Source organism: Bradyrhizobium ingae (assembly GCF_055791185.1).
Genome location: NZ_JBVUBB010000002.1, coordinates 398162 through 453646 on the forward strand (window position 1 = coordinate 398162; position 55485 = coordinate 453646).

A 55485-nucleotide genomic window follows, 5' to 3' on the forward strand; every position below is an offset into this window, starting at 1 on the left:
ATGTTGCTGCGCACCATCGACGCGGCAAGGGGAGTGGCATTTGGCAGTCCGACTTACATGGGCGGACCTTCCGCTCAGTTCAAAGCGTTTGCTGATGCCTCCAGCGACAGATGGAGCAAACAAAAGTGGGCAAACAAGATTGCGGCAGGCTTTACGACGGGCGCCTGTGCGAGCGGCGATCAGCTTCACACATTGACTTACTTCACGATTCTCGCCGCTCAACACGGCATGCTGTGGTGTGGCCTGGACATTCCAGGAGGAGAGGATCCCAGTGACCGCAATCGTCTCGGGAGCCAGCTTGGACTTGCGACTCACCTTGTTGATGGGGCCTTGCCCCAAAGTGACCTGAGCACGGCGCAATATCTTGGCAAGCGATTGGCTCAGATCATGAGCCGTGATGTCCCTTAGCGGCTCATCGCGAGATAATACGCCGCGCACGAACTTGGTCGCTACAGGGGCAAGCAGACTTAATCCTCGTCGCGCCACCGGCCGGTTTATGGGTACACTCTAGTCCCCGTACGGCTTCGCCTGATGCCTCTACCTTGAAGAGCAACACATGCAGCACGCCTATGCAGGCGAGCGGGGTTCTGGACTCAGTCGATCCCATTTACGCTCACTCGCAGGCATCATCGGTTCTGGACCCGCAACTTATGCATTATGTCACGTCTGGTCGCGCCAGGCTCGCTACGGAAATCGTGGGCGACGGCACTCCCATCATCTTTCTTCATGCCAACGTGTGCGACCGGCGCATGTGGCATGACCAGTTGATTGGATTAGGCGCCGCTCATAAGGCGGTTGCTTATGACCGCCGCGGCTTCGGCGAAACTCGCGCCGAGCCGGAGGACTTCTCCGCCCTCGCAGACCTCATCGCGGTGCTGGATGCGACCGCAGACGACCAGCGGGCAATCCTCGTTGGCTGCTCCCTCGGCGGGCGCATCGCGCTTGATGCCGCACTCCGGCACCCGTCGCGTGTTGGCGCCCTCGTTCTGATCGCCCCCAATGTCGCAGGCGCACCTGATCCGGTCTATCCTCCCGAGATCGATAGACTGATGACGCAATCAAGTGAGATTGAGGCATCAGGCGATCTGGACCGGTTGAACGCGATGAAGGCGCGTCTCTGGCTGGACGGACCATTGGCCCCCGAAGGCCGCCTCGCCGGTCCGGCTCGCGATCTGTTCCTTGACATGAACGGCATCGCGCTCCGGGCCTCGCCGTTCGGATCGGACATCGACATTCAACCCTTCTTCCACCGCCTCAATGAAGTCGCCGTGCCGACGCTTGTGATCTGGGGCGATCTCGACTTTCCCTACGTTCAGGAACGCTGTCGTCACGTGGCAGCGACGGTACCAGGCGCGGAACGTCGTGAGATGCCGGGTGTCGCACATCTGCCCAGCCTGGAGCGCCCGGCGGAAATCACAGCCCTCATTACCGAATTTGTCGCTCGATGCAGGGGATCAGCCGAGTAGACGTGAGAGTCTCGCGATCGAATTTCGTGCCAATTGCGCGAGAGGCCACAAGTCATGCTGACAGGACGCTGGCAGCAGCGCTCGCTTAGGCATGTCCGGCCCGCCATTGATGCGGGCAGACGAACCATCGATGGCATCCGGAAAACGGGGGAATGAGGCGACAATGACGGATCGTACGGGAGGATGTGCTTGTGGGGCGATCCGGTTCAGGATCACGGCGCCGCTGAAGGGCGTCGGGGTCTGCCACTGCACCGACTGTCAAAAGACTTCCGGCGGCGGGCCGAACTATGTCGCACTCGCGCCCAAGACCGCACTCGAAGTCACGAAGGGCGAGGCGCGAGTTTACGTCTGCAAGGGCGACAGCGGCGGCGACGTCGGTCGCGCCTTCTGCCCGGATTGCGGGTCTCCGCTGTGGAGCCTGCCGCCCGATGCGCCGTTCCTGACTATCAAGCTCGGCGCGCTCGATCACAATTCAGACCTGACGCCTGCCCTGCATCTCTACACGTCCTCGGCGCCGCCATGGCACCTGATGCACGAGGGGTTGCCGACCTTCCCGAAGATGCCGCCATCCCCGCCACCCGGAGCCTAAGCGACTACGGCTGACAGCGATCCGTTACTAGCGGCGGCGACGCGCCGCTAGCGCATCAACTCGAGCGCAGGGGCGAACCGCTCGGAAAACGTCAATGTCCTGGCATCGCGGGCTGCGGCAAGCGAAGCCGAGATGAAGCTGTGAAACCCTATTGTGGCGACCGCGAGCAAGGCGGCGGCGAAGACCAGACGGCGCATTCCTTCCTCCTTTGTGGGCTCGACTACCCGTTAGGATGGAACGGCTTTGTTTCAGGACCTCTTCGTGCGGCCGGAAAATGATTTCGCTCAAGAGACCGTGATGAGGTCGGGCCGACCAGGACGCTCCGGCAAACAACGGAATACCTTCGTATAGCTTCCCCATCCCTTTTTATGCCTGCCGCATCGGCTCGTACAATTGAGCGGCGGTGAGAGGTTCTTATGCTCGCGGACTAGTCCAAAGCGACGCATGAACCGCGCGAACTTCATTCTCGAACAGCGCGACCAATAAAGGTCACCGTCGTTTTACGGCGGGCGCGAGCCAGGTCGGGAATTTTGCGCTCGGGATCACGATCGTGAATCGCAAGACTGCCGCGACAAGCAGCTCTTGCCGGAATGCAGGGTCTTCGAGGAATACTCAGATGAACGTCGTCATTCAGAAGCTCAATGGCCTGTGGCACCTGATCGTCGGGTCGTGTCAGATCCGAACTCCATTCCTGGAGACACAGGACCGGGAGCTGGTCGTGACATACGCCCGGCGCGTCTATCCCGGCGCCAGGATCTTCGAGCGCGACTGACCTCGCGCGCTAGTCCTCCGACGCCGGTCCGCACCAGCCCGGCAGATAGATCGCGTCCTTGATCTTTGCGGCAGCCAACGCCTTTTCCAGCGCCTTGTCGAAATTGGCATCGACCGCCTTGCGTGACAGCTTGCGGCGCAGATAGTCGGCCCACAGGAATTCGGAGAAAGGCGTGGTGTCCTTGGCGAAGCCGCCCATGCGGCGGAGCTCGCCGGCGAGGCTGCGAAACGGATCGTCCTTGAGATCGGCGACCGATTTCGGCAGGTCCTTGAAATGCCGCCGCTCGCCCTTGGCATCATAGGGGTAGACCCAGCGCTTGTTGTCCATCACGCCCCAGAAGGCGTCACGCTCGACCATCCTGAGATCGCCGACGATGGTGACCAGCACGTCCTTGACGCCTTCGTCATGCAGCGCACGGGCGAGGTGGTGATGGTCGATGACGTAGTAGCGCTGGTCCGGCCCGTAGACCACGGGGATCATGTGCTTGCCGAGCGCGTCCGCCTGTTTGTTCTTGTCCTGCTCACGCCACCGCTTGCGCTTCTCCTTGACCTCGCGCATGCCGACCGTCATCTGCGTCGGCCTCAGCGACAGGATCGGCACCGGGTGTACTCTGGGCTCGCGCGTGTTGGTCATGATCGAAAACCCCGCAAAGGTTGCACACAAGTCCCTACGATTATGCCATGACGGCCGGGACGGCAAACCAGGTTCCACCAAGTACCGGAGACGACCAGCGAAGGATAATGCCGAATGCGCGGATGCCCGCTGTATTTGCGAAGATTTTCTGCAACGCTTCGCAGCCCTGTGCTATCTAAACTTTGCTGCTTTGAAGGCTGATCCGCGACCGATCCTTTGGCATGAAAACCCAGCGGCCCATACCCTCGGACGACGAGCACCGGGTGCTCCAGTTCAGGCCGCGCAGCCAGCTCCAGGGCGTCCCCCGGCGGGGAAACGGGACCGTACAACCGTTGCACGTCCAGCCCGCGCCGGAACCGCTCGACCTCTCGCGCTACGAACAGCCCCGCGACGAGCCGGACGACTTCCGCCACCGCATGCTCGCCAACATCGCGGCCCTCGCCTTCACCATCGCGCTCACCGCGATCGGGATCTGGCTCGCGGTCAGCATTGCCGACCTGCGCCGGACCCAGGATTGCGTGCTGATGGGCCGGCGCGACTGCGTGAAGATCACGACGCCGCATATCTAGGCCGGCCGACCCCCGGTTCGCGGGCCTCCGACCGGCATCCCCAGCCCTGTCCTTGGGCCCTGCCCGGCTCCATTGAACTCAGGGCGGCCGTCCGATATACGGGCACTCGACCCGGCCAGAGGGCGTTTGAGGGCATCACTCGGGGCGCGATGCCCGCCCACCGTGCCTCTCTGGCAAATCTGACAAATACCCGCAATATATCAAAGGCTTAGTGATGTCCTCCACATTCGATCAGGTCGCCACGATCATCGCTGAAACCTGCGACATCCCGCGCGACACGATCACGCCGGATAGCCATGCCATCGACGATCTGGGCATCGACAGCCTCGATTTCCTGGACATCGCATTCGCGATCGACAAGCAGTTCGGCATCAAGCTGCCGCTCGAGAAATGGACCCAGGAGGTCAATGACGGCAAGGCGACCACCGAGCAGTATTTCGTGCTGAAGAACCTGTGCGCGCGCATCGACGAGCTGGTGGCCGCCAAGGGCGCGAGCGCCTGATCGCGCGACCATGCAACTCGAATACTTCCACATGATCGATCGCATCGTCGACCTCAACGTCGACGAGAAGCGGATCGTCGTCGAAGCGCTTGTTCCGAAGGAAAGCACCATCTTCGAGGGACACTTTCCGGGCTATCCCCTGATGCCCGGCGTGCTCCTGATCGAATCGATGGCGCAGGCCTCGGGCTGGCTGCAGCTCGGCGTGTTGAAGTTCGAGCGCATGCCGATCCTTGCCGCCGTGAAGGAGGCCAAGGTCCGCGGCTCCGTCTTCCCCGGCGATCTCATGAGCATCGAGGCGACCCTCGCCCATGAGGGCTCGGGCTATGCCATGACCGAAGCCAAGATCAGGGTCGGCGGCAAGCTGCGCGCGAATTCGACGCTCACCTTCACGCAGATTCCCTTCCCCAATGCGGATATGCGCGGCTACATGGATGCGTTCGCCAAGCGCATCGGCTTTCCGCAACAGGCCGTATCGCCATGACTGACACTCCTGCTACGAAGCCCGGCCAGACGGAAGTCTGGATCACAGGCATTGGGCTTGCCACGTCGCTCGGCGAAGGGCTGGACGCCAACTGGGCCGCGCTCGGCGAGCAGCGCATCAACGTCGACGAGAAGGGGTTTGCCCCTTTCATCGTGCACCCCCTGATGCCGGTCAGTTTCGACAGCCAGATCCCGAAGAAGGGCGACCAGCGCCAGATGGAAGCCTGGCAGCGCATCGGCACCTACGCCGCGGGCCTTGCGCTCGATTCGGCCGGGATCAAAGGCAACAAGGACATCCTGTCGAAGATCGACATGGTCGTCGCGGCCGGCGGCGGCGAGCGCGATCTCAACGTCGATACCGGCGTGCTCACGGCCGAGGCCAAGGGCGCCAATGCGCCCGGCTTCCTCAACGAGCGGCTGATGAGCGATCTGCGGCCGACGCTGTTTTTGGCCCAGCTCTCGAACCTGCTCGCCGGCAATATCGCCATCGTGCACGGTCTCGGCGGCACCTCGCGCACCTTCATGGGTGAAGAGGTCGCGGGCGCGGATGCGACGCGCATCGCACTGGCACGGATCGCCTCGGGCGAGAGCGACATTGCGCTGGTCGGCGGTTCGCATAATGGCGAGCGCAAGGACCTGATGGTCCTCTACGAGTTCGGCGACTTCAACCTGAAGGACAAGTTCGCTCCCGTCTGGGCGCGCAAGGACCACGCCGGCTTCGCGCTCGGCTCGGCCGGCGCGTTCCTGGTGCTGGAATCGAAAGCCCATGCGGAAGCGCGCGGCGCAAAGCCGTTCGCGAAGCTGACGAGCGTGGTGGCCGATCTGGCCAGGCGCAAGCAACCGGGCGAATTGACCGCGACGCTTCAGAAGCTGTGGTCGAAGCTCCCTAGGCGCGAGGGCAAGGGCGCGATCATCACGGGGGCAACCGGCGCGGAGCCGGCGACTGCCGAGGAGCGCGCCTTCCTCGAGAGCCATGCGGACTTCCCGGTTCGCGCCACCGGTACCATGTTCGGCCACACCATGGAGACTCAGTTCCCGCTCGGAATTGCGCTCGCCGCGCTGTCGCTCTCGCGCGGAGCCCTGTTCCCGCCGAACGATTCGACCGGCCTCGAGATTGAAATGCAGTCGGCTCCGACCCAGATTGTGGTGGTGGGCGCCGGACACTGGCGCGGCGAAGGCATGGCGCTGGTGGAAGCGGTCAGCTAGCCGCGCGTTCGGCTGGTTGTTTGGCACGATTGAGACGAGCGGGGAAACATGACAGCACCACGCGACAAATTCGGGCGGCCCATCGTCGTCGTCACCGGCATGGGCATCATGACCTCGCTTGGCGCCGGCAAGGCCGATAACTGGTCGAAGCTCGTCGCCGGGCAATCCGGCATCCGCACCATCACGCGCTTTCCCACCGACGGGTTGAAGACGACGATGGCCGGCACGGTCGATTTCGTCAGCGTCGATCCGTTTTCCTCCACCGGCCTCTCCGAGCGGATGGCCGAGATGGTGACGGAGGAAGCGCTGGATCAGGCCGGCATCGGCGCCAAGGGTGATTTCCCGGGCCCCCTCTTCCTCGCCGTCGCGCCGGTCGAGGTGGAATGGCCGCAGCGCCGCGAGCTCGGCCGCGCCGTCGGCAAGCCCGACTTCACCTACGACGATCTCCTGCGCATCTCCGGCGGCGGCAAGTACAACGCCTATCATCACCGCTTCATGTTCGGCTCGGTCGCGGCCCATCTCGCCGAGACCTTCGGCACCAAGGGCTCGCCGATCTCGCTGTCGACCGCCTGCGCCTCGGGCGCGACCTCGATCCAGCTCGGCGTCGAGGCGATCCGGCGCGGCGAGACCGATGCTGCGCTGTGCGTCGCGACCGACGGCACCGTGAACCCCGAAGCGCTGGTGCGCTTCTCGCTGCTCTCGGCGCTGTCGACCCAGAACGATCCGCCGCAGGCAGCCTCAAAACCGTTCTCGAAGAATCGCGACGGCTTCGTCATGGCTGAAGGCGCCGGCGCGCTCGTGCTGGAAAGCTACGAGGCTGCGACCGCGCGCGGCGCAAAGATACTCGGCGTGCTCGCCGGCTGCGGCGAGCTCACCGACTCCTTCCACCGCACTCGCTCCTCGCCTGACGGCAAGCCGATCATCGGCTGCATGAACAAGACGCTGGCCGATGCCGGCATGGAGCCGGGCCAGATCGACCACATCAACGCCCACGGCACCGCGACGCCGGAAAACGACAAGATGGAGTTCAACACGACGTCGGCCGTGTTCGGCGAGCTCGCGCAGAAGATTCCGGTTACCTCCAACAAGTCGATGGTCGGCCACACCATCTCGGCCGCCGGTGCCGTGGAGGCGATCTTCTCGCTTCTCACGCTCGAGCATCAGCGCATCCCGCCGACGATCAACTACGAGACCCCGGATCCCACCATCCTGTTCGATGTCGTCGGCAACACCGCGCGCGATGCCCGCGTCACCGCCGTGATGTCGAACTCGTTCGGCTTCGGCGGCCAGAACGCCTCGCTGATCCTGACCCGCGAACCGGCCTGACCGGACGCGGCATGGCGCTGATTTCTATCAGCACGAAGATTCGCGCGCGGAATGCAGCCAAATCGATCGGTGGCAGCCTGATCGGCGCAGCCACCGTCGGCATGCTGCGCACCACGCGCTATTTCGATCCGGTCAAGACCTCCGACTTCTTCGCGCGCGTCACCAAGCTGATCGGCCCGCGCCTGCGCGAGCACCGCATCGGCCGCGCCAATCTCGCTGCGGCCTTTCCCGAGAAGTCGCCGGAAGAGATCGAACGGATCCTGATGGGCGTGTGGGACAATCTCGGCCGCGTCGGCGCCGAGTTCGCCCATATCGACCATGTCTGGGATTACGATCGCGCGTATCCGGAACGCAGCCGCATCGAGCTGCCGCCGCGCACCATCGAGCTGTACGACCGGATCAGGGACGACGGCAAGCCGGCGCTGATCTTCGCCTCGCATCTGGCCAATTGGGAATTGCCCGCGCTCGCCGCCCCCGCGCATGGGCTCGATGCGGCGATCCTCTATCGCCGGCCGAACATCGCCTCCGCCGACCGCATCATCCAGGAGATGCGCCAGATCAACATGGGCACGCTGATTCCCGCGGGCCGCGATGCGCCCTTGCGACTCGCGCAGGCGCTCAAGGACGGCAAGCACGTCGCCATGCTGATCGACCAGTATCTGACTGGCGGCGTCGAGGTCACCTTCTTCGGCCGCAAGACCCGCGCCAATCCGATGCTGGCGCGGCTGCTCCGCCAGGTCGAATGCCCGATCCACGGCGTGCGCATCATCCGCCTGCCCGGCTATCGTTTCCGCGCCGAGCTGACCGAGGAGATCCCGCCGGTGCGCGATGCCGACGGCAAGATCGACGTCCAGGGCACGACGCAGGCAATCACCAACGTGGTGGAGAGCTGGGTGCGCGAATATCCGGAACAGTGGCTCTGGCTGCATCGGAGATGGCGGTAGGCAGCACAGCTCTCTCCGTCATAGCCGGGCTCGTCCCGGCCATCCACGCGCCTCCAAACACGGGATCAAAGACGTGGATGCCCAGGACAAGCCCGGGCATGACGACCAAGCACGCGGCTGCACAACCGCCCTCACTGCTCCGGCAACCCTGCCTCGACCACGGCCTGCACGACGCGTCCCCAGGCTGCGATATTCACCGGACTTGCGTTCTTCATCGGCGGCGAGACGTTGAGCCGGGTCGTGCCGGGCCGCAGCCTCAATCCCTCCGCGACCGCCGCCCTCGCCTCCTCGAGGCGACCCATTCTCTGGTAGGCGGCGGCGAGCAGAAAGTGCGAGCGGCCGGTCCCCGGCGTAATCGCGATCGAGCGTTGCAGCCATGGCAACGCATCCTCGTCACGCCCCATCAAGACATTCGCCAGGCCCGCGCCGAGCAGCCAGGTCCAGCGCGAGGCCGGCGGCGTGTCGTAACGATCGGCTTGCTGGAATGTCGCGAGCGCATCGTCGAAGCGGCCAAGATAGACCTGGCCTAATCCGATCAGATAGAGCGCAGACCCGTTCCAGGGATCGAAGTTCAATGCCTTGGCGCAGGCGACGAGACTTTCCACGAAATGATTGGTCGCGCTGAGGAAGCGGCAAGTGGCCTCGAGCACCGGAATTGAATTCGGCTTCGACCGCAATGCCTGCTCGAGCGTTGCATTGGCCTTCGCCTCGACGGTGGCCGCCTCCTCCGGGCTGAACCAGACCATCTGGATGCCACGCATCTGCAGCGAGGCGAGCGCGACGGCGAGATCGACATTGTCAGGCTCGTCGGTGAGCGCCTTCTGCAGCATCGCCTGTGCCGCGTCAAAGCGCTCACGCGTGGTCTGGTTGATCGAGGCGAGCGCCTGCTCGACGGCCACCTTGTCGCCGCCTGCGGACGATTTGCGGCTCGCGGATGACGATGCACTCGGCTGCAGAATTTCATTCAAGCGGCGCGCAAGCACATGACCGACGCCCGCGGCAAGCCGCGACTGCGCAAGCTGCGCGTCCGCCTCGTCCGCATTGACCGAAGCCGCCACCACCGACTGAACCTCGCCGGTAGCGGTCTTGATCATGCGCGCGCGCAGCGTCCAGGATTGATCGCTATGCTGCAACTCGCCGCGGATTTCGTAGTCGGGTGATGCGGCCCGCGCACTGGTGCTTTCGACGCCCGCGAGCGCTGGCGATCGCGGCGCAACCACGCTGATGTTCTGGATCTTCGCAAAGCTGTCCGTGAGGCGGCCGGTGACCTCCTCCGCCATCCCGGCGCCGCGAGAATCGTTGCTGGCGTCAACGATCGGCATCACGGCGATGCGAGGCAGCGTTCGCCGGAACAGCAGGTCCGGCTTCAGCACCGGCGCGGCAACAGCAAGCCCGGCGATCACACCGAGCCCGGCAACGGCAGCGAACATGGCCCGCCGGCTGAAACCGAAGATCGAACTCTGCGACCTCGCCTGTGCCAGGACAGCCTCGGCCGGCGCCATCGGCGCGGCCTCCACGGCTTGGGCGAGCGGAGGCGCCTCCGCATCCGCCGTGCCCCCCGGCTCGGCCTCAACCTCCGCCGTCAGCAGATAGCCGCCGCCGGAAGCGAGCTTGATCATCTGCCGCCGGTCGTCGCCGAGCGCGGTGCGAAGCTCGCGGATGCATTGGAACAGGTTGTCCTCGCCGACATGGACGTTCGGCCAGACCGCCTCCATTAGCTCCTGCTTGCTGAGCACCCGGCCGCCGCTGGTGGCGAAAACGCGCAGCATCTCGAAGGTCTTGGGCCGAAGCTTGATGGCAACGCCATCGGCCCCGCGCAGCTCAGCGCGCGGCCGGTCCAGCTCGAAGCCGGCGAAACGAAGCACGTCACCCCCCAAAGCGTCTCTCCAGACCGCTCATATAGCGGAAGTCTGCCGAAAATGCCCGAAAAGCGGGTCTGAAACCGAAATATCAGAAACTTTCAGAAATCTGCTGGCCACATATCAGGACACCACCCCCAGCCAATGAGAAGAGTCGTGTCGGAGACGGACTCGCCGACGCGCGATGGGGGATGAGTTGAAGAAAGATTGTTTCGGGGCGACCCGCCGGCTGCGGGCCGCGCTGCTGACGTCGTCGGCGCTGGCCTTGGCCTGGATTCTGCCGGCAACGCAGTCGCAGGCACAGGACGCCACCTGGCTCGCCTCTCCCGGCAGCAACGATTATGGCACCGGCTCGAACTGGGACGGCGGCGTCGTGCCGGGGGGCACGGCCTCCTTCGGCGCCTCGAATACCACCAGCCTGGTGATCACGAGCGCCAGCGTCGGCGGCTGGACCTTCAACGCCGGCGCCTCGAACTACAGTTTTGACGTCGGCAGCTCGCTGAACTTCACGGGCGCCGGCATCACCATCAACGGCGGCAGCGCCACCATCACGAACAACTCCTCGCTGGTTTTCCAGAACACCAGCACGGCCGGCAACGCAACCATTACAAACAATAACGGCGGCACGACTCACTTTGTCGGCAACAGCACGGCAGGCAACGCAATCATCACCAACACCAACCTCCTTCTTTTCTATGACGGCAGCACCGCCGGCAGCGCCACCATCACCAACAATGGCGGCCTCTCCTTCCAGGACAACAGCACGGCCGGCAACGCGACCATCACCAACAATGGCAGCATCACCTTTCAGGACAACAGCACGGCCGGCGCTGCGGCGATCGTCAACAATGCCAACGCCTTGGTCGACTTCAGCCCGACCGCGGGCCTCAACGGCGACCACAAGATCAGCGCCGGCTCGATCGCGGGCGCGGGCTTGTACCTGCTCGGCGCCAATGAGCTGACCGTCGGCTCCAACAATTCCTCGACCGAGGTGAGCGGCGTCATCGCCGGCACCGGCGGTTCGCTGGTCAAGATCGGCACCGGCACGCTGACGCTGTCGGGCGCCAATACCTATACCGGCGGCACCACGATCAATGGCGGCACGTTGCAGCTCGGCAGTGCCAGCGGCGTTGGCGCCATTGTAGGGACCGTCAACGTTGGCGCCAGCGGCAGGTTCAGCGTCGTCAACGCCGACACCAGCGGCATCACTGGCATCTCCAACGACGGAACCACGATCTTCCAAAACGCAAACGGCGCCGGCTCGGCCAGCATCGCGAACACCGGCACCGTCAACTTCTACGACCGCAGCACGGCTGACAGTGCCAGCATCACCAACAACAACATCCTGGCCTTCAACAACTCGAGCACGGCGGGCAGCGCTGGCATCACCAACAACGGCCTTACGACTTTTCGCGACACCGGCACGGCCGGCAGCGCCACCATCACCAACAGCGGCAGCGTGGTATTCTACGGCACGAGCACGGCGGGCAGTGCCGCCATCACCAACAACACCTTTACCAACAACACCTTTGGCCAGATCGGCTTCTACGACTCGAGCACGGCCGATCACCGGCGGCGACCGCACCATCATTGGCTTCTACAATTCGAGCACGGCTGGAAGCGCCACCATCACCCTCAACGGCTATGCCGGCTCGTTGAATTTCCACGGCACCAGCTCGGCCGGCAGCGCCACCATCACCCTCGCCAACACCAACAGCGCGTTATTCTACGACACCAGCACCGCTGGCAGCGCAACAATCAACAACGGCGGACAGTTCTCCTTCTACGGTTCGAGCACCGCCGGTCATGCTGGCATCACCAACACCGGCACAATCAGCTTCAATCAAACCAGCACGGCGGGAAGCGCCGGCATCACCAACAACTTCGTCTTGGCCTTCAGCGCCTCGAGTTCCGCGGCAAGCGCAACCATCACCAATAATGTCGCGATGTCTTTCAGTGACGCCAGCACGGCGGGCAGCGCGACCATCAACAACGCCTATAATCTATCCTTCGATAGCACCAGCACGGCCGGCAATGCCGTCATCACCAACAACGGCAATGGGCCCTTCAGTTCCGTCGGAAACACTTATTTCACGGACAATGCGACCGCGGGCAATGCGCAGTTGATCAACAACGACCCGAGCGCCGTGTTCGATTTCTCCGGCAGCTCCGGCCCGAACGGCGACAACAAGCTCAGCGCCGGCTCGATCGCAGGCAACGGCACCTTCTACCTCGGCGCCAACGCGCTAACGGTCGGCGGCAACAATCTGTCGACCACCGTCAGCGGCGTGATCGTGGACGGCGGCAACTACGGCGGCGGCGGTGCCTCTCTGGTGAAGATCGGCACCGGCACGCTGACGCTAACGGGCGCCAACACTTATACCGGCGGTACCACCTTTGCCGGCGGAACGGTCAGCGTCGCCTCGGACGCCAATCTCGGCGACCTCGCGGGCGGCCTGACCTTCAACGGCGGCACCCTCCAAGTATCAGGCACGACATTCAACACCACCGCACGCAGCATCAATCTGGGCGCCGGCGGCGGCACACTCGACATCGCGGACGCAACCAACAATTTCGTGCTCAGCCAGGATCTCAGCGGCGGCAGGCTGACCAAGTCCGGCGCCGGCACGCTGACCCTGACCGGCGCGGAGAGTTTTTCCGGCGCGACGGTTTCCGCCGGTACGCTGGCCTTCAGCGGCAGTGCCACGGCCGGCAGCGCGGCCATCACCAACAATGCTCAGCTGACTTTCGACACCAACGCCACGGCCGGCAACGCCGTCATCACCAACAGCGGCAATGTGCTGTTCGACGGCAATTCGACGCCCGGCAACGCGCAGCTCTACAACGCCACATCCAGCGCCGTCTTCGACCTCTCGATGAGCACCGGCCCCAACGGCGACAACAAGCTCACCGCCGGCTCGCTCGCCGGAAGCGGTACGTTCGAGCTTGGCGGAAAGCAGTTGACGGTTGGCAGCGACAATCTGTCGGCCAATGTCACCGGCGTGCTCGCTGACGGCGGATCGGGCGGCGGCACCGGCGCCTCACTGGTGAAGGTCGGTACGGGGCGGCAGACCCTGTCGGGCGTCAACACCTACACCGGCGCGACAACGATCGATGGCGGCACGCTGGCGGTGAACGGCGATATCACGGCGTCGAGCGGCGTGACCGTGAACGCGGGCGGCATTCTCGGCGGCACCGGCATTGTCGGCAACACGACGATTGCGAGCGGCGGCGCGCTGGCGCCCGGCAACGGCAGCGCCAACTCATCGTTGACGGTGGCGGGTAGCCTCGCGCTGCAATCCGGTGCCTACTACATGGTGCAGATCAATCCGGCGACGTCGAGCTACGCCAATGTCTCGGGCACGGCGACACTGGGCGGATCGACGCTCCAGGCGGTCTACGCCAATGGCAGCTACGTCGCCAAGCAGTACACCATCCTGACCGCCGGCAGCATCGACGGCACATTCGGCTCTGTCGTCCAGACCAATCTGCCGTCGAACTTCCACACCGAGCTGAGCTATGACGGCACGCACGCCTATCTCAACCTGATCCTGACCTTCGTTGCGCCGCCGGGCAGCGGCCTTACCGGCAATCAGCAGAGCGTCGGCAATGCGATCATCCACGCGTTCAACGCGAATGGCGGCATCTCGCTGGTCTATAGCGGGCTGACGGCGCCCGGCCTGACGCAGGCCTCGGGCGAGACCGCGGCGGGTTCGCAAGGAACCACGTTCCAGGCCATGGGCCAATTCATGGGTCTGCTCACCGATCCCTCCGGCTCGGGCCGCGACACCGGCGGCTCCGCTCCACCGGCCTATGCCGACAGCGCTCCCCCCGGTGCAGCCCGCGACGCCTTTGCGATGTTTGCCAAGGCGCCAACGGCCCAGACCTTCGAGCAGCGCTGGAGCGTGTGGGCTTCCGGCTTCGGCGGATCGCAGACGACGGACGGCAACACCGCGCAGGGATCGAACAGCACGACCAGCCGCCTGTTCGGCACCGCCGCCGGCGCCGAATACTGGTTCTCGCCACAGACACTCGCCGGCTTCGCGCTCGCCGGCGGCGGCACCAGCTTCTCCGTCGTCAATGGCGGCACCGGACGCTCCGACCTGTTCCAGGCCGGCGCTTATCTCCGCCACACCAATGGTCCGAGCTACATCACCGCTGCCCTCGCCTATGGCTGGCAGGACGTCACCACCGATCGCACGGTCACCCTCGCCGGTGTCGATCATCTGCGCGCCGAGTTCAACGCGAATGCGTGGAGCGGCCGTATCGAGGGCGGCTATCGCTTCGTCGCGCCCTGGATCGGCGGCATCGGCCTCACGCCCTATGCTGCGGGCCAGGTCACGACTTTCAACCTGCCGGGCTATGCGGAGTCTGTCGTGTCGGGCAGCAATGCCTTCGCACTCGCCTATGCCGCCAAGAGCGTGACCGACACCCGCAGCGAGCTCGGCCTGCGCACCGACAAATCCTTCGCCATGCAAAACGGCGTTCTCACCCTGCGCGGCCGCGCCGCATGGGCGCATGACTTCAATCCCGATCACTCCGTCGCCGCGACCTTCCAGGCGCTGCCCGGCGCAAGCTTCGTCGTCAACGGCGCGCGAGCCGCGAGCGACTCCGCGCTGACCACAGCCTCCGCCGAGATGAAATGGCTCAACGGCTGGTCGGCGGCGGCAAGCTTCGAGGGCGAGTTCTCCAACGTGACGCGTTCTTACGCCGGCAAGGGCACGGTGCGTTATGCGTGGTAGGCGGCGGCGCTCCTTGCTTCTCGATATTCCTTCCGGGCCGCAGCGGACGAGGTACTTCAGGCTTTGCGCCTAAGCGGCGATTAAGCCAAGCCTCATCGCGACTTAGGCATCGCCACCGCCGGTAAGCCGCCGGTGGCGGCTCTACTTTGCATGGGTTTGTTTTGCAGAAACGGTTGACCCCGGGAAGGACTGCCGCCCCTCACCGTCCCGTCTTCACCTTAGTCCAGAGCCGGTTGATGATCCGCTGCGTCGCCGGATCGCGCGCCGTGATGACGAACAGTTTTGAAAGCGTCGCCTCGTCCGGATAGATGTTCTTGTCGTTCAAAATCTTCGGGTCGACCAGCTTCTGGCTGGCGAGATTGCCGTTGGCGTAGGACAGGAAGTCGGAATTCTTCGCCGCGACGTCCGGACGGTAGAGGTAGTTGATCAGCTCGTAGGCCTCCGCGACGTTCTTGGCATCCGCGGGGATTGCGAGATTGTCGAAGAACATCTGCGCGCCCTCCTTCGGGATCGCGTACCCGATCTCGATGCCGCTGCTATTGTCTTTCTTGGCCTCAGCGGCACGGGCGCGGGCCTGCATGATGTCGCCGGACCAGCCGACCACGAAGCAGATCTCGCCGGTCGCGAGCGCGCTCAGATATTCGGACGAGTGAAACTTGCGCACGGAGGGACGAACTTTCGCGACCACATCGGCAGCCTTCTCCAGGTCCGCCTGCTTGGTCGAGTTCGGATCGAGCCCGAGATAGTTCAGCGCCGCCGGAAAGATGTCGTCGGCGGAGTCGAGCATGTGCACGCCACAGTCTTTGAACTTTGCGAGGTTCTCCGGCTTGAAGACGATGTCCCAGCTATCGATCTTCGCGTCCGGTCCGAGGATCTCCCTCACCTTCTTGACATTGTAGCCGATGCCGGTCGTGCCCCACATGTAGTTGGCGGCGAAGACGTTGCCGGGATCGTAGGTCGCAAGGTGCTGGTTCACCATCGGCCAGGCGTTGGCAAGGTTCGGCAGCTTCGACTTGTCGAGCTTCTGGAAGATGTTCGCCTTGATCTGGCGTTGCAGGAAATAAGCGGTGGGCACCACGACGTCGTAGCCGGACTTGCCGGCCATCAGGCGCGTCTCCAGCGTCTCATTGGCGTCGAAGGTGTCATAGACGACCTTGATGCCGGTCTCCTTGGTAAAGGCCTCCAGCACATCCGGGGCCATGTAGTTCGACCAGTTGTAGAAGTTGACGACCCGCTCCTCGGCCCCTGCGGGAGGCGAAAGCAACGTCAGCGCTGCGGCGATTGCGAGGCCAAGGCGAAACCCCGAGCGGCTGACGTTCGTCATCTCAGATCTACCTCTTGCGTCCGCGCACCGCGTCCGACAGCCGTTCCAGTGCGGTGTCGAGCGTCTCGTCCTTCTTGGCAAAGCAGAAGCGCACCACCGAGGTCACCGGGTCCTGCTCGTAGAACGCCGACACCGGGATCGCCGCCACCTTGTAGTCTTTCACGATCCGCCAACAGAACTCGGTGTCGCTCTCGTTGAGGCCGAGCGGCGACAGGTCGACGGTGAGGAAGTAGGTGCCCTGCGATTTCAGCACGGGGAAACCGAGGCTTTCGAGGCCCTTCGTCAGACGGTCCCTGCTCCGCGCCAGATCCTTGCGCATCGAGACGAAATACTCGTCCGGCTTGCCGAGGCCATAGGCGACCGCGGCCTGGAGATTGGGCGCGGTGGTAAAGGTCAGGAATTGGTGCACCTTGGCCGCGACGCGCAAGAGCGGCGGCGCGGCGCAGACGAAGCCGATCTTCCAGCCTGTGAGCGAGAAGATCTTGCCGGCCGACCCGACTTTGATGGTGCGCTCGCGCATACCGGGAATGGTGATCAGCGGGATATGCTTGTGCTCGTCAAAGGTGACGTGCTCCCAGACCTCGTCGCAGATCGCGATCACGTCGAACTTCTGGCAATAGCGCGCCAGCAGCTCGAGGTCCTCGCGCGGAAAGACGACGGCGGACGGATTCAAGGGGTTGTTGAACAGCACCGCCTTGGTCTTTGAATTGAACACGCTTTTCAGCATGTCCTCGTCCAGCCGCCAGTGCGGCGGCTGAAGCCGCACCAGGCGCGGAATGCCGCCGGCCTGGCGGATGATCGGCAGATAGGAGTCATAGACCGGCTGGAAGCAGACGACCTCGTCGCCGGGCTGCACCACCGCGAGGATCGCCGAGGTCAGCGCCTCCGTGCCGCCGGAGGTCACCATCACCTCGCTCATCGGATCGAGCTTGAGCCCGTGCCAGTGCCCGTAATGCGTCGCGATCGCCTGACGCAGCTCGGGAATGCCCATCATCGACGGATACTGGTTGTAGCCGTTCACGGAGGCGTCGGCTGCGGCGCGGCGGATGTCCTCAGGACCGGGATCGTCGGGAAAACCCTGGCCGAGATTGATCGCGGCATTGTCGCGTGCAGCCTGCGACATCGCCTCGAAGATGGTGACGGGAAGGTCGGCGAAGACCTTGTTCAGCGACGAGCTCTTGGACGTCATCGGGTTGATCAGCCGCCGACCTTGGTGGGAAGGCCCGCCGCCTTCCAGCCGAGGATGCCGCCCGCAAGATGCTTGTCGTAGGCAAGGCCCGCCGCCTGCGCGGCGAGCGAGGCCGTCACCGAGCGCTTGCCGGAGCGGCAGGCGAACACGACGTCCTTTCCTTGCGGATCGGGAATCGCCTTGGGATCGAAGGTCGAGAGCGGCACCACGACGCCATAGGGGTAGGCCTCAGCGGCAACCTCGTTAGGCTCGCGGACGTCGACGAGCAGATAGCGTCCCTCGCTCACACCCTTGGCGACCTCGTCCGGGGTCAGATCCTGCACCTGGTTTGCCACTTCATCCTCCAGAACGGCCGCGCTTCGGGCCGGGCTGCCCCGGCCGGCGGCAACCTCGCCTCTCGGGCACCGAAAATCAAGCGCTACAAAGGCTTGAGCTGCCTTGCGCAAGTTAAAGCTAAATCGCAGGGTATTGAAGCGCGGCTTTCGGAGCCCACACGCGATGTCATCCCCCGCGAAGAAGGCGGGGGATCCAGTACGCCGCGGCCTCTTCGTATCCTCGCACCGTCTCTGAATACTGGATTGGCCGGTCAAGCCGGGCGATGACAGCGGTTGTGAGGCTAGATCGTCACCTGCGTTCCGACCTCGACCACCCGCCCGCTCGGGATCTGGAAATAGTCGGTGGCATCGTTCGCCGACCGGCTCAGCGAGATGAACAGGCGATCCTGCCAGCGCGGCATGCCGGAATGGGCGGCGGGCTTCAGCGCGCGGCGGGACAGGAAGAACGAAGTCGACATGATGTCGAACTGCCAGCCGAGCTTGCGGGCGATCGCCAGCGCCTTCGGCACGTTGGGCGATTCCATGAAGCCGAACTTCAGCGTCACCTTGGAGAAGGTGGGGCTGATCTGCTCCAGCCTGACGCGCTCGGACGGATCGATGCGCGGGGTCTGCGCGGTCTCGATGGTGAGAATAACATTCTTCTCATGCAGCACTTTGTAGTGCTTCAGACTATGCATGAGCGCGGTCGGGGCGCTCAGCGGATCGGATGTGAGGAAAACGGCAGTGCCCGGCACCCGCTGCGGCGGTCGCTTCTCCAGCATCGCCACGAGGTCTGCCAGCGGGAACTCGAGCTTGCGCGATTTCTCGAACAGCAGCCGGCTGCCGCGCCGCCACGTGTACATAAGAAGGATCATGAGGGCGCCGAGCGCGAGCGGCACCCAGCCTCCCTCGAACACCTTGAGCAGGTTCGCGGCCAGGAAGGTCAGGTCGAGGCACAGGAACGGCGCAATGAGCGCGGCGGCGGCAAGCGGCGACCACCTCCAGGCCTTCCAGATCACGACGAAGCCCATCAATCCGGTGACGACCATCGTACCGGTGACGGCGATGCCGTAGGCCGATGCCAACGCGCTGGAAGAACGGAACAGGAGCACCATCAGGATCACGGCAACCAGAAGGAGCTGGTTGATGCGCGGGATGAAGATCTGGCCGGAATGAGCCTCAGACGTATGGCGAATTTCAAATCGCGGCAGCAGCCCGAGCTGGATCGCCTGGCGCGTCAGCGAATAGGCGCCGGTAATGACGGCCTGGCTCGCGATCACGGTCGCCATGGTGGCAAGCACGACCATGCTGCCGCGGACCCAGCCTTGCGGAAACAACTGAAAGAACGGGCTCACGATCGCGCCGGGATCATCCAGGACAAGAGCCCCCTGCCCCAGATAGTTCAGTGCCAGCGACGGCAGCACGATGAACAGCCAGGCAGTCTGGATCGGTCGCTTGCCGAAATGGCCGAGGTCGGCATAGAGCGCCTCGGCGCCGGTGACCGCCAGGAACACCGCGCCCAGCGTGACGAAACCGATGATGCCATGGTGGAGCATGAAGGACACGGCGTAGAGCGGGTTCAGCGCGAACAGCACCTGCGGCTGCCGGAGGATCGGACCGATCGCCACCACGGCGATCACCGCAAACCAGACGCACATCACCGGACCGAAGAATGCCGCGACGCGCGCCGTGCCACGCGATTGCACGGCGAAGAGGCCGAGCAGGATCACCACGGTCAGCGGAACGATATAGGGCTCGAACGTCAGCGTGACGTCCTTCATGCCTTCGATGGCCGACAGCACGGAGACCGCCGGCGTGATCACGGCATCGCCATAGAACAGGGCGCCGGAAATGATGCCGAGCAGGACGATGGTCGCCCCGCCGGTGCCGACCGCGCGCTGGGCCAAAGCCATCAGCGCCAGCGTACCCCCCTCGCCGTTGTTGTCTGCTCGGAGCAGGATCACGACGTATTTCAGCGTCACCACGACGACGAGCGCCCACAGGATCAGCGAGACCACCCCCAGCACGGCCGCGGTCGTCGGCGCGCCCTCCGCCCCGGATGCCGCCGTCACCGCCTCGCGGAACGCGTAGAGCGGGCTGGTGCCGATATCGCCATAGACGACGCCGATGCTGCCGAGCGTCAGGGCGCCGAAACCGGCGGTGGTGTGGGCTTCGCCATGCCCATTTGCCGCCACCGTTTCCGGGGCGGGAACTGCGACTTCACTGGTCATGGGAGAGACTGTTGGCCTCTAGAAAATGCTTCACTGCACAATGGCGGCAGAGAGCGCGCGGCTTATAGTCCTGCGCTGCCGGCATAGCCTAGCGCGATTTTGGGCCTTTGCCATGCAAAAATCGCATAAGTCCGCCAATTTCGGTCAAATAGTGACTTGGGTGCCGACTTCAACCACCCTTCCCGTCGGAATCTGGAAGTAATCGGTGGCGTCGTTGGCGGACCGGCTGAGCGCGATGAACATATGGTCCTGCCAGAGCGGCATGCCCGACTGCGCCGAAGCCTTCAGCGACCGGCGCGACACGAAGAACGACGTCGACATGATGTCGAACTGCCAGCCCTGCTTGCGTGCAATGGCGAGCGCCTTGGGCACGTTCGGCTGTTCCATGAAGCCGAAGCGCAGCCGCACCTTGGAGAACTTGTCGCTGACCTTCTCCATGCGGAAGCGCTCCGCAAGATCGACCCGCGGTGTATGCGCGGTCTCGATCGTCAGGATGACGTTGTGCTCGTGCAGCACCTTGTTGTGCTTGAGGTTGTGCAGCAGTGCCGTCGGCACGAAGGCGGGATCGCTGGTGAGGAACACCGCAGTGCCCTTGACGATGTGCGGCGGCCGCTTCTCCAGGCTCCGGATCAGATCGTCCAGCGGCACCTCGATGCGGCGGGTCTTCTGGAGCAGGATTCCCGTTCCCCGCCGCCACGTCCAGATCATCGCCACCATGGCAACGCCGAACAGCAGCGGCACCCAGGCGCCTTCGAGCAGCTTCAGGAGATTGGCGCTGAAGAAGGTCATGTCGACCACGACGAACGGCAGGATCACCGCGGCAGCCATGGCGGCGCGCCAGTTCCACACCTTCCAGATCACGATGAAGCCCATGATGCCGTCGGCGACCATGGTGGTGGAAACCGCGATACCGTAGGCCGAGGCAAGACCGCTGGAAGTGCGGAACAACAAGACCAGCAGCATCACGCCAATCAGGAGCAACCGGTTCACGCGCGGCAGATAGATCTGGCCGGCGTGCGTCTCCGACGTGTACCGCACCTCGAAGCGCGGCAGGAGACCAAGCTGCACAGCCTGATAGACCAGCGAATAGGCACCGGTGATCACCGCCTGGCTCGCGATCACGGTGGCAGCCGTCGCAAGCCCGACCAGCGGCAGCACCAGATGCTCGGGCACCATGCGATAGAAGGAATGCTCGATCGCGCTCGGATCGGACAGCACCAGGGCGCCCTGCCCGAAATAGTTGATCAGGAGCGAGGGCAGGACGAAGAACATCCAGGCCGACTGGATCGGCTTGCGGCCGAAATGGCCGAGATCGGCATAGAGCGCCTCGCCGCCGGTCACCGCCAGGAACACCGCGCCGAGCGTGACGAGACCGATCGTGCCGTGTGACAACAGGAATTGCAGTGCGTAGTAGGGATTGATCGCAGCCAGCACCGACGGATCGTCAGCGATGTGAGCGATGCCCATCACCGCAAGGCAGGTGAACCAGATGACCATCACCGGCCCGAAGGCGGAGGCCACCAGCGCGGTGCCCTTGCTCTGGACTGCGAACAGCAGCGCCAGGATGAGGACCGTGAGCGGCACGACGTAGTGCTCGAAAGCGGGAGTCGCGAGCTTGAGACCTTCGACCGCCGACAGCACCGAGATCGCCGGCGTGATCATGGAATCGCCGATGAACATGGAGGCGCCGACGACGCCAAGCGCCAGCAGGAACCAGCTTCGCCGCCCGAGCGCGCGCTGGCCGAGCGCCATCAGGGAAAGCGTGCCGCCCTCCCCGTTGTTGTCGGCGCGCAGCAGCAGCAGGACATATTTGGCGGTGACGACGATCAGCAGCGCCCACAGGATCAGCGAGAGCACGCCGAGCACGATGACCCGCGAAACCGGCTCGCCATGGGCCGCGCCCCTGACCGCCTCGTGGAATGCGTAGAGCGGCGAGGTGCCGATATCGCCAAAGACGACGCCGATGCTCCCGAGCGTCAGGGCCCAAAAGCCCGCATGGGCCGTGGTCTCCTGGCCTTCGGTCGTGGTGATGCTCGCCGTCATAAGGGTGGAAAACGCTTTTTCCCTGGAATTGATCCGGCGCCTTTTGACGCTTCCTGCGCGCCTGTCAATCGCCCCAGCATAACAGGCGCGGGAGCAGATGCTGTGACGGCGCAGCCACGTTCGTCGCCGCGCGACGACATGCCTCAGGTAGGATGGTAGCGCAAGGGGTCTACGGCTTCAGATTCGGCGGCAGCGGCGGATCTTCGCGCATCAGGGTGATGGTCACGCGGCGGTTGGCGGCCAGTGACGGATCGTCAGGAAACAGCGGCTGGGTGTCCGCCTTGCCGGAGACGGCGAAGATGTGCGAGGGCGGCAGGCCCTCCCGCTCGAGGATCTGGCGCACCGCATTGGCGCGGTCGGCCGAGAGGTCGAAGGCGCCGTAATCGCTGCGGCTCGGCACGAAGCCCGCGGCGGTGTGGCCGACGATGGAGACGCGCAGCGGCGTCGCCTTCAGCGGGACCGCCAGCTTCTCGATCAGGCGACGGGTGCGGTCATAGGGCACCTTGGAGCCGTCCGCAAACATCGAGCGGCCGTCCTGGTCGACGATCTCGAGATTGAGGCCCTGCTTGGTCTCCTCGAACATGATGTGCTTGGACATCTCGGTGAGCTCGGGCAGATCCTGCAGCGCCTGGCGGAGCGAGGCCGCCGCCAGCGCGAAGTCGCGATCGACCTTGATCTTCGCGCCCGAGGTGCGGTCGCGATCCTCCTGGTCGGGGGTCGGCGTGTTGGACGAATCCTCGGGCTGGATGTGGTCGACGTTCTTCAGCCGCGGCCGCGTCGGCAGGCCATCGGACTCGATGATGCCGGCGTAGCGCGCCTCGCTCTGGATGCCGAAGGCGTCGCGCATGGAGCCGGCGACGATCTTGAGCTTGTTGGCATCTTGCGTGGAGAACGCGACGAGCATCACGAAGAAGCTCATCAGCAAGCCCATCAGGTCGGCGAAGGTCACGAACCAGCCGTGACCGCCTCCATGTGCATCGCCGCGCTTCTTCTTGGCCATATCTTAGATCCCGAAGCCTCAGATCCCGGCGTGGCGCATCAAGCCGGCACCGGCTCGCCTTCGGCATGGCGGTGCTTCTCCGGCAGATAGGCCAGCAGCATTTCGCGCACCAGGGTCGGGCTCTTGGAGTCGCGGATCATCAGGATGCCGTCGATGATCAGCGTGCGGTTGGTCTCCTCGTCGAGCAGCTTGCCATGCAGCTTGTCGGCGATCGGCAGACAGAACAGGTTCGCGACCAGCGCGCCGTAGAGCGTGGCGAGCAGCGCGGTCGCCATGAACGGGCCGAGCTTGGAAGGGTCGGTCATGTTGGCGAACATCTGCACCATGCCGATCAGCGTGCCGATCATGCCGAAGGCCGGGGCGCAGTCGCCGATGGCGCGGTAGATCTTGCTGCCCTCGTCCAGGTGCATGAGGAAGTTGTCGCGGTCGCGCTCCAGATTGTCGCGGATGAAGTCGAGGTCATAGCCGTCGGCGACGTAGCGGATGCCCTTGGCCAGGAACGGCTCGTCGGTCTCGACCTTTTCCAGGCCGACCGGGCCCTGCTTGCGGGCGATCTCGGCGATGCGGGCGAGCTCGTCGACGAGCTCATGCGCCGACAGCCGGCTCATGGTGAAGGCAAACTTGGCGCCGAGCGGCAGGCCGTGCAGCAGCGCGCTGAGTGGAAAGCGGATCATGGTGGCAGAGATCGAGCCGCCGAAGATGATGATCATCGCATGTTCGGAGATGAACATGTGGACGTCACCACCGAGCAGCATCATCACCGCGATGACGACGATGCCGGCACCGAGTCCCGCGCCCGTCATGATATCCATGGGAGACTCCAACCCCGCACGCCACACACCGGCCGTCCTGGCCGGCGGCGCGGCCCAACCCCGAACCGCGTGGCAGGAACCCTAAAGAGCTGCCATTAAAGACGCGTAAAGGTTAAGTGCGGCCTGCCTCGATCCGGCCACATCGCAGGCCTCATCGCGCGAGCGAATTGCCGCGCACCGTGGCGATCTCAACACTCCGCTAACCATAATCGCCCGGCCAGGACGACAGGGCCGGTCAGCTCCGGGCTCATCTCGGTCCCGTCTTCGCGTATTGGCGGGAGATCTAGTCCACCTGCCCCTCGGCGATGATGAGGTTGGTGATCGCACTTCCTTGTCGAAGTCCGATGATCTTCTGATACGCCGGTGATCTGTACCAGCCCTCGGCGGCCTCGCGCGACGGGAATTCGATGATCACCAGACGCGGCTGCGGCCATTCCCCTTCCACCAATTGGAGATTGCCGCCCCGCACGACGAATTTGCCTCCGAAAGCCTGCAGGGTTTCTGGAACGGCCCGTCGATATTCGGCGAACATGGCCTCGTCTTTGAGAGTCTCGGCCGCGATAACGAACGCCTTCATGTTCCCCCTCTTCGTCAGAAACTCCAGATTTCGCTCCGCCTCGCTAGTGAATCTCCGCCGAGCGCTTCAGCGCGGCTTTCAGCTTCTCCAGTGAGAAGTCGGGGCTGCGCGCGATCTCCAGGATCGGCGTCTCGCGGCGGCCGCAGAGCTCGGCGGCCTCGGGAAGCTTGGCGGCAATATCGAGCGGGATCACGATCGCGCCATGCTGGTCGGCGTGAATGAGATCGTCGGACTTCACGTTCATGCCGGCGACCCGCACCTCGCCGCCGAAGCTGTCTGCATGCACCCAGGCGTGCGACGGGCCGATCGAACCGGCGAGCGCCTGGAAGCGAGGAGCCCATTGCGGGATGTCACGGATCGAGCCGTCGGTGATGACGCCGAGGCAGCCGAGTGCCTTGTGCACATTGCTCTGCACCTCGCCCCAGAATGCACCATAGCCGACGTCGCCGCCGTCGATGTCCTGAATCACGGAGATGCGCGGTCCAGGGCCGGTGCCGACATATTCGTAATATTCGGTGCGGCGCTTGGACTGTTCTTCCGCGGGCAACGATGATTTCAGCACCGAGCGGATCGTAGCGGTGCGCGCGTAGCCGACGATCGGCGGCAGATCGGGGAACGGGCAGACCAGCGGCTTGGTGGTGAAGCCGATCAGGCGCCGCTCGGGCGCAACGATCTCCATGGCGTTGCAGATCGTCGGCGTGTCGTAGCGGCCGAGCGCTTCGAGGACGGATGCAGGCAGCGGCCCGGTTGCAGATGTCGTCACGGCGTTATCTCCCCTGATGGCCGCGGCTGTTCGCATGCGCCGCAGTCCCAGGGCGATATAGCCGAGATCGGGCGTCAGCCCAACGCGCGCCCCTTCATGGCTGATATCCGCGAGAGCCGTCCAGATTCTGGCCTTGACGCGTATTCCTCACGCGAACCGGTGTCCACTTCGCTGGAAAACGCTCTAATGCAGCCTCTCGGGCCGGTCGTCGTGCGGGGGTTCCGGCAGGTTCGGCGACAGCGACGGCGCGGCGCCCGGCGGCGTGACGCCAACCGGTGCAGGTGATGCCGCGGCATATGCACGCGCCTGCTTCTGATAGGACTTCCAGCCCAAGGGCAAGGCCAAGAGATACAGCGCCGAGCCGGCCAGCAGGATGTACCAGGGATAGCTGATCAGAAGCGCGATGAAGAAGACCACACCGACGAACATCGGCAGCACCAGCTCCGGCGGCACGCGCATGCGCACCGACTTGCCGGAGAATACCGGCAGCCGCGACACCATCAGGAAGGCGATCAGCAGCGTGTAGCCGGCCGTCACCGGCGCGGGCCAACGCCCGAGATCGAGGAACGCCGCATAGATCGGCAGCAGCACCGTAATCGCACCGGCGGGCGCCGGAATCCCCGTAAAATAGTTCGATGCAAACGGCGGCTTGTTGGGGTCGTCCATGGTGGCGTTGAAGCGCGCGAGCCGCAAGCCGCCGGAGATCGCGAACACCATCGCCGCGATCCAGCCCGCATTGCGCAGCTCATGGAGCTGCCAGAAATAAAGCATCAGGCCGGGCGCCACGCCGAAATTGACGAAGTCGGCGAGGCTGTCGAGCTCGGCGCCGAATTTCGACTGGCCCTTGATCAGCCGCGCGATGCGGCCGTCGATGCCGTCGAGCGCCGCAGCAAACACGATGGCATAGACCGCAAGCGCCATCCGCCCCTCGATCGACAGCCGGATGGAGGTCAACCCGGCACAGATCGCCAGCAGCGTAATGACGTTGGGCACCAGCATCCGCACCGGAATCGGGCGGAACCGCCGGCGGCGCACGTCAGGGTTCTTGAAGTCGTAGGGCGTCATGGCGTTGACCTCGCTTCATCGAGATATAGCAAGCCGCCCCGGCTCCCGCCAATCCGCTCGCCGGACCTTTCGCCGATGTCATAGTTAACTGGCGCGGTAGGACCGGCCGGTGTCGTCGGCGACGATGTCGGCCAAAACCGTCTCGCCGGCGATCGCGGTCTGGCCTTCCGAGACCAGCGCGCGGGTGCCGAGCGGCAGATAGACGTCGAGCCGCGAGCCGAAGCGGATCAGGCCGAACCGCTCGCCGGCGCCGATCGACTGGCCCTCCTTGACGAAGCAGACGATGCGCTTGGCAATGAGGCCGGCGATCTGGACGACGCCGATCCGCCCTTGCGCCGAGGAGATCACCAGCGAGTTGCGCTCATTGTCCTCGCTCGCCTTGTCGAGCTCGGCATTGATGAACAGGCCGGGCCGGTACGCGATGCGGTCGATCCGTCCTGCGATCGGAGCGCGATTCACGTGGCAGTTGAACACGCTCATGAAGATCGAGACGCGCGGCAGCGGCCGGTCGCCGAGCCCGAGCTCGGCCGGCGGCAGCGCCATCGTGATCATCGAGACCCGCCCGTCGGCGGGCGATACCACGAGCCCCTCACGCACCGGCGTCACCCTGACGGGATCGCGGAAGAACAGCGCGCACCACACCGTGAGCACCGTGCCAATCCACCCCAAAGGCGACCAGACCCAGAACAGGAAGAGGCTCACCAGCGCGAAGATGCCGATGAAGGGATAGCCCTCCTTGTGGATCGGCGGGATCTGCCGTTGGATCGAATCGAGAATGGACATCGCTGTTTGCCGCCTGGGGTTGATGGCGCGCGGTCAGCTCGCGCGCGGGAAGAGGTTTAGGCCAGAGTTGGGACCGTAGACAAGGTCACTCGGCGGCCGCCGGCGTGGTGAGGACGTCATCGACCGGCGGCGGCTCGCGGTTTGGCGCCTCGCCGGAGTCGGCGATCTTGGCGAGCTTTTCGCGGGCCGCCTCCGCCTCGCGCTGCCTGTTCCACATGCTGGCATAGAGGCCGCCGAACGCCAGCAGGCTGGCATGCGTCCCCCGCTCCGCGATCCGGCCCTGGTCGAGCACGATGATCTCGTCGGCGCTGACGATGGTCGAAAGCCGGTGCGCGATCACCAGCGAGGTGCGATTCTTCGAGACGCGGTCGAGCGCGCCCTGGATCTCGTGCTCGGTATGGCTGTCGAGCGCCGAGGTCGCCTCGTCCAGCACCAGGATCGGCGGCGCTTTCAGCACCGTCCGCGCGATCGCCACGCGCTGCTTCTCGCCGCCGGACAGCTTCAGGCCGCGCTCGCCGACCTGGGTCTCGTAGCCCTTCGGCGCCATGCGGATGAAATTGTCGATCTGCGCCAGCCGCGCCGCCTGCTCGACTTCCGCATCACTTGCGTCCCAGCGGCCGTAGCGGATGTTGTAGCGGATGGTGTCGTTGAACAGCACGGTGTCCTGCGGCACCATGCCGATCGAGGCGCGCAGCGAGCCCTGCGTGACGTCGCGGATGTCCTGGCCGTCGATCAGGATCTTGCCGCCGGAGACGTCGTAGAGGCGGAACAGGAGTCGCGATATCGTCGACTTGCCCGCGCCAGACGGCCCCACGATCGCAACCGTCTTGCCGGCGGGCACCTCGAAGCTGATGCCTTTGAGGATCGGCCGCGCCGTCTCATAGGCAAAGCGCACGTCCTCGAAGCGCACGGCGCCTGCGGACACCACCAGCGGCCTGGCATCGGGCGCGTCCTTGATCTCGGCCTCCCGCGACAGCACGCCAAACATCTTCTCGATGTCGATGATGGCCTGCTTGATCTCGCGATAGACCATGCCCATGAAGTTCAGCGGCTGATAGAGCTGGATCATCATGGCGTTGACCAGCACGAAATCGCCGACCGTGTTGCGCCCGCTCCTGACGCCGATCGCGCACATCAGCATGGTCGCGGTGAGCCCGAGCGTGAAGATCACGGCCTGGCCGGTGTTGAGCACCGCGAGCGAGGTATAGGTCTTGACGCTAGCCTCCTCGTAGCGCTCGACCGAACGGTCGTAGCGCTGCGCCTCGCGCGCCTCGGCGCCGAAATATTTCACGGTCTCGTAGTTGAGCAGCGAGTCGATCGCCTTGGTATTCGCCTCGGTGTCGGAATCGTTCATCTTCCGGCGGATGCCGATCCGCCATTCGGTGGCGATGTAGGTGTAGTACATGTAGATCACGACGGTGATCAGGGTCGCGACCACGTAGCGCCAATCGAACTGCCAGAACAGCACGGCCATCAGCAGCGACACCTCGACGATGGTCGGGATGAGCTGCAGGATCACCATGCGCACGATCACCTCGATGCCCTCGCGGCCACGCTCCAGCACACGCGTCAACCCGCCGGTCTTGCGCTCGAGGTGAAAGCGCAGCGACAATTCGTGCATGTGGATGAAGGTGATGGTCGCAAGCTTCCGCACCGCATGCATGGCGACACGGGCAAAGATACCGTCGCGCCACTGCGTCAGCACCGCCATCAGGATACGGGTCGCGCCATAGCTTGCAGTGAGGACCAGCGGCGAAGCGATCACCCAGAGATGCCAGTTGGACGCTTCCACCGGCGCCGTGTTCGCGCCGGTCAGTGCATCGGTCGCCCATTTGAAGGTGAACGGTACCGACAACGTAATGAGCTTGGCGATGAGCAGCAGCACCATCGACCAGACCACGCGCATCTTCAGGTCGAAGCGGTCGCTCGGCCAGATGTAGGGCCACAGATGCGCCAGCGTTCCGGCCAGGGTCGCCCGCTCCGCGGACTTTTGCGCGGAATCAGCGACGTCGCCGCCCGCGGCGGGCGAATGAGGGTGAGCCATAGACAGCCTTGGCCAAGATCCTTGGAAAGCCCGCCGGATGCGAGCCGTTTGCGATTAACCGTTTTCGGTTGTCATATAGAGGCTTCGGGCCGGCCGCGCACCCCGCCAGACGGCTATTCTTGATTGTTTATCGTGATTTACCGGTAGATTCCGGGGAGTTGCGAATCACCAATTGGACTTGACGACCTTTCGCTGCAATGCATCATGGGTTCAATGAGCACTATCAAAACCGTCTGTGTCTATTGCGGCTCCGGCCCCGGAACCAATCCCCGTTTCATCGAAGGCGCCAAGGCGCTCGGCAAGGCGCTCGCCGAGAACAACGTCCGCCTCGTCTATGGCGGCGGCTCGGTCGGCATGATGGGCGCAGTCGCCACCTCCGTGCTCGACCACGGCGGCACCGTCACCGGCATCATCCCTGACTTCCTGCGGATGCGCGAGAACGCGCTGACCCGCGTGCAGGAGATGGTCGTCACGCCCGACATGCACGAGCGCAAGCGACTGATGTTCGAGCGCTCCGATGCCTTCGTGGCGATGCCGGGCGGCGTCGGCACGCTCGAAGAGCTGGTCGAGCAACTCACCTGGAAGCAGCTCGGCCGTCACGCCAAGCCGGTGCTGCTCGCCAATATCGACGATTTCTGGGAGCCCCTGTTCTCGCTCCTGTCGCACATGCGCCAGACGGAATTCATCCGCGCCGGTCAAAACATCGACATCCTCAAGGCGGATCGCATCGAGGATATCATGCCGATGCTGAAGACGGCCGCGGCGCAAGTGGCCGAGGCCGAAAAGAACCTTGCGCCCGAGGTTGCTCGCAGGCTCTAGACTCTATTCATTCGCTCGGAAATGTCACCGCCTCGATGCGATTGCCGTCAGGATCGGTAACGAAGGCCGCGTAGTAGCGCACGCGGTCGTGCGGGCGAAGGCCCGGTGCGCCGTCGGATGCACCGCCCGCCGCAAGGGCTGCGGCGTGAAACGCATCGACCTCAGTGGTCGTCTTCGCCCGCAGGCAGATGTGAACGCCGCTCCCCGGTGCCACGGGCGGCATGCCGGCGCGCAAATTGATCCAGAATTCCGGATAGGCCTTGCCGAAGCCGACGGTCCCCGGCCGCGTCACGAGCAGCGTGAGGCCGAGTGTGCCAAGCGCCGCCTCGTAGAATGTTGCGGAGCGATCGAGATCGCTGACGCCGACGGAGATGTGGTCGATCATCGTTCGCTCCCTCCCCCACGTCATTGCGAGCGAAGCTATCCAGGGCGTTTCCGCGGAGACAGTCCGGATTGCTTCGTCGCTTCGCTCCTCGCAATGACGGAATTTGTGGTTACGCCGGCGCGCCTGACTTCACGAGCTTGTAGATCACCGAATCCATCAGCGCCTGGAACGAGGCGTCGATGATATTGGGCGACACGCCGACCGTGGTCCAGCTATCGCCGTTCTCGTCCTCGCTCTCGATCAGAACGCGCGTCACCGCGCCGGTGCCGCCATTGAGGATACGCACGCGGTAGTCGATCAGCTTCAGGCCTTCGATGTATTTCTGGTACTTGCCGAGGTCCTTGCGGAGCGCAACGTCCAGCGCGTTGACGGGGCCGTTGCCTTCGGCCGCCGAGATCAGGTGGTCGCCGGCGACGTCGACCTTGACCACGGCGAGCGCAACGGTGACGCGCTCACCGAGCGCGTTGTAGCGCTGCTCGACATTGACGTCGAACTGCTCGACCTCGAAATAGTGCGGCACCTTGCCGAGCGTACGGCGCGCCAGCAGTTCGAACGAGGCATTGGCGGACTCATAGGCATAGCCCTGGGCCTCGCGCTCCTTCAGCTCCTCGACCAGCCGCGTCAGCTTGGGATCGCTCTTTTCGTAGGCGATGCCGGCGCGGTCGAGCTCGGCGATGACGTTGGAGCGGCCGGCCTGGTCGGAGACCAGCACCTTGCGATGATTGCCGACGGCCTCCGGCGCCACGTGCTCATAGGTCTGCGGATCCTTCAGCACGGCGGAGGCATGGATGCCTGTCTTGGTGACGAAGGCGCTTTCGCCGACATAAGGCGCGTGCCGGTTCGGCGCGCGGTTGAGCATGTCGTCGAGCGTGCGCGAGACCTTGACGAGGCTTGCGAGCTTCTCGCCCGTCACGCCGATCTCGAAGCGATCGGCAAATTCCCGCTTCAACTTCAGCGTCGGGACGAGCGAACAGAGGTTGGCGTTGCCGCAGCGCTCGCCAAGTCCGTTGAGCGTGCCCTGGATCTGGCGCGCGCCGGCACGCACGGCGGCGAACGAGTTCGCCACCGCCTGCTCGGTATCGTTATGGGCGTGGATGCCGACATGGTCGCCCGGGATGTGCCTGATCACCTCCGTGACGATGGTCTCGACCTCGTGCGGCATCGTGCCGCCATTGGTATCGCACAGCACCACCCAGCGCGCACCGGCCTCATAGGCCGTTTTCGCGCAGGCGAGCGCGAAGTCCGCGTCTTCCTTGTAGCCGTCGAAGAAATGCTCGCAATCGAGCATCACCTCGCGGCCGGCCTTCTTCGCGGCGCTGACGCTGTCGCGGATCGAGGCGAGGTTTTCCTCCTTCGTGGTCTCGAGTGCGACGCGCACCTGATAGGCGGAGGATTTCGCGACGAAGCAGATCGCGTCCGCTTTCGCCTCCAGCAGCGCGGCAACACCGGGGTCGTTGGAGACCGACCGCCCCGCCCGCCGCGTCATACCGAACGCGGTGAAGCGGGCGTGCGCGAACGTCGGCTTCTCGGCGAAGAATTCCGTATCTTGCGGATTGGCGCCGGGATAGCCGCCCTCGACATAGTCGATGCCGAGTTCGTCCAGCATCTGCGCGATGACCTGCTTGTCAGCCAGCGTGAAATCGACGCCATTGGTCTGCGCGCCATCGCGCAGCGTAGTGTCGAAGAGATACAGACGCTCTTTGGTCATTGCGGCGCTCCGAGCGTCTTCTTCATGGTGGTATTGGCGAGCCATTCGTCGTTGATGGTGACGCTGTTGCGCTGCTGGGCGGTGTAGCCGCGCTTGGCGAAGAAGCCCTGCGCGGTGTCGCTGGCATCGACCGTCAGGCTCAACGCGCCGCGGCCGCCGGCAAGCTTCTCTAGCGCATCGACCAGCAAGGTCGCGATGCCCTGCCCGTTCACCGCCGGATGCACATAGAGCATGCGGATGTGATCGCTGCCGCGCAGCGAGGCAAAGCCGACGGGAGAGCCGTCCAGCGTTGCGACCAGCGTCAGGTCGGAGGCGAGCCGGCGCCCGAACTCGTCCTCCTCCGCCGCCGCCATCCAGGCCTCCTGCTGCGCTTCGCTGTAGTCGTCACCGGTCAGCTCCTCGATCGCGGACGCGAAGATCGCGGCGAGCACCGGGACGTCGGCCGGCAGGAATGGCCGCAGTGCGGGCTTGGGGAGCGCTCGTGCCATCACGCCAGCTCCCAGGTCGTCACCGGCTTGCCATCGGCGTCCTTGCCGTCCTTGAGCACGACGCCCTTGGCAGCGAGCTCGTCGCGGATGCGGTCGGACTCCTTGAAGTCCTTCCGCGCACGTGCCGCGGTCCGCTCCGAGATCAAACGATCAATCTCGCTCGCGTCGACGCCGCTCGCCTGCCGCTTCCGTGCCTCCCACTGCGCCGCGCTTTCGGCGAGGAAGCCGAGCAGGCGCAACGACGCCGCCAGGCCGCCCACATCGTTGTTCCGCAGACCATGCAGCGCCGCAATCGCCTGCGGCGTATTGAGATCGTCCAGCAACGGCTCGATCACCGACGCCGCCGGCTTGCCTGGCGGAACGTCCGCCGTGACACGGTACCAGTCGTCAAGCGTCTTGCCGCTCTCCTCCAGCGACTTCAGGGTCCAGTCGATCGGCGAGCGGTAATGCGTCTTCAGCATGTTCAGGCGCAGCACCTCACCCGGCCAATCCGCGAGCAGGTCGCGGATGGTGATGAAGTTGCCGAGGCTCTTCGACATCTTCTCGCTCTCGACCTGGAGGAAGCCGTTGTGCATCCAATAGTTCGCCATGCGCGACTGGTGGAACGCGCAGCAGCTCTGCGCGACCTCGTTCTCGTGATGCGGAAACACGAGATCGATGCCGCCGCCATGAATGTCGAAATGCGTGCCGAGATGCTTCCAGGCCATCGCCGAGCACTCGATGTGCCAGCCCGGACGCCCTTCTGCCTTGATGCCGGCGGGCGACGGCCATGACGGCTCGCCGGGCTTGGACGGTTTCCACAGCACGAAATCGGTATTGCCTCGCTTGTAGGGCGCGACATCGACGCGAGCGCCGGCGACCATCTCGTCCAGCGAGCGATTGGACAGCGCGCCGTAGCGCGGCAGCTCCGAATTGGCCGAATTCATCGCCTGCGGCGAGAACAGCACGTGGTCCTCGGCAACATAGGCGAAGCCGCCGGCGACCAGCTTCTCGATGATCTCGCGCATCTCGCCGATATGCTCGGTCGCGCGCGGCTCGACGCTCGGCCTGAGTGCGCGGAGCGCGTCGACGTCGGCGTGAAACTGCCGCCCCGTCTCTTCCGTGACCTTGCGGATCGCCTCGTTCAGCGGCAGGCCGGGGAAATCCCGCGCGGCGCGGTCGTTGATCTTGTCGTCGACGTCGGTGATGTTGCGGACATATTTGACATGCGCCTCGCCATAGAGGTGGCGAAGCAGCCGAAACAGCACGTCGAACACGATCACCGGCCGCGCATTGCCGATATGGGCGAAGTCGTACACGGTCGGTCCGCAGACATACATGCGGACGTCCTTCGCATCGAGCGGCACAAAGGTGCGCTTTTCCCTCGTCAGCGTGTCGTGAAGACGCAATTCCATGACAAACCCATCCCTATCGGCCGGGCCGGGCGTCCAGTGCTCTCAATGTTTTTTGAGAAAAGACGGCTCCAGCCAGCGAATCGCTAGCTCGTAATCTCGCGGCAAATGCAGCAAATGGCGAGGAGACCGTTCATGCGGAACATATGTGCCACAAGCGGGCCTGCCGTCAAGTGAGCCGCGAAAAAGCCGCTTTCTCTGCCCAAAGCGGCCGCGCCCCGCCATCAGGGTTAATCATCCTTAACCTTTTGAGTTTATTCATGTGGTGGCGGTTCCTCCCAAGCTACGGTGCATTTCATGCGATCCCTTTCGGCACTCCTTTGCTGTGCCTTCATCGTCGCCGCCTCCAGCGCCTCGGCGGAGACCCGCGTCTTCATCATCGCCAATCAGGCAGGCGGCTACGGCGTCGACCAGTGCCTGGCCAAGGGTGACCAGTGCGGCGCGTACGCCGCCCGCTCCTATTGCCAGTCTCGCGAGTTTGCCCAAGCCTCGTCCTATCGCCGGGTCGATCCCGACGAAATTACCGGCTCCGTCCCCAAATCCGGCGCAAACTGCTCCCATGGCCATTGCGACGAATATGTCGCAATCACCTGCCAGCGCTGAATTCGATCGGAACTGGCGGACCTTAGGTCCAATCATCGCTCCCGAAACGACGTGACGATGCCCCGAGAAGCGGGTATTGGAGGGCGCGCATCGGCCCCCATGTTTGGGGCCGTGACATCGCTAGAATGGCGGATATGCCGGAATTTTTGTCTCTCTCTCGCTCCCGTTCGATCCTTGCCGGTGCCGCGCTGATCAGCGCGCTCGCGCTCGGCACTGATGCCCTCGCACAAGCAGGCCCCCCCGGACCGCCGCCGACCGCGCAAGCTGCGCCCGGAGCGAACCCGATCTGCTCACGGCTGGAAGGCCAGCTCGCCGCGCTCGATCGCGGCGGCAGCGGCGATCCTGCCAAGGACGACCAGATCCGCCGCTACCAGGATTCGGCGACGCGCCAGCAGGCCGAACTCGACCGTGTCACTGCGCAGGCCAAGCGCATGGGCTGCGACAGCTCCGGCTTCTTCTCACTGTTCAACAACCAGTCGGCACAATGCGGTCCGGTCAACACCCAGATCCAGCAGATGCGGGCCAATCTCGACCAGATCACCTCCAACCTCGAGCGGCTGCGCAGCGGCGGTCCGGGCAGCTACAGCCCCGACCGAGACAACCAGCGCCGCTCGGTGCTGGTCTCGCTCGCGCAGAACAATTGCGGCCCGCAATACGCCAACGCCGCGCAGTCGCAGGGCCCCGGCAATTTCCTCAGCAACCTGTTCGGCGGCGGCAACAATCCCAATAATCCTCCGCCTGGCGCACCGCCCGCAGATCTTGGCCCACAATCCGGCACGTATCGGACGGTTTGCGTCCGCACCTGCGACGGCGCCTACTTCCCGGTTTCGTTCGCCACCGTCCCGGCGCGCTTTCCCGACGACGAGAAGACGTGCAAGGCGCTGTGCCCGGCGGCAGATGCCGCGCTCTACGCCTATCGCAATCCCGGCGAGGACATGAACGCGGCGGTCTCGGTCAGCGGCCAGCCCTACACCGCGCTTCCGAACGCCTTCAAATTCCGCAGCGAGTTCAACCCGTCCTGCTCGTGCAAGGCGGCGGGCCAAAGCTGGGCGGACGCGCTGAAATCGGCCGACGACAAGGCAGCAGTCCAGCAGCAGGGTGACATCATCGTCACCGAGGAGAGCGCCAAGAAGATGCAGCAACGGCAGCTCACCAAGGGCGCGCCGACCGGCGGCAAGAAGGGCGCGACGCCACCGGCGGAGACGACGGCGACTGCACCAGCCGCAACACCGCCCGCGGACACCACGACCACATCCGGCGAGAACAAGCCGATCCGCTCGGTCGGACCGACCTTCCTGCCGCAGCAGCAGAAGTAAGGCAGCTTCGCAGCCTCCTATTCCGCCGTCATGCCCCGCGAAAACGGATGATGACAGATGAGCGTATGGCGAGACCGCTCGCCCTAGCGCTCACCCTCATCCCTCGAACGCGTCGATCGAGGCGCGGCTGCCGCGCGATACCAGCGTCTCGTCGGGCGCGGGCAGCGCCTCGCCCTTGTCGCGGAAGCGGTTGGTGATGGGATAGCGGCGGTCGCGGCCAAAATTCTTGCGCGTCACCTTCACGCCTGGCGCGGCCTGGCGGCGCTTGTATTCGGCGATGTTGAGGAGGTGATCGATCCGCGTCACCATCGCGCGGTCGAAGCCGGCGGCGATGATCTCTTCAAGCGGCTCCTCGCGCTCGACCAGGCGTTCGAGCACCTCGTCGAGGAGGTCGTAGGCCGGCAGCGAATCCTGATCCAGCTGGTTCTCGCGCAGCTCCGCCGTCGGCGGGCGCGTGATGATGTCTGGCGGAATGACCTCGCCGGAGGGGCCAAGCGCGCCATCGGGCTTCCACGCATTGCGCAACGCTGCCAGCCGGAACACCTGCGTCTTGTAGATGTCCTTGATCGGGTTGAACCCGCCGTTCATGTCGCCATAGAGCGTGGCGTAGCCGACCGACATCTCCGACTTGTTGCCTGTCGTCACCACCATCAGGCCGGTCTTGTTGGAGATCGCCATCAGCAGCGTGCCGCGGGTGCGGGCCTGGAGATTTTCCTCGGTGATGTCAGGCGGCAGGTTCTTGAAGATATCGGAGAGGATGGTCCCGAAACCGTTCACCGCCTCTGCGATCGGAAGCACCTCGTAGCGGATTCCGAGGTGACCTGCGAGCTCGCCGGCATCCGCGATCGAGCTTGGCGCGGTGAAACGATATGGCAGCATCACGCCGTGCACCTGATCTGTGCCCAGCGCATCGACGGCGATCGCCGCGCACAAGGCTGAATCGATGCCGCCGGAAATACCGAGCAACACGCCGGGAAAACCGTTCTTGCCGACATAGTCGCGCAAGCCGAGCACACAGGCTGCATAGTCGGCCTTGTCGCCTTCGGGCAGTTGCGCAATCGGACCCGTGCAGCGCCAATCGTCACCAGTCTTGGTGAAGTGCAGCGTGGTGACGCTCTCCTCGAATGCCGGCAGTTGCGCGGCAAGCGACAGATCGCCGTTGAGCGCGAACGAGGCGCCGTCGAACACCAGCTCGTCCTGGCCGCAGACCTGGTTGAGATAGACCAGCGGCAAACCGCTTTCGGTCACGCGGGCGACCGCGACCGACAAGCGCACGTCGCCCTTGTCGCGGGCGTAAGGCGAGCCGTTGGGCACGAGGATGATCTCGGCGCCGGTCTCGGCCAGTGTCTCCACGACGTTCTCGTAATCCTCGGATTCCTCCAGCCAGATGTCTTCGCAGATCGGCACGCCGATGCGCACGCCGCGCACGGTCACCGGGCCGGCCGCAGGGCCGCGCGCAAACAGCCGCTTCTCGTCGAACACGCCGTAGTTCGGAAGGTTGGCCTTGAAACGCAGACCCGCGATACGGCCACCGTCGAGCAGCGCACAGGCATTGTAGAGCTTGCCGTCCTCGACCCAGGGCGTGCCGACCAGCATCGCAGGGCCACCATCGGCAGTCTCGCGCGCAAGGCTTTCGATCGCGACGCGGCAGGCGGACTGGAAGGCAGGCTTGAGCACGAGATCTTCGGGCGGATAGCCGGCGATGAACAATTCCGGAAAGAGCACGAGGTCGGCGCCGTCGCTTGCGGCTTGCGCGCGCGCCGTACGCGCCTTCGCGGCATTGCTGTCGATATCGCCCACCGTCGGATTGAGCTGGGCGAGCGTGACCGCGAATTCGTTGAGACGTTCGGTCATGTGCGCCGCTGTCCGATCCCTTGGCTAGACGAAACCCAACCGCTCGACGATGGCAAAGATCCAGAACGCACCGGCCATCAAGAGTGCGACACCGACCGCGGCCGAGCCCATGTCCTTGACGCGGCCGATCTGCGTGTCGTGGTCCATGGTGAGGCGGTCGGCGAGCTTCTCGATCGCGGTGTTCAGCAGTTCGACCACCAGCACGAATGCGACGGCACACACCAGTTCTACCGCGCGCATGGCGGTCGCTGCGATGAACCAAGCCGTCGGCAGCGACAGCAGGAGCGCAAAGATCTCCTCGCGGACGGCCTGCTCCGAGCGGAGCGCAAAGGCCAGACCATTACGGGAATTGATCGTGGCCTTCCAAATTCGCAGCAAGGTCTTAAAGCCCCGCTGCGAACGGCATCGGCTTGGCCTTGCCCACGCGTTCCTGCTTGAGGAGCTCCGCGACCAGGAACGCCATGTCGATCGATTGCTCGGCGTTGAGGCGGGGATCGCAGACCGTGTGGTAGCGGTCGTTGAGATCCTCATCCGTGATCGCGCGCGCACCGCCGAGGCATTCGGTGACGTCCTTGCCGGTCATCTCCAGATGCACGCCGCCGGCATGCGTTCCTTCGGCCGCGTGGATCGCGAAGAAGGACTTCACCTCCGACAGGATGCGGTCGAACGGCCGCGTCTTGTAGCCCGTGGTGGACGTGATGGTGTTGCCGTGCATGGGATCGCAGGACCAGACCACCACCCTGCCCTCGCGCTGCACCGCGCGGATCATGTTCGGAAGATGCTCGCCGACCTTGTCGGAGCCGAAGCGCCCGATCAGCGTCAGCCGGCCTGGCTCGTTGTCGGGGTTGAGCACGTCGATCAGCTTCAGCAACTCGTCGGGCTTCAGCGATGGGCCGCACTTCAGCCCGATCGGGTTCTTGATGCCGCGGAAATATTCGACATGGCCGTGGTCGAGCTGGCGGGTGCGGTCGCCGATCCAGATCATGTGGCCTGACGTCGCGTACCAGTCGCCGGTGGTGGAATCGACGCGGGTCATGGCCTGCTCGTAGCCGAGCAGCAACGCCTCGTGGCTGGTGTAGAAGTCGGTAGCGCGGAGCTCGGGATGGCTTTCGAGATCAAGGCCGCAGGCGCGCATGAAGTTCAGCGCGTCCGAGATGCGGTCGGCCAGCTCCTTGTAGCGGCGGGACTGCGGAGAATCCTTGAGGAAGCCGAGCATCCACTGATGCACGCTGCCGAGATTGGCGAAGCCGCCGGTCGCGAAGGCGCGGAGCAGGTTCAGCGTCGCCGCCGACTGGCGGTACGCCATCAGCTGGCGCTGCGGATCCGGCACACGCGCTTCCTTGGTGAACGCGATGTCGTTGACGATGTCGCCGCGATAGCTCGGCAGCTCGACGCCATCGACCTTCTCGGTCGGCGAGGAACGCGGCTTTGCGAACTGGCCGGCGATGCGGCCGACCTTCACCACGGGGACGGCGCCCGCATAGGTCAGCACGACCGCCATCTGGAGCAGCACGCGGAAGAAATCGCGGATGTTGTTGGCGCCGTGCTCGGCAAAGCTCTCCGCGCAGTCCCCACCCTGGAGCAGGAAGGCCTCGCCGGCCGCGACGCGGGCCAGGGCCTTCTTCAGATTGCGTGCTTCGCCGGCGAACACCAGCGGCGGAAAGCTCGCAAGCTGCGCCTCGACATCGGCCAACGCCTTGGCGTCGGGATAGTCGGGGACCTGCAGCACGGGCTTGCTGCGCCAGCTCTCGGGTGTCCACCGCTCGGACATCGCAAATCCTCTTTCCTGAAGCAAAAACTGCAACCTGATCTGTGGGTTGCGCGAGCCGCCTTATACACAGGCTGGCATCGCCTCGCCAGTCGTAAATCCATTTGCGCATCCAAGCCCTTGCAGCCAAAGCCGAATTCGCATTTGCTGGGGACGTGCGGAGAAACTTTGGGGCGTGGGCTGCTGATGGATGCGGCACTCGACGACGTTTTTATCGACGACATCAGCTTTCCGGCTGTCGACGGCTATTCGCTGACCGGCACCCTGTTCCTGCCGCGCGGCGTCAAGCGCCACGCCGTCCTGATCAATTCCGCAACCGCCGTCCCCCGCAAGGTCTATCGGGGCTTTGCCTCGTACCTCGCCAACCGCGGCTGCGCAGTCCTGACCTACGATTACCGGGGCATTGGCGACTCCCGCCTGCCGGCGCTGGTCGGCTACAACCAGCCGAAATCACTGGTCGGCTTTACGGCCTCGATGTCCGACTGGGCCGCGCTCGACGTCACCGCGGCGGTCAACTGGATGCGTGAGCGCTATCGCGCACTGCCCCTCAATTACGTCGGTCATTCCTTTGGCGGCCAGGCGCTCGGGCTGATCGCGAACAACGGCGAGATTTCGCGCGCGTTGTTCGTGGCGTCCCAAGCCGCGACGTGGAAACTGATCCCGCGGCCGGAAAACTACCGCGTGTTCGTGTTCATGAATTTCATTGGCGTGCCCATGGCACACCTGCTCGGCTACGTGCCGGGCTGGCTCGGCATCGGCGAGGATTTGCCCAAGGGTGTGTTCCTGCAAGGCGCCAAATGGGTGAGCAGCCCGCGCCATCTCTTTGATTCCAAGCTGCCGGCACTGGCAAACTTCGCCGCCTACAAGGGCGAGCTGCGCGCCCTCAGCTTCTCCGACGATCCCTGGGCGACGCGGCCCGCGGTTGAGCTGCTCTGCTCCGGATTCAGCGCGATCAAGCCGGAGGTGCTGACGGTCAAGCCGTCCGATGTCGGTGCCAAGGGAATAGGCCATTTCGGCTTCTTCCGTTCCGACCACCGCGACACGCTCTGGCGCGGCGTGGCGGAGTGGATCCAGGGGGAGTGATCCCGGAGCCAGTCCCGGCGAGGGATGGCAGCGTTACGGACGGCCGCCGGCGGCCGTGTCAAAGCGGGCAAACACGGCGCTCGTCACCGCGCCGAGCAGGGACCAGAAGACCAGACTCGTGAGCGTGACGGCGACCACGAACTGATGGGACAGAGAGGATGGCACGTTGGTCTCGACGTGCTCGAGTTCCGGCGCGCCGATCAGATGGGGCAATATGAGCAGGATCACGCCGGCGATGGCCGCTGGCACCGAGGGGCGGAAGACGATCAGCGCAAGGCCCATGGCCGTCGCGAGAACCGCAGCCGCCCACCAGATCTGGCGCGACAGAAGCGGCCCGACCGGCACCCCCGGCAATTCCGGCGGCAGGCCGAGGCCCGGGGCGATCGTGAACACGGCAAAGCCCGCGAGCCCCCACATCAACCCCTCGTGCCAGGTGACGCGCCCGCCCGTTGCACCGCTGCGGACGGCAAAGAACCCTGCGAGGAGCAACGCAAAGCCGATCGCCGTCAGCACATTGGCGGCCGCCGTGTAGGCGTTCCGCTCCAGGCCGTCGCGCGGCCCCCAGGCTTCGGCGCCGTGATCGTGTCCGGCGTGGTCGTGGCTTGCGTGATCTTGGGCCACATGATCCTGGCCGCCATAAACGTGACCGGTGGCCGCTTCCTGCGGTGCCGCGGCGGCCTCGTGCTGGTGCATCTCTGCCGCCTTCTCGAAGACTTCCGCCTTCAGGATGAGGGGCACCGTGCCGAACTGCTGAGCGGCCGTGACGATCAGGCCGACGATAAAACCCGAAATGACCGACGAAAATACGATCGAGCGAAACGTGCTCATGCCACCCCGGTCAGTGGCAGGGAAATGCGTTCGAATGGCGGACGTCGTGTGCGGCGTTGTGAACGACGTCGATGTGGGAGAAGCCCACGACACCGACGACGAACAGGCCGAGCATCATCGCCATCAAGGCCTGCGTGACCCTGCCCGCCTGCGCGGCGGCGACCGGGAAATGCCTGACCTGCGCGCCCGTGATTTGTGACTGGCTCATGGCTGTGCTCCACCTCTGATTTGACTGCCTTCTAGCAACTTCCGAGCGACGTCGCGACTGGTAAGATGCAGGCTCATGCCGACCGGAATACGTTTTTGCACGACCTTGGCGCTGGCCGCCAGCCGGAACGCATCTTCAAAGCGTTCGAAATAGCCGAGGCAGTCCTCCGGCGACGGCTCCGCGCCCAGAAGGGTCCGAAACGCGCCCCGGTGCACGGCGCAAATGGCGCCGTGGTCCCTGACCGAGAAGATCACGGATGCGATGTCGGCGCGCCAATGGACGTCGTCGTTCAAGCCGACATCGCCCGTCCCCGCCCGAAAGGATCGAGCAGGCGGACGATTTCGCAGGCGGCAACGAGGCCGACGAGCCAGAGCGCATTGGAAGCGCCGATGCGGGCCACGATGGCGGTCGTGAAAGCCCCCGCCCCGCCGAGGAACGGCGTCGCGGCAAGCAGCACCAGCTCATAGGCGCCGTAGGCGCCAATCAGGGCCGTGGCCAACACCAGCGGTGCGCGATTCGGCCGCAGCGCGCGGAGCACGATCGCGGATGTTGCGGTCGCGGTCAGCGCAGCCGCGCCGATCACAAAACCCCAGGCGATCGTGCCGGCGTCGACGGGATAGTGGTGCACACTGAAGCCGATCGTCTGATTGACGAGCCAGGCCCCGGTGACGACGAGTAGCGCCGGGCGCAGCGGCAGCGCTGCCGCAGCAACGACGGCAAACGCCGCAAAGGGCGTGGCGCAGGCGAGCGCGAAGCTTGCGAGCGCGCACGACACGGTCAGCAGCGCGAAGCAAAAGATCGCGGCATAACGCGGCTCGACCGGATCAAGACGGACACGGTCGGCGTGAGGCGGCAGGACATTGAGTGCCATCGATGATCTCCTTGGGCGGAGATTCTAACCGATTTGTCGGGTCAGGGAAGCGATTCCAACGGATCTTTGGGGCCTGGCACGCCGATTGCTGCGCTCGCACCGCGTGCGCTCAGCCGCCGCCGCGCTCGTCTAGCGAATGACGGTCGTCAGAGACGAGTAGCGCTTGCCCGGCTTCGCTTCCCCCGGCGAGAACTGCGCGAAGGCGTCGCTGACGCGGACCGCCGGCGGCGTATCGCTTGCGAAGCGAAACTCTCTCGGCCGCGGCGCGTAGAATTCGCGGCTATAATAGGCGTCGTCGAAACGCGTTTCGTTGCCGAACAATACGTCGCAGACGAACAGGAGCGCGTAGACTCCCGCCACCGCAGCGACGATTTCCTTGAGAACAGACATGCTGATGCCCCACCCTTTTGGGAGAGCATGCGCGAGGGTTCCGAAGGCCGGGTTTAAAGCCAGACATCTCTTGCGGGTACGGTCGCCCGTGGGTCAAGAAATTGCAGACAATTTTAGCGAATGGTGGTGGCCAAGGAGGCCAGACGCAACCTTGACGTCGAGCCGCATGCTTATCCTTGCGCCGGCTCGTCCCGCAAGCCGCGCGGATGCGTTCCGGCGCGCTGCGGAATGACGAACAGACAGGCGATGATGAAGATCGCGAGCACTGCCGATGCCAATGGACGGCTCAGCGCCAACCCGCCCTCATTGACGGGCTTGTCGAGAAAGTCGCCGACCGTTGCGCCGAGCGGACGCGTCAGGATGAACGCGATCCAGAACAACGCAACGCGCGAGACGCCGGTCCAGACGTACAGCGCCGCAACGACGGCCAGCGCGGCAATGAAGATCAGCGCTGCGCCGCCATAACCCATATCACCGGTGTCGGCGATCCAATCGCCGAGTGCCGTGCCCAGGGTCTGCGAGAAGGTGATCGCGGCCCAGTAGAACGCCTCCACCTTCGGAGTGCTGACGGTGTCGACCGAGATCGTCTTTTCGCTTGCGTACCAAGTGGCCAGGATGAGAACGAGACAAGCGAGCAGCAGCGCCGATCCGCCGGCGTATCCGATGCCCAGCGAGCGATCGGCGAAATCGGCCATCGTGGTGCCGAAAGTCGTCGAGGCAACGATGGTCGTCCAGTAGAGCACCGGCTGGAATCTCTTCGCCACGATCTGGACGGCGACGAGCGCAACGAGCACGGCGAGGAACAGGACCGTGCCCGCCAGATAGCCCCAGTCCAGCGTCATCGTGACCGTGTCGCCGCCGGTCTCGCCAAGCGTCGTGGCAGCGATCTTGATGATCCAAAATCCGAGAGTGACTTCCGGAACCTTGCTGGCGTAGCGCACTTCGGCACGTTCCATGCGTTACCCGCTCCTGGCTCGACGGTCGATACGACCTAATCAACCATCGTGGCGGAAGTTCGCATCGCGCTGGTTCAACTACTCGTGCGGTCGATGCGAAGCAAATGGCCGAACGCCGCACGGCGTCATGCGCGGTGACCGGCGTCCCCGCACGTCACTTAAGCGCGAAACGTCTCCGCTAGACTGCGTCGCCCCTTACCCGCCGCAAAGTCTCCGACGGCAGTTCGCCGAACCTTGCGCGATACTTTCCGGCAAAATGTCCGGGATCGCTGAAGCCGGCGTCGAGCGCCGCTGCCGTCACCGACACCTGACCGTCATCGACGAGCAGCCGCTCGCGCGCACGTTCGAGCCGGCATGTCAGGATCCAGTCGCGCGGCGAATAGCCGAGATAGCGCTGAAAATTCTCCTGCAGCGAGCGCAGGCTGACGCCGAGCTCGCTTGCAAGCTTCGAGATCTCGATCGGCTCGTCGGCATGCGCCTTGATGTAGTCGCGCGCACGACGGACGATGGCCGGGCTACGGTCGACATGGCTCGCGGAGAGCGCCTGCGCGACACGCGGAAACGTCGCCGCCGTCACCAGATTGACCAGCATCTCCTCGGTCGCAGCCGCCGCCAGTCGCCCCATGCCGATGGCGTTCAGGCTGCTCATCTCGGCCATCGCTGCGTTCAAGTGTCGGGCCAGCGCAGCGGTAACCGGCGCGGTCAGGTCGAGACCTTCGCTCAACTCCGACAGCAGAGTGTCCGCGCCCTGCGCGCGGCCGGTCAGCCGTTCGGCGCGTTCGACCATGACGGTCATTGGCACGTAGAACACGAGTACCGAGGCGTCAGTGACCTCCAGCTTCGACCGCTCGAATGGCCGGCCGATGCTCGCCTGACGCATCGGATGATAGTCCTGCAAATTGTCGCCGCGGCCGCGGCGGAAGCCACCTGTGACGGGTATCGAGACGTGCAGGGAATCGTCCGTGCAGCGCTCGACGCTCAAGCCGGCGAGATCGACCCGCATGAGCTGCGCCGCGCCGAAATGGATCGCCTTGAAGTCAATCGTCACGCGCCGTGTCTGCCCCAGCCGCTCGACGCGCGCGTCGCGGCCGTACATCGCGTGGGCGAGCTCGTTCGCTGCATCAAGCGAAAGCGTCTTCGCAAATCCTCGCGCCGACAGGTCGTCCAATCGATTTGGCATGGCAGCAGTCCCAGCCCCCGGTCCGACGCAAACCGAGGCTCATCCCGCGCAAAATACCAAACCGCCGCGCATTCGCCATATCGGCTTATGTTCCACGCAGTTATCTCTTGTTCATGGGACGGCCGTGCCGAAAGGTACCTTAATGCCGCCCCTTTGAGGAAACGCCTCGAATCGCGGCTGCCATTAGCGGCTGCCTCAAACGCCAAGAAGACTGCTCAGTCGTTCGACCCTGCACGGTCGAGCGCATTGAACCATCCGTGAAGCGCCGGCCGCGTCACGCGCTTTGCTCGATCCGGCGCGCGGAAGTTCCATCACCTTCATCCGCGCGCCGGCTCCATCCGAGATGGGTACGGGACAGGAGGACAGCGGCTCTTGGACAACGATCGACTTGGGAAACGAAGATGCCCGTCCGTTGGCTGAAGCCGTCGCGAATCCTGACCATCGAGCGCTTCACCGATTTCGATCAGTTCCGTCCCACCGAGGTGCTCGGCGGCGGCACCAGCATTCCGCTCGAGCCGCGCCACTTCTCGGTGTTTCGCGCCAGTCTGCCGCTCCAGGACAGCCTCATGGTCATGCAGCGCTCCTTCGCGCGGCATCTGGAAGCGGACATCGGCATCGATCGCGGCGTCGGCCTCGTCGTGCCGCTCGCCGCGCACTCGGTCGCAAACGGCCGTGAGATCGACAACTCGATGATCGGCATCGTGCGCGGCAAGGTCCCGATGCGCGCCCTCGAGCGCCACGCCAATACCTATCTGATGCTGCGCTTCAACTCCGACATGCGCCATCGCGGCTGGGCCGACTTCAACGCCGGGCTCGAATTCTTTCGGCTTGCCGACGGCCCCAGGCACCGCCTGCGCGCAGCCATCCTCGACATGTTCTGTCTTGCTTCGGGCTGCAACGATCCCGGACAATTCGAGGCCATCAGCCGCCCGATCCAGGAAACGCTGCTGGGCGCACTCGACGCCGCGCTGGTTACCGAAGAGGCGCAGCGCGCCCGTCCCGGATCATTCGACAGGCACCGCCGGCTGATCGAGCAACTCGACGAGCAGGTCATGCTGTTGGGGGGCGTGTCGCTCTACAGCGATGATCTTGCAACTGCCCTCAATGTCTCCGTGCGGACGCTCCAGGCCGCCGCGCAGACCGTCCATGGCATGAGCCTGCATCATTATTTGCGGACGAAGCGGCTATGGACCGCCCGCAAGCAGCTCGCGAGCGGAAGCACAGGCCTCACCGTCAAGGCCGTGGCGCTCGCCAACGGCTTCTGGCACATGGGCGATTTCGCGAAAACCTACAAGTCAGCCTTCGGCGAGACGCCTTCGGAGACGCTGGCGCGGGCACGCCACCTCTGAGCAGGCCAAAGCACGGGCTCAATGACCGGCGGCCTTCGCATGACCGGCGGCCTTCGCATGATCGGCCGCCTTGCGGTGTGCGGCCTCGCCCAGGCGATCGACCCAGGCGATCCCGATCGCCGAGACGATGAAGGTGATGTGGATGATCACCTGCCACATCACGCCGCTCTCGGTGAAATTGCTGCGCGCGGTGCCGAGGTTGCCGGCCTCGATGAAGGTCCTGAGCAGCGAGATCGAGGAGATGCCGACGATCGCCATCGCAAGCTTGATCTTGAGCACGCTCGCATTGACGTGGCTCAGCCATTCCGGCTCGTCGGGATGGCCGCGCAGGTTGAGGCGCGAGACGAAAGTCTCGTAGCCGCCGACGATCACCATCACGAGCAGGTTGGAGATCATGACGACGTCGATCAGCCCGAGCACGGTCAGCATGATCTGCTGCTCGTTGACGTCGAACCAGTGCGCGGCCAGATGCCAGAGCTCCTTCAGGAACAGAAGCACATAGACGGCCTGCGCGACGATGAGGCCGACATAGAGCGGCACTTGCAGCCAACGCGAGCCGAAGATCAGGCGCGGGAACAGACCGAGCTGCGGCGAAGCCACGCGGCTCAAAGGTGCTTGGGATTCAGGCGTCATGGGTCACTCCGGATGGCGGGCGAAGTCAGAAGGCTGGAATCAGAGGCTGGCGATGACCGGTGCGAGCTCGAGCGAGCCGCGCCAGATCATCTCGACGGCGACGTAGACGATGATGGCGAGACCGACATAGGCGATCCAGCGCTGCTTCTGGAGCACGCGACCAAGCAGATCGGCGGCAACGCCCATCAGCGCGACCGACAGCACCAGGCCAAAGGCCAGGATGAACGGATGCTCGCGGGCTGCACCCGCGACAGCCAGCACGTTGTCGAGCGACATCGAGACGTCGGCGGCGACGATCTGGAGCGCTGCTTGCCGAAACGTCTTGCGCGGCGCCTGCGCGCCGCTAGAGCGGCCCGCTCCGGCGTGGCCGAAGGCCAGCTCGCCCTGGCTCGCAGCCTGCTCGCGCAATTCGCGCCACATCTTCCAGCAGACCCACAGCAGCAGCACGCCGCCGGCCAGCAGCAGGCCGAGCACCTGGAGGAGATGCGTCGCAACGCCGGCGAAGACGATGCGCAGTACGGTCGCGGCCGCGATGCCGACGATGATGGCCCGGCGGCGCTGACCGGCGGGCAGGCCCGCCGCGGCAAGGCCAATGACGACGGCGTTGTCGCCAGCGAGCACGAGGTCGATCAGGACGACCTGAATCAGCGCCGTCAGCGCTTCGGCGGTGATGAATTCACTCATGTCTGATCATTCGGACGCGAGGCGCCGCCGAGCCAGTGCGGCTTGCGGCGCTCGATCCAGTCCAGGACCTTCGAACGCTGGGCGCGCAGGCCAGGCACGTCCTCGGCGAGCAGTGCAAGGCCGAGCGGCAGCATCCAGATGCCGAGCACCGGCAGGAACGACAGCACGCCGCCGACGACGAGCAGCGCGCCTGCAGGCATCCTCACCCAGCGGCTTGAAGGTCGCAGCAGATAGGTGACAGTGCCGGCCACGCGCGGCGGCAGGCGACTGATGAGCGCGTCAAGGCGCGGATCACCACCGGCGACCTCGCCGGTGGCGCGCTCGCGCGATCTCGCGTTATCGTCGGACGCCGCGTTCACGCTCACGCTCCGGATGCGAGATGGCCCTCGCCCCGCGCTGCGACGGGCGCGACAGGCTTGGATCGCGGCAACACCAGCGTCAGCAGGCGCAGCAGCTTGATCGCCTGCACTTCATGCGGATGCACGTCCTCGTCCGCCGCGGCGACGCGCTCGGAGATGTCGACGAGATGCGCGGCCAGCGGCAGGTCAGAGACCGGACGCAACGTCTCGATGACGACATTGGCGAAGTCCGGCTGCTCGAGCCGCTCGGCGAGTTCGTCGAACATTTCGGCAAGCCGCGCTTCGCTGACATGCGGCGCAAGCCCGCGCTCCCGGATGAAGCAGGTCACCTCCTCGCGCTCGACAGCGGCGACGCGGCGGTCGGCAACGGCCACCAGCGCGCCGGCAATCACGAGCGCGGCAGCGGCCTGCTCGTGCAGGCCGGAAGGTTCAGTAATCTCGCCCTGGATGGGGCTCAGAGGTTCTGTAGCGGGCATCATAGCTCCTCAAGCTTACGGTTGTGACCGCACGCGGGAAGCGATGAGGATGGCGAGTCGATGAGAGCAGGTGCACTGGGCCCAACGATCGTCCAATCCAAACGCATTCGCGCGCGGGACAGGTCATCCGACATCACGAGGTTGGCCGAGGGATCGGCGGCCTCGTCAGAGGGGCCCGGATTCTGTTGAAGGAGAAATAAAGTTCGAGGAGCCCAAATCAAGCCGGCCGAGCTGCGACCAGCAGCCGCGGGAACGCGGCGCGCCGTTCATAAAATCGCCATAAGGGATATCTCGCCCGTTTACCTTGTTCGGTCGCTCCCTCGGTGGCAATGTCGCAAGCCAAGACCGAAGAGAGCCAGTCATGCCGCGCGCGGCCGCAAAGTCGCTTCCCCAATTGAGCGTCCGGATCGATCTGGATGCCGAGGACCGGATCGGGCCCGGCAAGATCCAGCTCCTCGAGAACATCAGGGAGCACGGCTCGATCTCGGCGGCGGGCCGCGCCATGGACATGTCCTACAAGCGCGCCTGGGATCTCGTGGACGAAATCAACCGAATCTGCGGACATGCGGCGGTCGAGCGCCAGACCGGCGGCAAGAACGGCGGCGGCGCAATGCTGACGCCATTCGGCACCGCACTCGTCGCGCGCTACCGCAAGATCGAGCGCGACGCCGCGCGCGCAGTGCGCAAGGAGCTGATGGCACTGAAGACGGACATCAAGCGCTCGCGGAGGGCGTGAGCGCTCAGCATGGATACCTCTCTCATCATCCGCCCGGCCCTTCCCGCCGATCTCCCGCAGCTCCTCGCGCTTTATCCGCACCTTGATCCGACTGATCGCATCCCCTCGTTGGATGTCGCCGAGCGTCGTCTGGAGAAGCTGCAGCGCTATGATGGAAGCGCCATATTCATCGGGATCACCGAAGACGCCATCGTCGCGTCCTGTACCCTGATCATCGTTCCCAACCTGACGCGCGATGGCCAGCCTTATGGGTTGGTCGAGAATGTCGTCACCCACACGGCGTTCAGGGGACGCGGCTACGGCAAACAACTTCTGAAGACGGCCATTGCCGCCGCATGGCAGGCCGATTGCTACAAGGTCATGCTCATGACGGGCTCGAAGAGACCCTCGACCCTGGCATTCTATACATCAGCTGGTTTTGAGCAGAGCAAGACCGGCTTCCAGATCCGGCGGCTTCCGCCGAGAGCAGAGGCCGTCGAGTGATCTCGATCCAGGACGGGTCCCGTGACAGCATCAGCTTCCGAGACTAAAGCGGAAGTCTTACGATCAACTGGAGCATTGTCGCTCGTAACCGCCGCGGAATCGGATACCAGAACTTTCCCGCTTGATCCCGCTCGGGGGCTGACCTGAATCAGGTGGCAGCAATATCTTGGGTGTCGAGCGTCGTAAGGTCGGGCTGCTTGGCGGCCGCCTGAATTATTGCTTGCACCGCGGCGCCAAATGACCCTGCACAGACCGTCGCGCCGACTGCACCCATCGTCGGCATGGCAGGACCGGCTCCAAACAGGGCGAGCAGAATGCGGGCGCCGGCGTTCTTCTTGTTGAGTCTGCGAATGACATCTTGAATCTTTGCGGCGGACGGCTGGCCGACGTAGCACAGGCACGCCAGCGAGGTATCCGTCATGTCGAGCGAGAAGAATTTCGCCGTTGATAGCGCGTCCGCCTCTTCCGCCATCGCCTCGATACCACGGTGCCGCAGCAAATAGGACAACACGAGCGCCGTCGCTTCGTCGAGCTTTCCGGATCCTGGAATGCAGAGTACCGAACGCGGCGACCTGCGTTCTTCCTCGACCAATTTGTGTTGAGCCCTCGCCTGCTCGATCGCGATCGCGGCACCGGGGCTCGAGCTCATGTCCATGGCGGGGACGTTCAAGTCGTGGTGCGCTTCCAGGTCGGCCACCAACTCGTCAACGGTTGAAGCAATGCGATTTAACCGCTCCTCGTCGAGATGACCCAATCGGCGGTCGGCTTCCGCGAGCCTCAATCCCTCAAGCAGGATTGTATCGCAGTATTCCTCAAGCGACGCGCCTTTGAGGAATTCACGCGCTTGCTCCGCGGCTTCAAGAGGATCTCCCGCCAGCATTCGTTGATAAGCCAGCTGGGGCGGACTCAAAGGAGGCCGGTCGCCCAGCATGATTTCGAGGAACTTGAGCCGCTCGACATGCCGCCCCACCACGACGAGACATATCGTCAGAGGCGTCGCCATCACCAGTCCGACTGGCCCCCACAGCCACGTCCAGAATGACGCAGACAGGATGATCGCGACCGGAGACAGGCCGGAACTATGGCCATAGATCAGCGGCTCGAGAACCTGTCCGGCGAGCAGTTCCAGAACCACGAACAACAGTGCTGTCAGCACCAACATTTGCCAGCCCGAACCAACGGCGGCCGCCAGAATGAGCGGAAAGATGGCTGAGATCAGCGCACCGATATACGGAACGAACCGCAGGATCATCGCCAGCAGACCCCATAACGGAGCCGAGGGCACACCAATCAATTCGAGACCTAAGCCGATTGCCAGACCGAACACGGCGTTGAAGATCATTTGGGTCAGGAAGAGTTTGCTCAGCCGCTTGCCCGCGTCATCGAGGGCTGCCGTCGTGCGCTGAATATCGCTCGAGCCGGCAAGACGGACGAGGCGATTCCTCAGATCCTCCCGTTGCAACAGGATGAAGGTCACGAAAATCACGACGATTCCCGTCGTCGTCAGCGGCGAAAGCAAAGGCTCGATAATTTTGGCGAGCGTCGTCAGAGCACCGGGATCGGGCTGCTTGACTTCAACGGGTATCGGAAGCGTTCTATCCGGTGATTGTCTCGCGAGACCGTTGTCCGGCCGACCAGTCGCCGTCTCACCACGTTGCAGCTCTGTGCCCAATTCCTTGAGAACGGTGGAGGCCTGCTCCAGCGTTCCGGAACCACCCATCAATCCGCGAAGGCTCTCGATCTTGTCACTCAGCGTCTGCTGATATCCGGGCAGCCTGGCGGCAAGGCGCGTCGCCTGCGATACCATCAGCCCGCCCAGGCTGAAGATGATCGCAAATCCGAAGAAGACCACTATGAGCACGGACGCCGTGCGCGGAACTCGCCATGAATACAGACGTATGACGAAGGGTGCGAGAACGAAGCTCAGGAGAACGGCCAGTGCGACCGGAACGAAAACTTCCCGGCCAAAATAGAGCGCAGCAATAATCAATGCTGCGACCGCCATGTTTGTCAGCGCGCTCCCGCGCCGCTGCGTCATTTGCTTGGGCTTCTCCTGCAACTGCGTGGCCCTCGCTCTTAGCCGCACGATAGTCGTTGCGACTTCGATGAAACCCCTCAGTTCACCACGCCAGACATAGACCCAGAGCTGGAACCAAGCTGGATGCTCGGCTGGACTTGGGGTCTACAGCGCGAATGGACGATTGCCGGTCGCGTGCTGATCTTTCGGCGCCGGATGATCCTACGCCTCTTTTCCAACTCGGGTAAGAACAAAGTCGGAGGTAACTGCCACCACACCAAATTCCCGCCGCACGGCCACGAATGATCACGTCGATCTCGACGGATCACGGGATCTGCAGCGCAGGGGCTACGACGACACGGCTCAGTTCGGCCGCAGCGTCATCTCAGGTGCTGGCTGGATCAGTGCTTCGCCGAGCAGGCTCTGCTCGGCCTTCGGGATCGAGAAGCGGACCTTGAAGCCGTCCTCGGTTTCCAGCGTGATGATGCGCTGGGATGCGTCCGTCGATTGCTCGACCACCCAGGCCGCGAGCGGATAGGCATAGCGCAGGCTCTGGTCGCCATAGCGGGCCTTCAGCGCGGCTTCGAGCAGGCCTGGCAGTGTCATGATCAATGCACCGACCTGGTTGAGCGAGACGCGCACCTCGGCAGGCCTGCCCGCAGCATCCTCGAACCGCAGCGCGATCGCGCCACCGTCGGGTGCCACTTCGCAGGTCGTGAGCGATTTGACGCTGATTTCCATTCCACGCTCCGACAACCCGGCCATCGCTATATCCTTCACGATATATCGATATCGACCGCAACGTCCAGCCGGCTTTTTTGGAACCGCTCGAAACGCTGGCATGGCCCGCTGATCGAACTCGTGATATATGACTGGATATAGCGAAGCCGATAGCGGCGTCCCCGTCGCGATCCCGGCTCGTTATCGGTCAAGCGGAGGCGGATGATGTTCGATGCACAGAGCGATCTTGCCGCCCTGGTCTATGCGCCGCATCAGGACCCCGACACCATCTTGCGCGACTTCGCCACCGGCCTGAACGCGCGCGGGTTTCGGGTCGTAGGCATGGTGCAGGCGGGCCATTGCGCCGACTCCAGCCTTTCGGCGGTTCTACTTCACAACGGGGAGAAACTGCTGCTGGCGCAGGATTTCGATCCGGCCGCGAGCGGTTGCCGGCTTGATCTCGCGCGGCTGCGGAATGCCGGCGAGCGGGTCGCCGAGCATGGCGCCGACCTCGTCATCATCAACCGCTTCGGCAAACGGGAGCGCACTGGCAAGGGGCTGGCTTATCTGATCGAGCGGGCTCTCAACGCCGACATCCCCGTGATGATCGCGGTTTCCGACGACCACTTCACTGACTGGATCAAGTTCGCCGGCGGCATGACCGTCAAGCTGCACTGCGAGCGCCACGCGCTCGATGCGTGGTGGGATCGTGTCGCGATGCGCACGCCATGCCCGGCAGATGTCGAGCATCCCACCGTATGCGCCGTCCTGAAATGACGCTCGAACGCGGCGGAGTGGGTGCGTAAGGCCCCTACTCTGCCGCTTGCCGCACGTGGCGCGCGGTCGGGGTGCGCATGGTGACGAGCTCTTCGGCGGCGGTCGGATGCAGCGCCATGGTGGCGTCGAAGTCGGCCTTGGTCGCCTTCATCTTCACGGCGATCGCGACCGCCTGGATGATCTCGGCGGCGGCATCGCCGACGATGTGGCAGCCGAGCACACGATCGGAAGTGCCGTCCACGACGAGCTTCATCAGCACGCGGGTGTCGCGGCCGGACATCGTCGCCTTGATCGGGCGGAACGTCGCCTTGTAGATGTCGACGTGGCTGAACTGCGCGCGCGCTTCGGTCTCGGTGAGGCCGATGGTGCCGACCTCCGGCTGCGAGAACACGGCGGTCGGGATGTTGGCGTGGTCGACCCGCACCTCGCGCTTGCCGAACACGGTATCGGCGAAGGCGTGGCCCTCGCGGATCGCGACCGGCGTCAAATTGTGGCGATGGGTGACGTCGCCGATGGCGTAGATGCTGTCGGCCGAGCTCTTCGAGAAGCCGTCGACCGCGATGCCGCCGTTCTTCGGATTGATGGCAACGCCGGCTTTCTCGAGGCCGAGATTGGCGACGGCGGGATGGCGGCCGATCGCAAACATCACCTGGTCGGAGGCAACGCTCGAGCCGTTCGACAGATGAGTGGTGAACTCATCACCGTGACGATCAACCTTGGTCACCGTGCAGCCGGTCAGGATGGTGATCCCCTGCTTCTCCATCTCGCTGCGGACATGGGCGCGGACGTCGTCGTCAAAACCGCGCAAAATGTTGTCGCCGCGATAGATCACGGTGACGTCGGAGCCGAAGCCGGCAAAGATCCCGGCGAATTCCAGCGCGATATAGCCGCCGCCCTGGATCACGATCCGCTTCGGCAACTTCGGCAGATGAAACGCTTCGTTGGAAGAGATGACGTGCTCGATGCCGGGGATCGCCGCGCCATGGTTGGGCGCGCCGCCAGTGGCGATCAGGATGTACCTTGCCGTGATCGTCTTGTCGTTCTCGAGCAGGCGGATGGTGTGGGCATCCTCGATCACCGCGCGGCTCTTGACGATGCGCGCGCCCGACTTCTCGACATTGGTGGTGTAGGCCGCCTCGAGCCGTGCGATCTCCTTGTCCTTGTTGGCGATCAGCGTCGGCCAGTCGAAGCTTGCGGACGGAATGGTCCAGCCGAAGCCGGCCGCGTCCTCGATCTCGTGGCGGACATGCGATCCGATCACGAACAGCTTTTTCGGCACGCAGCCGCGGATCACGCAGGTCCCGCCCATGCGGTACTCTTCCGCGATCATCACGCGCGCGCCGTGACCGGCGGCGATGCGAGCGGCGCGCACGCCGCCCGAACCACCACCGATGACAAAGAGGTCGACGTCGAATTCAGCCATTGTCCACTCCGACCCCTTTGCCTCTCGTCCTCGTCACATGTCCTTGCCGCGCTTCTTCATCTCGGCGCGGAAAGCGGCTGCGACGACCTCGGAGAAACTCTGCGCCCAGGAATTCGTGAACGCCATGCCCTGTTCGATCGCGCGCGGCTCGGCGATAATCAGCTTCTGCCCGAGCGGAGACTTGTAGAACGTCACAAGATCCTTGAGCTCCTGCTCGGTGAACTGGGCGGCATAGGCCTGCGCCATGCCGTCGCCGATCTCCTTCTCGCGGCCGGCAAGCTGCTGCACCACGATCGGCGCCAGCTCGTTGAGGTCCTTCTGGTAGTTGAGGTTCTGCCCGATCAGCGCGCCCTTGACCTTCTCCACCATGCCGGGAACGGCGTTGGCATACAGCGCATTGGCGTTCTTCATGGTCAGGATGTCCTTGGCCGCCGCGATCGCCGCGGGCGAGGCCTTGGGCGCTGCTGCCTGCTGCGCCGCGGCCGGGACGGCGCCAAAAGCCAGTCCCAGGCCAGCCAGTCCCAGGGCGAGTCCGGCTACGGGCAGCATCTTCAAAACGCTCTTCATTCCTAATCTCCTTTCGGCTTTCGCCGTTCGATCACGCGGATTCCCTCGCCGCCCGCCAGAACAGCGGAGCCGGCCAAGCCGATGAACAGTCCATGCTCCACCACGCCGGGGATCGCGCTCAACGCGACCGCGAGCCGTGCAGGATCCTCGATCCGTCCAAGATGGGCATCGAGGATCCAG

At 64.4% G+C, this 55485-nt stretch carries 57 protein-coding genes and 1 pseudogene (2 of these 58 only partly in view); 20 read left to right on the forward strand and 38 right to left on the reverse strand.

All coding sequences use genetic code 11. The annotated features are described in order from the left end of the window. The 3 genes from ACV1FX_RS04440 to ACV1FX_RS04450 all read left to right on the forward strand — a co-directional run. On the forward strand, positions 1-408 hold the 3' portion of the coding sequence (locus tag ACV1FX_RS04440; RefSeq protein WP_473116331.1) for a flavodoxin family protein. The gene continues 150 nt to the left of window position 1, outside the view; 408 of the gene's 558 nt are visible here — the last part of the coding sequence; the start codon falls outside the window, past its left edge; its stop codon occupies positions 406-408. 242 nt (positions 409-650) lie between these two features. After that, positions 651-1466 carry an alpha/beta fold hydrolase gene (locus tag ACV1FX_RS04445; RefSeq protein ID WP_473116332.1) on the forward strand — a complete coding sequence of 272 codons (816 nt, stop codon included), beginning with the start codon at positions 651-653 and terminating at the stop codon, positions 1464-1466. A 163-nt stretch (positions 1467-1629) separates the two neighbouring features. Then, the gene (locus ACV1FX_RS04450) at positions 1630-2055 is read left to right on the forward strand and encodes a GFA family protein (protein WP_473116333.1); all 426 of its coding nucleotides are present in this window, start codon (positions 1630-1632) and stop codon (positions 2053-2055) included. Positions 2056-2102: 47 nt separating this feature from the next. Here ACV1FX_RS04450 and ACV1FX_RS04455 read toward each other — a convergent pair whose 3' ends face one another. Beyond that, positions 2103-2252, reverse strand: coding sequence for a hypothetical protein (locus ACV1FX_RS04455; RefSeq protein ID WP_473116334.1), 150 nt, complete (start codon positions 2250-2252; stop codon positions 2103-2105). Positions 2253-2671: 419 nt separating this feature from the next. On the opposite strand from ACV1FX_RS04455, the gene ACV1FX_RS04460 reads away from it, so the two are divergent. Further along, positions 2672-2827 (forward strand): hypothetical protein, encoded by a 156-nt coding sequence (locus ACV1FX_RS04460; RefSeq protein WP_473116335.1) that lies wholly within the window; start codon positions 2672-2674, stop codon positions 2825-2827. A gap of 9 nt (positions 2828-2836) precedes the next feature. Here ACV1FX_RS04460 and ACV1FX_RS04465 read toward each other — a convergent pair whose 3' ends face one another. Continuing rightward, positions 2837-3460 (reverse strand): ParB-like protein, encoded by a 624-nt coding sequence (locus tag ACV1FX_RS04465; RefSeq protein WP_473116336.1) that lies wholly within the window; start codon positions 3458-3460, stop codon positions 2837-2839. A 221-nt stretch (positions 3461-3681) separates the two neighbouring features. On the opposite strand from ACV1FX_RS04465, the gene ACV1FX_RS04470 reads away from it, so the two are divergent. From ACV1FX_RS04470 to ACV1FX_RS04495, 6 genes are all read left to right on the forward strand, one after another. Then, positions 3682-4029, forward strand: coding sequence for a hypothetical protein (locus ACV1FX_RS04470; RefSeq protein WP_473116337.1), 348 nt, complete (start codon positions 3682-3684; stop codon positions 4027-4029). Between the two features lie 214 nt (positions 4030-4243). Next, positions 4244-4531, forward strand: coding sequence for an acyl carrier protein (locus tag ACV1FX_RS04475; protein WP_007592476.1), 288 nt, complete (start codon positions 4244-4246; stop codon positions 4529-4531). 10 nt (positions 4532-4541) lie between these two features. After that, positions 4542-5012: a 3-hydroxyacyl-ACP dehydratase FabZ family protein gene (locus ACV1FX_RS04480; protein ID WP_473116338.1), complete on the forward strand. Its 471-nt coding sequence runs from the start codon at positions 4542-4544 to the stop codon at positions 5010-5012. Beyond that, positions 5009-6217 carry a beta-ketoacyl-ACP synthase gene (locus ACV1FX_RS04485; RefSeq protein WP_473116339.1) on the forward strand — a complete coding sequence of 403 codons (1209 nt, stop codon included), beginning with the start codon at positions 5009-5011 and terminating at the stop codon, positions 6215-6217. The genes ACV1FX_RS04480 and ACV1FX_RS04485 overlap by 4 nt, the downstream gene beginning before the upstream one ends. 48 nt (positions 6218-6265) lie before the next feature. Next, positions 6266-7543, forward strand: a complete 1278-nt coding sequence (locus ACV1FX_RS04490; protein ID WP_473116340.1) for a beta-ketoacyl-ACP synthase — start codon at positions 6266-6268, stop codon at positions 7541-7543. Positions 7544-7554: 11 nt separating this feature from the next. Then, on the forward strand, positions 7555-8487 hold the full coding sequence (locus ACV1FX_RS04495; protein WP_473116341.1) for a lipid A biosynthesis lauroyl acyltransferase: 933 nt from the start codon (positions 7555-7557) through the stop codon (positions 8485-8487). A 131-nt stretch (positions 8488-8618) separates the two neighbouring features. Here the strand turns inward: ACV1FX_RS04495 and ACV1FX_RS04500 are convergent, their stop codons facing one another. Continuing rightward, the gene (locus ACV1FX_RS04500; protein ID WP_473116342.1) at positions 8619-10352 is read right to left on the reverse strand and encodes a winged helix-turn-helix domain-containing protein; all 1734 of its coding nucleotides are present in this window, start codon (positions 10350-10352) and stop codon (positions 8619-8621) included. Between the two features lie 178 nt (positions 10353-10530). Here ACV1FX_RS04500 and ACV1FX_RS04505 point away from each other — a divergent pair. Both ACV1FX_RS04505 and ACV1FX_RS04510 read left to right on the forward strand, forming a co-directional pair. Continuing rightward, positions 10531-11451, forward strand: a pseudogene (locus tag ACV1FX_RS04505) (autotransporter-associated beta strand repeat-containing protein); the annotation flags it as partial. Positions 11452-12001: 550 nt separating this feature from the next. Then, positions 12002-15088, forward strand: coding sequence for an autotransporter outer membrane beta-barrel domain-containing protein (locus ACV1FX_RS04510; RefSeq protein WP_473116343.1), 3087 nt, complete (start codon positions 12002-12004; stop codon positions 15086-15088). A 199-nt stretch (positions 15089-15287) separates the two neighbouring features. Here the strand turns inward: ACV1FX_RS04510 and ACV1FX_RS04515 are convergent, their stop codons facing one another. The 12 genes from ACV1FX_RS04515 to ACV1FX_RS04570 form a co-directional block, all read right to left on the reverse strand. Beyond that, on the reverse strand, positions 15288-16412 hold the full coding sequence (locus ACV1FX_RS04515; RefSeq protein ID WP_473116344.1) for a polyamine ABC transporter substrate-binding protein: 1125 nt from the start codon (positions 16410-16412) through the stop codon (positions 15288-15290). 7 nt (positions 16413-16419) lie between these two features. Next, a complete protein-coding gene (locus ACV1FX_RS04520) occupies positions 16420-17601 on the reverse strand; it encodes an aminotransferase (RefSeq protein ID WP_473116345.1) in 1182 nt (393 codons plus the stop codon). Positions 17602-17609: 8 nt separating this feature from the next. Next, positions 17610-17936, reverse strand: a complete 327-nt coding sequence (locus ACV1FX_RS04525) for a rhodanese-like domain-containing protein (RefSeq protein WP_473116346.1) — start codon at positions 17934-17936, stop codon at positions 17610-17612. A gap of 281 nt (positions 17937-18217) precedes the next feature. Further along, entirely contained in the window at positions 18218-20146 is a 1929-nt protein-coding gene (locus tag ACV1FX_RS04530) for a potassium transporter Kup (RefSeq protein ID WP_473116347.1), read from the reverse strand. Positions 20147-20290: 144 nt separating this feature from the next. Next, positions 20291-22189, reverse strand: a complete 1899-nt coding sequence (locus tag ACV1FX_RS04535; protein WP_473116348.1) for a potassium transporter Kup — start codon at positions 22187-22189, stop codon at positions 20291-20293. A gap of 169 nt (positions 22190-22358) precedes the next feature. After that, positions 22359-23189: a flagellar motor protein MotB gene (locus ACV1FX_RS04540; protein WP_473116349.1), complete on the reverse strand. Its 831-nt coding sequence runs from the start codon at positions 23187-23189 to the stop codon at positions 22359-22361. 38 nt (positions 23190-23227) lie between these two features. Beyond that, a complete protein-coding gene (locus ACV1FX_RS04545; protein WP_473116350.1) occupies positions 23228-24001 on the reverse strand; it encodes a motility protein A in 774 nt (257 codons plus the stop codon). 283 nt (positions 24002-24284) lie between these two features. Beyond that, positions 24285-24578: a DUF1330 domain-containing protein gene (locus ACV1FX_RS04550; protein ID WP_473116351.1), complete on the reverse strand. Its 294-nt coding sequence runs from the start codon at positions 24576-24578 to the stop codon at positions 24285-24287. Between the two features lie 43 nt (positions 24579-24621). Continuing rightward, positions 24622-25341, reverse strand: coding sequence for an RraA family protein (locus tag ACV1FX_RS04555; protein WP_473116352.1), 720 nt, complete (start codon positions 25339-25341; stop codon positions 24622-24624). A 183-nt stretch (positions 25342-25524) separates the two neighbouring features. After that, positions 25525-26406 carry a CDP-alcohol phosphatidyltransferase family protein gene (locus ACV1FX_RS04560; RefSeq protein WP_473116353.1) on the reverse strand — a complete coding sequence of 294 codons (882 nt, stop codon included), beginning with the start codon at positions 26404-26406 and terminating at the stop codon, positions 25525-25527. Positions 26407-26490: 84 nt separating this feature from the next. Then, positions 26491-27213: a phosphatidylserine decarboxylase gene (locus tag ACV1FX_RS04565; RefSeq protein WP_473116447.1), complete on the reverse strand. Its 723-nt coding sequence runs from the start codon at positions 27211-27213 to the stop codon at positions 26491-26493. 61 nt (positions 27214-27274) lie between these two features. After that, the gene (locus tag ACV1FX_RS04570) at positions 27275-29233 is read right to left on the reverse strand and encodes an ABCB family ABC transporter ATP-binding protein/permease (protein ID WP_473116354.1); all 1959 of its coding nucleotides are present in this window, start codon (positions 29231-29233) and stop codon (positions 27275-27277) included. A gap of 213 nt (positions 29234-29446) precedes the next feature. Here ACV1FX_RS04570 and ACV1FX_RS04575 point away from each other — a divergent pair, with 213 nt between their 5' ends. Then, positions 29447-30052, forward strand: a complete 606-nt coding sequence (locus tag ACV1FX_RS04575) for an LOG family protein (protein WP_473116355.1) — start codon at positions 29447-29449, stop codon at positions 30050-30052. Between the two features lie 7 nt (positions 30053-30059). Here the strand turns inward: ACV1FX_RS04575 and ACV1FX_RS04580 are convergent, their stop codons facing one another. From ACV1FX_RS04580 to cysS, 4 genes are all read right to left on the reverse strand, one after another. Next, complete coding sequence (locus ACV1FX_RS04580) at positions 30060-30437, reverse strand: VOC family protein (RefSeq protein ID WP_473116356.1); 378 nt, start codon at positions 30435-30437, stop codon at positions 30060-30062. Positions 30438-30546: 109 nt separating this feature from the next. Beyond that, positions 30547-32145 carry a citramalate synthase gene (gene cimA / locus ACV1FX_RS04585; RefSeq protein ID WP_473116357.1) on the reverse strand — a complete coding sequence of 533 codons (1599 nt, stop codon included), beginning with the start codon at positions 32143-32145 and terminating at the stop codon, positions 30547-30549. Further along, on the reverse strand, positions 32142-32633 hold the full coding sequence (locus ACV1FX_RS04590) for a GNAT family N-acetyltransferase (RefSeq protein WP_473116358.1): 492 nt from the start codon (positions 32631-32633) through the stop codon (positions 32142-32144). The genes cimA and ACV1FX_RS04590 overlap by 4 nt, the downstream gene beginning before the upstream one ends. Continuing rightward, positions 32633-34027 (reverse strand): cysteine--tRNA ligase, encoded by a 1395-nt coding sequence (gene cysS, locus ACV1FX_RS04595; RefSeq protein ID WP_473116359.1) that lies wholly within the window; start codon positions 34025-34027, stop codon positions 32633-32635. Before cysS ends, ACV1FX_RS04590 begins: the two co-directional genes overlap by 1 nt. A gap of 294 nt (positions 34028-34321) precedes the next feature. On the opposite strand from cysS, the gene ACV1FX_RS04600 reads away from it, so the two are divergent. Together ACV1FX_RS04600 and ACV1FX_RS04605 are read left to right on the forward strand one after the other, a co-directional pair. Beyond that, complete coding sequence (locus ACV1FX_RS04600) at positions 34322-34627, forward strand: hypothetical protein (RefSeq protein ID WP_473116360.1); 306 nt, start codon at positions 34322-34324, stop codon at positions 34625-34627. Positions 34628-34752: 125 nt separating this feature from the next. Further along, complete coding sequence (locus tag ACV1FX_RS04605) at positions 34753-35943, forward strand: DUF2865 domain-containing protein (protein ID WP_473116361.1); 1191 nt, start codon at positions 34753-34755, stop codon at positions 35941-35943. Between the two features lie 96 nt (positions 35944-36039). On the opposite strand, the gene ACV1FX_RS04610 is transcribed toward ACV1FX_RS04605, so the two are convergent. The 3 genes from ACV1FX_RS04610 to ACV1FX_RS04620 are packed head-to-tail and all read right to left on the reverse strand — an operon-like array spanning position 36040 to position 39568. Continuing rightward, positions 36040-37797 (reverse strand): NAD+ synthase, encoded by a 1758-nt coding sequence (locus tag ACV1FX_RS04610; protein WP_473116362.1) that lies wholly within the window; start codon positions 37795-37797, stop codon positions 36040-36042. Between the two features lie 24 nt (positions 37798-37821). Continuing rightward, the gene (locus ACV1FX_RS04615; protein ID WP_473116363.1) at positions 37822-38175 is read right to left on the reverse strand and encodes a diacylglycerol kinase; all 354 of its coding nucleotides are present in this window, start codon (positions 38173-38175) and stop codon (positions 37822-37824) included. Positions 38176-38179: 4 nt separating this feature from the next. Beyond that, a complete protein-coding gene (locus ACV1FX_RS04620; protein WP_473116364.1) occupies positions 38180-39568 on the reverse strand; it encodes a class II 3-deoxy-7-phosphoheptulonate synthase in 1389 nt (462 codons plus the stop codon). Between the two features lie 183 nt (positions 39569-39751). Between ACV1FX_RS04620 and ACV1FX_RS04625 the strand changes: the two genes are divergently transcribed. Beyond that, the gene (locus ACV1FX_RS04625) at positions 39752-40648 is read left to right on the forward strand and encodes an alpha/beta hydrolase family protein (RefSeq protein WP_473116448.1); all 897 of its coding nucleotides are present in this window, start codon (positions 39752-39754) and stop codon (positions 40646-40648) included. Positions 40649-40681: 33 nt separating this feature from the next. Here the strand turns inward: ACV1FX_RS04625 and ACV1FX_RS04630 are convergent, their stop codons facing one another. The 7 genes from ACV1FX_RS04630 to ACV1FX_RS04660 form a co-directional block, all read right to left on the reverse strand. Beyond that, a complete protein-coding gene (locus tag ACV1FX_RS04630) occupies positions 40682-41476 on the reverse strand; it encodes a CbtA family protein (protein WP_473116365.1) in 795 nt (264 codons plus the stop codon). A 10-nt stretch (positions 41477-41486) separates the two neighbouring features. Continuing rightward, positions 41487-41684, reverse strand: coding sequence for a CbtB domain-containing protein (locus ACV1FX_RS04635; protein ID WP_473116366.1), 198 nt, complete (start codon positions 41682-41684; stop codon positions 41487-41489). Beyond that, positions 41681-41977, reverse strand: coding sequence for a DUF1488 family protein (locus ACV1FX_RS04640; RefSeq protein ID WP_473116367.1), 297 nt, complete (start codon positions 41975-41977; stop codon positions 41681-41683). The genes ACV1FX_RS04635 and ACV1FX_RS04640 overlap by 4 nt, the downstream gene beginning before the upstream one ends. Next, positions 41974-42555, reverse strand: a complete 582-nt coding sequence (locus ACV1FX_RS04645; RefSeq protein ID WP_473116368.1) for a hypothetical protein — start codon at positions 42553-42555, stop codon at positions 41974-41976. Before ACV1FX_RS04645 ends, ACV1FX_RS04640 begins: the two co-directional genes overlap by 4 nt. A 129-nt stretch (positions 42556-42684) precedes the next feature. Beyond that, positions 42685-42945 carry a hypothetical protein gene (locus ACV1FX_RS04650; RefSeq protein WP_473116369.1) on the reverse strand — a complete coding sequence of 87 codons (261 nt, stop codon included), beginning with the start codon at positions 42943-42945 and terminating at the stop codon, positions 42685-42687. Positions 42946-43115: 170 nt separating this feature from the next. Next, entirely contained in the window at positions 43116-43901 is a 786-nt protein-coding gene (locus ACV1FX_RS04655; protein WP_473116370.1) for a COG4705 family protein, read from the reverse strand. Between the two features lie 178 nt (positions 43902-44079). Further along, positions 44080-45081 (reverse strand): AraC family transcriptional regulator, encoded by a 1002-nt coding sequence (locus tag ACV1FX_RS04660; protein WP_473116371.1) that lies wholly within the window; start codon positions 45079-45081, stop codon positions 44080-44082. A gap of 401 nt (positions 45082-45482) precedes the next feature. On the opposite strand from ACV1FX_RS04660, the gene ACV1FX_RS04665 reads away from it, so the two are divergent. Beyond that, positions 45483-46430: an AraC family transcriptional regulator gene (locus ACV1FX_RS04665; RefSeq protein ID WP_473116372.1), complete on the forward strand. Its 948-nt coding sequence runs from the start codon at positions 45483-45485 to the stop codon at positions 46428-46430. A gap of 18 nt (positions 46431-46448) precedes the next feature. Here the strand turns inward: ACV1FX_RS04665 and ACV1FX_RS04670 are convergent, their stop codons facing one another. From ACV1FX_RS04670 to ACV1FX_RS04685, 4 genes are read right to left on the reverse strand one after another with little or no spacing between them, the layout of a single operon-like run. Next, positions 46449-47063, reverse strand: coding sequence for a TIGR00645 family protein (locus tag ACV1FX_RS04670; protein ID WP_473116373.1), 615 nt, complete (start codon positions 47061-47063; stop codon positions 46449-46451). Positions 47064-47102: 39 nt separating this feature from the next. Continuing rightward, positions 47103-47747, reverse strand: coding sequence for a TerC family protein (locus tag ACV1FX_RS04675; RefSeq protein WP_473116374.1), 645 nt, complete (start codon positions 47745-47747; stop codon positions 47103-47105). Next, entirely contained in the window at positions 47744-48106 is a 363-nt protein-coding gene (locus tag ACV1FX_RS04680; protein ID WP_473116375.1) for a hypothetical protein, read from the reverse strand. Before ACV1FX_RS04680 ends, ACV1FX_RS04675 begins: the two co-directional genes overlap by 4 nt. A gap of 2 nt (positions 48107-48108) precedes the next feature. After that, a complete protein-coding gene (locus ACV1FX_RS04685) occupies positions 48109-48582 on the reverse strand; it encodes a TerB family tellurite resistance protein (RefSeq protein ID WP_473116376.1) in 474 nt (157 codons plus the stop codon). A 361-nt stretch (positions 48583-48943) separates the two neighbouring features. Here ACV1FX_RS04685 and ACV1FX_RS04690 point away from each other — a divergent pair, with 361 nt between their 5' ends. Next, positions 48944-49318, forward strand: coding sequence for a winged helix-turn-helix domain-containing protein (locus ACV1FX_RS04690; protein ID WP_473116377.1), 375 nt, complete (start codon positions 48944-48946; stop codon positions 49316-49318). Between the two features lie 9 nt (positions 49319-49327). Next, on the forward strand, positions 49328-49801 hold the full coding sequence (locus ACV1FX_RS04695) for a GNAT family N-acetyltransferase (protein ID WP_473116378.1): 474 nt from the start codon (positions 49328-49330) through the stop codon (positions 49799-49801). Between the two features lie 148 nt (positions 49802-49949). On the opposite strand, the gene ACV1FX_RS04700 is transcribed toward ACV1FX_RS04695, so the two are convergent. Beyond that, entirely contained in the window at positions 49950-51839 is a 1890-nt protein-coding gene (locus ACV1FX_RS04700) for an AI-2E family transporter (protein WP_473116379.1), read from the reverse strand. A gap of 342 nt (positions 51840-52181) precedes the next feature. Next, entirely contained in the window at positions 52182-52559 is a 378-nt protein-coding gene (locus ACV1FX_RS04705) for a hypothetical protein (protein WP_473116449.1), read from the reverse strand. A 204-nt stretch (positions 52560-52763) separates the two neighbouring features. Between ACV1FX_RS04705 and ACV1FX_RS04710 the strand changes: the two genes are divergently transcribed. Next, a complete protein-coding gene (locus ACV1FX_RS04710) occupies positions 52764-53315 on the forward strand; it encodes a DUF2478 domain-containing protein (protein WP_473116380.1) in 552 nt (183 codons plus the stop codon). A 34-nt stretch (positions 53316-53349) separates the two neighbouring features. Here ACV1FX_RS04710 and gor read toward each other — a convergent pair whose 3' ends face one another. The 3 genes in view from gor to rpiA are tightly spaced (at most 33 nt apart) and all read right to left on the reverse strand, a layout consistent with a single transcriptional unit that may run on beyond the window. Then, positions 53350-54738, reverse strand: a complete 1389-nt coding sequence (gene gor, locus ACV1FX_RS04715) for a glutathione-disulfide reductase (protein WP_473116381.1) — start codon at positions 54736-54738, stop codon at positions 53350-53352. Between the two features lie 33 nt (positions 54739-54771). Next, positions 54772-55305 carry a DUF2059 domain-containing protein gene (locus tag ACV1FX_RS04720; protein WP_473116382.1) on the reverse strand — a complete coding sequence of 178 codons (534 nt, stop codon included), beginning with the start codon at positions 55303-55305 and terminating at the stop codon, positions 54772-54774. Between the two features lie 2 nt (positions 55306-55307). Then, positions 55308-55485, reverse strand: partial view of a ribose-5-phosphate isomerase RpiA gene (rpiA, locus tag ACV1FX_RS04725; RefSeq protein WP_027523613.1) — the end only. 536 nt of this gene lie beyond the right edge of the window; 178 of the gene's 714 nt are visible here — the last part of the coding sequence; the start codon falls outside the window, past its right edge; the stop codon is at positions 55308-55310.

Excerpts from the sequence above, each read along its gene's own strand:
- ACV1FX_RS04675 (WP_473116374.1), bottom strand. The coding sequence starts at position 47,747 with ATGAGTGAATTCATCACCGCCGAAGCGCTGACGGCGCTGATTCAGGTC.
- ACV1FX_RS04660 (WP_473116371.1), bottom strand. The coding sequence starts at position 45,081 with ATGCCAAATCGATTGGACGACCTGTCGGCGCGAGGATTTGCGAAGACG.
- ACV1FX_RS04515 (WP_473116344.1), bottom strand. The coding sequence starts at position 16,412 with ATGACGAACGTCAGCCGCTCGGGGTTTCGCCTTGGCCTCGCAATCGCC.
- ACV1FX_RS04645 (WP_473116368.1), bottom strand. The coding sequence starts at position 42,555 with ATGGCACTCAATGTCCTGCCGCCTCACGCCGACCGTGTCCGTCTTGAT.
- ACV1FX_RS04490 (WP_473116340.1), top strand. The coding sequence starts at position 6,266 with ATGACAGCACCACGCGACAAATTCGGGCGGCCCATCGTCGTCGTCACC.
- ACV1FX_RS04560 (WP_473116353.1), bottom strand. The coding sequence starts at position 26,406 with ATGACGCCCTACGACTTCAAGAACCCTGACGTGCGCCGCCGGCGGTTC.
- ACV1FX_RS04460 (WP_473116335.1), top strand. The coding sequence starts at position 2,672 with ATGAACGTCGTCATTCAGAAGCTCAATGGCCTGTGGCACCTGATCGTC.
- ACV1FX_RS04610 (WP_473116362.1), bottom strand. The coding sequence starts at position 37,797 with ATGACCGAACGTCTCAACGAATTCGCGGTCACGCTCGCCCAGCTCAAT.
- ACV1FX_RS04540 (WP_473116349.1), bottom strand. The coding sequence starts at position 23,189 with ATGGCCAAGAAGAAGCGCGGCGATGCACATGGAGGCGGTCACGGCTGG.
- cimA (WP_473116357.1), bottom strand. The coding sequence starts at position 32,145 with ATGACCAAAGAGCGTCTGTATCTCTTCGACACTACGCTGCGCGATGGC.
- ACV1FX_RS04470 (WP_473116337.1), top strand. The coding sequence starts at position 3,682 with ATGAAAACCCAGCGGCCCATACCCTCGGACGACGAGCACCGGGTGCTC.
- ACV1FX_RS04600 (WP_473116360.1), top strand. The coding sequence starts at position 34,322 with ATGCGATCCCTTTCGGCACTCCTTTGCTGTGCCTTCATCGTCGCCGCC.
- ACV1FX_RS04550 (WP_473116351.1), bottom strand. The coding sequence starts at position 24,578 with ATGAAGGCGTTCGTTATCGCGGCCGAGACTCTCAAAGACGAGGCCATG.
- ACV1FX_RS04475 (WP_007592476.1), top strand. The coding sequence starts at position 4,244 with ATGTCCTCCACATTCGATCAGGTCGCCACGATCATCGCTGAAACCTGC.
- ACV1FX_RS04590 (WP_473116358.1), bottom strand. The coding sequence starts at position 32,633 with ATGGCACGAGCGCTCCCCAAGCCCGCACTGCGGCCATTCCTGCCGGCC.
- ACV1FX_RS04535 (WP_473116348.1), bottom strand. The coding sequence starts at position 22,189 with ATGACGGCGAGCATCACCACGACCGAAGGCCAGGAGACCACGGCCCAT.
- cysS (WP_473116359.1), bottom strand. The coding sequence starts at position 34,027 with ATGGAATTGCGTCTTCACGACACGCTGACGAGGGAAAAGCGCACCTTT.
- ACV1FX_RS04630 (WP_473116365.1), bottom strand. The coding sequence starts at position 41,476 with ATGAGCACGTTTCGCTCGATCGTATTTTCGTCGGTCATTTCGGGTTTT.
- ACV1FX_RS04685 (WP_473116376.1), bottom strand. The coding sequence starts at position 48,582 with ATGCCCGCTACAGAACCTCTGAGCCCCATCCAGGGCGAGATTACTGAA.
- ACV1FX_RS04720 (WP_473116382.1), bottom strand. The coding sequence starts at position 55,305 with ATGAAGAGCGTTTTGAAGATGCTGCCCGTAGCCGGACTCGCCCTGGGA.
- ACV1FX_RS04650 (WP_473116369.1), bottom strand. The coding sequence starts at position 42,945 with ATGTCTGTTCTCAAGGAAATCGTCGCTGCGGTGGCGGGAGTCTACGCG.
- ACV1FX_RS04620 (WP_473116364.1), bottom strand. The coding sequence starts at position 39,568 with ATGTCCGAGCGGTGGACACCCGAGAGCTGGCGCAGCAAGCCCGTGCTG.
- ACV1FX_RS04690 (WP_473116377.1), top strand. The coding sequence starts at position 48,944 with ATGCCGCGCGCGGCCGCAAAGTCGCTTCCCCAATTGAGCGTCCGGATC.
- ACV1FX_RS04570 (WP_473116354.1), bottom strand. The coding sequence starts at position 29,233 with ATGGCTCACCCTCATTCGCCCGCCGCGGGCGGCGACGTCGCTGATTCC.
- ACV1FX_RS04665 (WP_473116372.1), top strand. The coding sequence starts at position 45,483 with ATGCCCGTCCGTTGGCTGAAGCCGTCGCGAATCCTGACCATCGAGCGC.
- ACV1FX_RS04455 (WP_473116334.1), bottom strand. The coding sequence starts at position 2,252 with ATGCGCCGTCTGGTCTTCGCCGCCGCCTTGCTCGCGGTCGCCACAATA.
- ACV1FX_RS04625 (WP_473116448.1), top strand. The coding sequence starts at position 39,752 with ATGGATGCGGCACTCGACGACGTTTTTATCGACGACATCAGCTTTCCG.
- ACV1FX_RS04450 (WP_473116333.1), top strand. The coding sequence starts at position 1,630 with ATGACGGATCGTACGGGAGGATGTGCTTGTGGGGCGATCCGGTTCAGG.
- ACV1FX_RS04705 (WP_473116449.1), bottom strand. The coding sequence starts at position 52,559 with ATGGAAATCAGCGTCAAATCGCTCACGACCTGCGAAGTGGCACCCGAC.
- ACV1FX_RS04710 (WP_473116380.1), top strand. The coding sequence starts at position 52,764 with ATGTTCGATGCACAGAGCGATCTTGCCGCCCTGGTCTATGCGCCGCAT.
- ACV1FX_RS04485 (WP_473116339.1), top strand. The coding sequence starts at position 5,009 with ATGACTGACACTCCTGCTACGAAGCCCGGCCAGACGGAAGTCTGGATC.
- ACV1FX_RS04480 (WP_473116338.1), top strand. The coding sequence starts at position 4,542 with ATGCAACTCGAATACTTCCACATGATCGATCGCATCGTCGACCTCAAC.
- ACV1FX_RS04465 (WP_473116336.1), bottom strand. The coding sequence starts at position 3,460 with ATGACCAACACGCGCGAGCCCAGAGTACACCCGGTGCCGATCCTGTCG.
- ACV1FX_RS04580 (WP_473116356.1), bottom strand. The coding sequence starts at position 30,437 with ATGATCGACCACATCTCCGTCGGCGTCAGCGATCTCGATCGCTCCGCA.
- ACV1FX_RS04670 (WP_473116373.1), bottom strand. The coding sequence starts at position 47,063 with ATGACGCCTGAATCCCAAGCACCTTTGAGCCGCGTGGCTTCGCCGCAG.
- ACV1FX_RS04445 (WP_473116332.1), top strand. The coding sequence starts at position 651 with ATGCATTATGTCACGTCTGGTCGCGCCAGGCTCGCTACGGAAATCGTG.
- ACV1FX_RS04635 (WP_473116366.1), bottom strand. The coding sequence starts at position 41,684 with ATGAGCCAGTCACAAATCACGGGCGCGCAGGTCAGGCATTTCCCGGTC.
- ACV1FX_RS04655 (WP_473116370.1), bottom strand. The coding sequence starts at position 43,901 with ATGGAACGTGCCGAAGTGCGCTACGCCAGCAAGGTTCCGGAAGTCACT.
- ACV1FX_RS04575 (WP_473116355.1), top strand. The coding sequence starts at position 29,447 with ATGAGCACTATCAAAACCGTCTGTGTCTATTGCGGCTCCGGCCCCGGA.
- ACV1FX_RS04700 (WP_473116379.1), bottom strand. The coding sequence starts at position 51,839 with ATGACGCAGCGGCGCGGGAGCGCGCTGACAAACATGGCGGTCGCAGCA.
- ACV1FX_RS04695 (WP_473116378.1), top strand. The coding sequence starts at position 49,328 with ATGGATACCTCTCTCATCATCCGCCCGGCCCTTCCCGCCGATCTCCCG.
- ACV1FX_RS04530 (WP_473116347.1), bottom strand. The coding sequence starts at position 20,146 with ATGACCAGTGAAGTCGCAGTTCCCGCCCCGGAAACGGTGGCGGCAAAT.
- ACV1FX_RS04520 (WP_473116345.1), bottom strand. The coding sequence starts at position 17,601 with ATGACGTCCAAGAGCTCGTCGCTGAACAAGGTCTTCGCCGACCTTCCC.
- gor (WP_473116381.1), bottom strand. The coding sequence starts at position 54,738 with ATGGCTGAATTCGACGTCGACCTCTTTGTCATCGGTGGTGGTTCGGGC.
- ACV1FX_RS04495 (WP_473116341.1), top strand. The coding sequence starts at position 7,555 with ATGGCGCTGATTTCTATCAGCACGAAGATTCGCGCGCGGAATGCAGCC.
- ACV1FX_RS04545 (WP_473116350.1), bottom strand. The coding sequence starts at position 24,001 with ATGGATATCATGACGGGCGCGGGACTCGGTGCCGGCATCGTCGTCATC.
- ACV1FX_RS04605 (WP_473116361.1), top strand. The coding sequence starts at position 34,753 with ATGGCGGATATGCCGGAATTTTTGTCTCTCTCTCGCTCCCGTTCGATC.